Here is a 55,301-nt window from a genome sequence, read left to right as displayed (position 1 = left end):
CCAGGGCGAAGGCCGCCACCAGCAGGGTCGGGTCGGCCAGCTTGAGCAGGTCGTCGGGGCGCAGCCAGTCAATGGCCTCGGACAGGTCCGCAGGTACCTGCACGCGGTTGACCGGCAGTGCCAGCCACAAGCTGACAGCGGTCATTGCCGCCACCCCGAGCAAGGCACCGGGAATGAAGCGCAGGCGTTGCGGACGTAAACGCTCCCAACCCCACATGATGGCAATGGTGCCCAGGCCCAACGCGCCGGCCTGCCAACCGGCGCCTGCGCTTTCCAGCGGCAGGGCCGAGGCCAGCGTCGCCGGGAAGCCCAACAGGTTGTCCACGCCCGAAGGCTGGGGCGCCGTATCGAACATCACGTGCACCTGGGACAGCACGATCAGCACGCCGATCCCGGCAAGCATGCCGTACACCACCGCCGGCGCGGTGACCCGGAACCAGCAGCCCAGGCGCAAGCGCCCGGCCACCAGTTGCAGCAGGCCGGCCAACAACAGGATCGGCCCGAGCATGGCCACGCCATGCTGGCGCACCAGCTCGAACACCAGCACCGCCAGGCCCGCCGCCGGGCCGCTGACCTGCAACGGCGAGCCGGCGAGGAAACCCACGACGATGCCACCGATGATCCCGGTGATCAGTCCCTTTGCGGGCGGCATGCCCGAGGCGATAGCGATGCCCATGCACAAGGGCAGGGCCACCAGGAAGACCACCACCGAGGCCAGCAACTCACGCGGCAGGGCCGCCTTTATCTGTGTCATGTTCACCATGTAGCTCCTTTCTAGATTCACGGCCATTCCGCTGGCCGCTAGCACGGGGAAACCTGAACGACGCGCAGGCGTGGGCCGCCAGCGGGTCTGCCGGCACGGCATTCAGGAAGATTCAAGGCAGGCGAAGGCCGCGCCGCACCCATCGGGTGCAGCCGGCAATCAAGGCTTGTTCAGCGTGTTGGGGTCGCTTAGTAGCGGCCTCTCGGTGTGGCAGAAGGGATCGACTCGCCCGCGGTCAGCGGCAGGAAGCGGTCGCTGGCGGCATCGTAGGCTTCGATCTGGCTGGTTTCGATGTCGTAGATCCAGCCATGGATGTGCAGCTGCCCGGCGGCCAGGCGCGAAGCGACCGAGGGGTGGGTACGCAGGTGATGCAGCTGGGCGATGACGTTTTCCTTGGTCAGCAGCTGCATGCTTTCGTGCTCGCTGCCACAGGAGCAGTTGTCCTCGATCACGGTCCGCGCTACCTCGGCATGGCGCAGCCAGGCGGAAACGGTCGGCATCTTCGCCAGCGACTGCGGGTTGAGCACCGCTCGCATCGCGCCGCAGTCGGAGTGACCGCAGATGATGATGTGGTGCACGCCCAGCGCCAGCACGGCGTACTCGATAGCACTCGATACACCGCCGTTCATCTGGCCGTAGGGCGGCACCACGTTGCCGACGTTACGGGTCACGAACAGGTCGCCGGGCGAGCTCTGGGTGATCAGTTCGGGGACGATGCGCGAGTCTGCGCAGGTGATGAACATGGCCCGCGGCTTTTGCGCGGTAGCCAGTTTCTTGAACAGCTCTTGCTGCTCGGGAAAGACTTCGGTGTGAAACCGCAGGAAGCCGTCGACGATATGCTTCATGGCAGCATCAGCGCTTTCGGCGGGTGCAGCCGGGACGGCCTTGGAGGGGTCCTTGACGGGCATGATTCATCCTCTTGACGGTTTGAAAGTGAATTCCATGTTACCGGGGAAAGATTGGGGTGACGCGGGGATTTAGATGACGCGCACGGGTAAATAATCACAGTCATTGCTGACTCATGACTCACGCTAGCGTAGGAAACTTAACTGAAACTTAATTGCGCAGGCTCTAGAACGGGCGTTCTGGATAGGCGAGGGGAGCACTGAATAATAGCAAAAAAGCATCAGTTGCCAACCTTCATGAGTGAAATTGTTGGGTTGCTTTAGTTGTACTTATAGGTAGGGCTCGCCTTCCCGATTGAACGAGCCGCTGGCTAGAACAGTGCCATCTGTGCACCGGGAGGGCAGAAGGCACTGCAATCAAGCGCCAGGTCCTCCCGCCCTTCGAACCCCAGCCGCCTGGCCGCCTTGCGAAAGCGCTGCGCCAGCAAGTCAGCGAACACCCCTTCACCGCGCATCCGCGCACCGAATCGGCTGTCGTACAGTTCACCACCCCGGCTCTGACGAATCAGGCTCAGCACATGCGTGGCCCGCTGCGGGTAGTGATCGTGCAGCCACTGCTCGAACAACGGCGCCACCTCCAGCGGCAAGCGCAGCATCATGTACGCCGCGCTCTGCGCGCCGGCCTCCTTCGCCGCCTCCAGCAGGTGCTCCAGTTCGCTGTCATTGATCATCGGGATCATCGGCGAGCACAGCACGCCCACCGGAACACCTGCCTCACGCAGCACGCGAATAGCGCGCAGGCGCGCCTTTGGAGCGGCCGCACGTGGTTCAAGGGTGCGCTTGAGCTCATCGTCCAGGGTGGTGAGGCTGATCATCACCCGCGCCAGGCGCTGGCTGGCCAGCTCGCTCAGCAGGTCCAGGTCGCGCAGCACCAGCGAGCCCTTGGTGACGATGGTCACTGGGTGGCGGTAACGCAGCAGCACTTCGAGCAGGCGCCGGGTCAGCTGTTGTTCACGCTCGATGGGCTGGTAAGGGTCGGTGTTGGACCCCAGGTTGATCGGCGCACAGACGTAGCCAGGCTTGCTCAACTGCTGCTCGAGCACCTCGGCGGCGTTGGTCTTGGCGATCAGCTTGGTTTCGAAATCCAGGCCGGGAGAGAGATCCCAATAGGCGTGACTGGGGCGCGCATAGCAGTAGATGCAACCGTGCTCGCAGCCGCGATACGGATTTATGGAGCGGTCGAAGGGCAGGTCAGGGGAGGTATTGCGGGCGATGATGGTCTTGGCCGTCTCGACCCGCACCTCGGTGCCCTGGGTGAGTGGGACTTCCTGGTACCAGCCATCGTCCTCGGCCACTGAAACGCTGGGAGCGAAGCGGTTGTGCGGATTGTCGGCAGTGCCGCGGCCGCGAATGGGGGCTGGTTTCATGATGACAACTCGGATTACTGTTCATTCATACAGTAATCCGAGACCAACGGGATGGCTACAGCCGATTATCGCGGGGCAAGCGCGCTCCCACGCTGTGCGTGCGTGGAAGCGCGCTTGCCCAGCGCTTTACCTTCAATCCTGCGGCTTCTTCAGCTTCGGATTGGGGAAGAACTGCACGGTCTGCACCTTGGCCGGCGGCGCTTTCGGCGCCAGGTGATTGACCCGGGTGCCGAGCTCGCTGGGTACCGACAGGCCTTGTTCGTTCAGGGTGTCAGTGAACCCACAGGCCACGCACTCACGGTGCGGCACACCGTCCTCGTTCCACATCATCAGCTTGTCCATCTCGCTGCACGCCGGGCAAACCGCCCCGGCGATGAAGCGTCGCTTGCTCTTGCTCACGGCTACCTCACTCATGCCGCCGCGTCCTCGGTGAGGCCGCTGTGGCGCAACAATGCATCGATGGAAGGCTCGCGGCCACGGAAGTCGACGAACAGCACCATCGGCTCGCGGGAACCGCCACGGGCCAGGATGGCTTCGCGGAAGGCGCGGCCGGTCTCGGCGTTGAGCACACCTTCTTCCTCAAAGCGCGAGAAGGCGTCGGCCGACAGCACTTCAGCCCACTTGTAGCTGTAGTAACCCGCCGCATAACCGCCGGCGAAGATGTGCGCGAAGCTGTTGGGGAAGCGGTTGTAGGCCGGCGGACGCATCACCGAGACCTCGTCACGCACGCCCTCGAGCACCTGCAGCACGCTGCGGCCGTCGCCATGGGTGGCGTGCAGCTCGAAGTCGAACAGCGAGAACTCCAGCTGGCGCACCATCATCATGCCGGACTGGAAGTTCTTCGCCGCGAGCATCTTGTCCAGCAGGTCCTGGGGCAATGCCTCACCGGTCTCGTAGTGGCCGGAGATCAGCGCCAGGCCCTCGGGCTCCCAGCACCAGTTCTCCATGAACTGGCTCGGCAGCTCCACCGCGTCCCAGGCCACGCCGTTGATGCCGGACACACCGGCATGCTCGATGCGGGTCAGCAGGTGGTGCAGGCCGTGCCCGAACTCGTGGAACAGGGTGGTGACTTCGTCGTGGGTAAGCAGCGCGGGCTTACCGGGCGTGGCGGGGGTGAAGTTGCACACCAGGTTGGCCACCGGGCTCTGCAGGCTGCCATTGGCGGTGCGGCGATGGTCGCGGGCGCCATCCATCCAGGCACCGCCACGCTTGTTGGCGCGGGCATAGAGGTCGAAGAAGAAGCGGCCGACGTGCTGGCCGTTTTCCTTGATCTCGAACAGGCGCACGTCCGGGTGCCAGCTATCGAAGCCCTTGAGCTCATTGATCTCGATACCGTACAGGCGCTGCACGATGACGAACAGGCCGGACAGCACCTTGTCGATCGGGAAGTAGGCGCGCAGCGCTTCCTGGGACACGCTGTAGCGCTGCTCGCGCAGCTTCTCGCCGAAGTACCCGGCGTCCCAGCTGGCCAGCTCGGGGGTGCCTTGCTCGGCGGCATAGGCCTTGAGCTGCTCCAGGTCCTGGGCGGCGAATGGCTTGGAACGCTTGGCCAGGTCGCGCAGGAAACTCAGCACCTGGTCGCTGGATTCGGCCATCTTGGTGGCCAGGCTCAGCTCGGCGAAGTTCTTGTAACCCAGCAGCCCGGCCAGTTCCTGGCGTAGGTCGAGGATCTCTTCCATCACCGGGCCGTTGTCGAACTGGCCGGCATTCGGGCCCTGGTCGGAGGCACGGGTGCAGTAAGCGGCATACAGCTCTTCGCGCAGGGCGCGGTCGCTGGCGTAGGTCATCACTGCGTAGTAGCTGGGGAACTCCAGGGTGATCAGCCAGCCGTCCAGGCCCTTGGCCTGCGCTGCGGCGGCCATCTGCGCCTTGGCCGAGTCGGTCAGGCCGGCCAGCGCGGCTTCGTCGGTGACGTGCTTGGTCCAGGCCTGGGTGGCGTCGAGCAGCTGGTTGGAGAAGCGGCTGCCCAGTTCGCTGAGCTTGCTCTGCACCTCGGCGTAGCGCTGCTGCTTGTCGGCCGGCAAGTCGATGCCCGACAGGCGGAAATCGCGCAAGGCGTGATCGATGATGGTCTTCTGCGCCACGTCGAAGCTGGCGGCTTCAGGGCTGGCGGCCAGGGCTTCATACGCTTCGAACAGGGCACGGTTCTGGCCCAGCTCGGTGGAATAGGCGCTCAGGGCAGGCAGGCACGACTCGTAGGCCTCGCGCAGTTCCTGGCTGTTGCACACCGCGTTGAGGTGGCTGACCGGGCTCCAGGCAGCGCCCAGGCGGTCGTTGAGTTCGTCCATCGCCAGCACCAGGCCGGCCCAGGTCGGGTTCTTGCCCTGCTTTTCGAGGATCTCGGCGATGGCCTTGCGGTTGTCGGCGAGGATCTGCTCGATCGCCGGCAGCACATGCTCGGCGCGAATCGCCGAGAAGGGCGGCAGATCATGGGACTGCAGCAGCGGGTTGTTCGCACTCACGGTTCGGGTACCTTGGCAGGAGAAACACGGGACCATCTTAATTACAATCGACGCCGACCGCAGCAGGCAGCCTGCCTATCGGCATTGCAGAGGAACACTATCATGGCCATCCGCACGTTTCGGGAACACACGCCGAAAGTGGGACCACGGGCCTTCGTCGACCGTTCGGCGGTGGTCATCGGCGACGTCGAGATCGGCGAGGACAGCTCGATCTGGCCGTTGACCGTGGTGCGCGGCGACATGCACCGCATCCGTATCGGCGCGCGCACCAGCGTGCAGGACGGCAGCGTGCTGCACATCACCCACGCCGGGCCCTTCAACCCCGATGGCTACCCACTGATCATAGGCGACGAGGTGACCATCGGTCACAAAGTCATGCTGCATGGCTGTACCCTGGGCAATCGCATCCTGGTCGGCATGGGCAGCACCATCATGGACGGCGCCATCGTCGAGGACGAAGTGATCATCGGCGCCGGCAGCCTGGTGCCACCCGGCAAACGCCTGGTCAGCGGCTACCTTTACATGGGCAGCCCGGTGAAGCAGGTGCGCCTGCTGAGCGAGCAGGAACACGCGTTCTTCCCCTACAGCGCCGGCAACTACGTCAAGCTCAAGGACCAGCACCTGGCCGAAGGCTACGACCGCCCGGAATGAATTCGACTGCAGAGAACACCATGCACCAGCAAAACATCCTCTTCGACCTCGACGGCACCCTGACCGACCCGCGCCTGGGCATCACCCGCTCGATCCAGTACGCCCTGGCCAAGCTGGGCATCGACGAGCCGGACCTTGCCCGCCTCGAGCACTTCATCGGCCCACCCTTGCTGCAGGCGTTCATGCAGTTCTATGCCTTCGACGAGGCCAAGGCCTGGGACGCGGTGAACTACTACCGGGAGCGCTTCAAGGTAACCGGGCTTTACGAGAATCTAGTGTTCGACGGCGTGCCCGAGTTGCTGCAAGCGCTCAATGGCCAGGGCCGCACCCTGTACATCGCCACCTCCAAACCCTGGGAGTTCGCCCGCGAAATCGCCCGGCATTTCGCCTTCGACCATCACTTCAAGGTGATCTACGGCAGTGAGCTCGATGGCACGCGGACCAACAAGGTGGAGCTGATTCGCCACCTGCTGGACGAGGAGGGCCTGGATCCGACGCAGACCTTGATGATCGGGGATCGCAAGCATGACCTGATCGGTGCGCGCAGCAACGGTTTGCAGGCGGTGGCGGTGGGATACGGGTTCGGCAGCCGTGAGGAACTGGAGGCCGAGGCGCCGGCGTTCCACTTCGAGACGCTGGCCGAGCTGCACCAGGCGTTCGTGCGCTAATCAAGCTTTATCGCAGATCAGGCCCGCCCCCACGAGCTGTCGTGGGAGCGGGCTTGCCCCGCGATGAGGCCAGCGCTGCCAACGCCAATTTGCGCTGTTCGATCGGCAACCGCCCAAGCGCCTCCACCCGCTCATAAAACCGCTGCCAATCCCCACCGACCTCTTTGAACAACTGCGAAAAAGCCGGCACCCACTGGTCATACAGGCCAAACGGCAACAACTTCGCATTGTTCATCGGCCCGTACATCCAGGCATCGAAACGCCGATCCCCCGCCCAATCCCGATCCCGCACCTCTCGGTATTCGCGCCGCAAGCGTTCGAACTCCGCCTGCTTGGCCGCCCGCTTGACCGCCGCATCCAGCGGCCCGGCATAGATCGCCTGCAGGCGCTCGCGGCTGGCCAGCACCAGGCGTATGAAGGCGTCGCGTTGCCCGGCGCCATGCTCCTCGACCGCCGCCAGCCCGCGCGCGGCGCGCCATTGTCGCGTGCCCTCCTGCTCGACGAACGACGCGAACGATTCGTTGAACTCGGTATCGTCCTGTACGTAGAAGCGCTGATGCGCCAGCTCATGGAAAATCACCGTGGCCAGGCGCTCCTCGCCCCAGCCGGTCATGGTCGAAAGAATCGGGTCGTCGAACCAGCCCAGGGTGGAGTAGGCCTCCACGCCCCCGACGTAGACATCCAGCCCCTCCTGGCGCATCAGCGCCGCCGCTCCGCGGGCGGCACCCTGGCGGTAGTAGCCACGATAGGCCACGCAACCGGCGACGGGGAAACAATGGGTCACCGGCTGCAATGACAGCTCCGGGGTGGCAAACACGTTCCACACCACGTAAGGCCGGCCGAGATCGGCATACACCCGATAGCTGCCGTTGTCCGGCAACTTCAGTTGCGCGCTGGCGAACGCCCGGGCTTTTTCGGCGAACAGCAGGCGCTGACGCAAGGCCGGGCTGGTGGCAGGATCTGCAATCACCCGATCCAGCGGCTGGCGTGCCCGCAACAGCTGCCATTGCCCCTCGGCCAGCTGACCGTAATAGCTCACGCTGGAGCAACCGCTCAGCAGGACAGCCAGCGTCACGGGAACAAACCGGGTGAAAACGCGGTCGAGAGCCCGACGGCTGCAGCGCATGAAAAGAAAAAGTCCAAACATCGAGGCTGTCTATCTCGCTCGTCGGCCGAATGCGACCAAGACTATCTCGCCAAGGGGAAGCATTGCCATGCGTACACTGTTTACCGTCGGCACGCTCGTGCTGTTGTCCGGGTGTTCCACCTTGCCCGACCCGGACCCGAATCAGGCCTGGGTAGACCTGGCACCGGGTGACAACGATTCGCTGCACGCCCTGCAAGTGGATGAGCGCGACTGGGCCGACAGCCGCTATTTCGAGGTACAGCCCGGCAACCACGAACTGACCGTGCGCTACCAGTTCGCCGTGACGCCCAGCAACATCGGCCCGGTGGAGGAGCCGCTGTGGCGCGACTGCCAGCTCAATCTCACCTTCAAGGACTTCACTGCCGGCCAGCGCTACCAGATGCAAGCCGGCAGCATTGGCTTCCGGCCGTGGATCAAACTCTACGACCAGCGCCAGAAGCTGATCGGCCAGGGCGAACCGGCAGGCTGCCAGCGCACCTGAACACCGCGAACGGCGCTATGCTTGTAGCCTGTGAATCGCGAGCGGGAGTTTCACCATGCGCCAGCCCATGATGCTGATGGCCCTCAGTGCTTTGGGGGCTTGCGCCAGCCCCTTGCCCCCCGCCGACCCCGGCAAGGCCTGGATCGACATGTACACCATCACCCCCGGCCGCACCCTCATGGCCGACCGCCTGGACGGCAAGCGCCTGGACGATGGCCGCTACTTTCAGGTGACGCCGGGCCGGCACGAACTGGTGGTGCGTTTCGACTACGAGATCTACGCCGGTGGCTTCAGTACCGACCCGACCGAGCGGACCTGCTACCTGACCGTGCGCTACAACGATTTCAAGGCGGGCGAGCGTTACCGCCTGGAGGCCCGGGCTCCGGCGATGCAGCCGCAGGTGCTGTTGTACGACGCCAGCCGCAAGGTGCTGGTGAACGAACCGAGCAACGTCACATGCATTCCTTGATCGATGGCGGGGCTGCTGTGCAGCCCCGACTGTCGAGCCTTACCGATCATTCTTCTGGTAGATGATCTTCTTCGTGCCGCCATCGCAGCTGCCAACGATCATGTTGGGGTCACTGACCTCGGCGTTGGGCACGATCTCCAGCGTGTAGGAGGAAACCTTGTTCGCCTGGATCTTTGCTTCGATCTCGGCCTTGAGTTCCTCGCACGGCTTGGGCGCGGCCAATGCGGCGGTGGCCAGCAGGGAAGCCAGCACACCAAATGCTACGCGGATCATGGAACGGCTCCTGAGGCAGGGCAGACGAGCTGCCAACGCTGATTAGACTACAGGAAACCGCCGCCGTTGCGCCTCCTAGGAAAGCAGGGTGGCATCCAGGCTGATAGTTGCGTTCAGCACCTTGGACACCGGACAGCCAGCCTTGGCCTTGTTGGCGATCTCCTGGAACTGCGCCTCGCTGGCCCCAGGCACGGTGGCCTTGAGGGTCAGGTGAACGGCGGTGATGGCAAAGCCATCGGCCTGTTTGTCCAGGCTCACCTCGGCGTGAGTGTCGATCCGTTCAGGCGTGAATCCCGCCTCGCCCAACATCATCGACAACGCCATGGAGAAGCAGCCGGCATGGGCAGCGCCGATCAGCTCTTCCGGGTTGGTCCCGGGCGTGCCTTCGAAACGGGTGTTGAAGCCGTAGGGCGCTTGCTTGAGCGCGCCGCTTTCAGTGGAGATCTGGCCCTTGCCATCCTTCAGGCCACCTTGCCAGAGCGCCGATGCTGTCTTCTTCATGCTGCCTCCTCTCACAGGGTTGGGGTGTCTAAGGTTCTGAGGACCAGGCCCACGCCAAGTTCAGATCAATCTGTAAGAAGGCATTGAATCCAGCGAATATGCCCATACAGAGTCCAGAAGGCCCATGGCCAACCACCTGTAGCGGAGGCTCCAATGACGCACCTGCGAGACCTGAAGATTTCCACCCTCGACCTGGTGCCCGTGCGCGCCGACGGCAGTCCGGCGCAATCGCTGCGCAATTCGCTCGACCTGGCGCAACACGTCGAGCGTTTCGGCTACAACCGCTTCTGGGTCGCCGAGCATCACAACATGGACGGTATCGCCAGCTCGGCCACCGCCGTGCTGATCGGTTACCTCGCCGGTGGTACCTCGACCATCCGCATCGGCTCTGGTGGGGTGATGCTGCCTAACCACGCACCGCTGGTGATCGCCGAACAGTTCGGCACCCTCGCCAGCCTGTACCCAGGCCGCATCGATCTGGGCCTGGGCCGCGCCCCAGGTTCCGACCAGATGACTGCCCGCGCCTTGCGCCGCGAGCGCTCCGGCAGCGCCGACGACTTTCCGGACGATGTCGAGGAACTGTCGCGCTACCTGGGCCCGCGCACCGACGACCAGAAAGTCATCGCCGTGCCCGGCCACGACACCGAGGTACCCATGTGGCTGCTCGGCTCCAGCCTGTTCAGTGCCCAGCTCGCCGGCATGCGCGGCATGCCCTACGCCTTTGCTTCGCATTTCGCGCCGCGCTACATGCACGAGGCGATCCGCATCTATCGCGACCATTTCAAACCGTCGACGACGCTGGACAAGCCTTACGTGATGCTGGGCATTCCGATGGTGGTGGCTGAAACCGACGAAAAGGCCGAATACCTGGCCACCTCGGTGTACCAGCGCATCCTTGCGCTGATCCGTGGCCAGAGCCTGATGCAGCGCCCGCCCGTCGAGAGCATGAATGGCCTTTGGCTGCCCCATGAACGTGATGCGGTGAGCAGCTTCCTGGGCCTGGCGATGATCGGCAGCCCGCAGAAGGTGCGGGCGAAGGTCGAGGTATTGCTGGAGCAGACAGGGGCGGACGAGCTGATCTTTACCAGTGACCTGTATGAGCACACCGACCGTATCAAGTCCTATGAGCTGATGGCGCAGGCGCTCAAGGACGAGTGAAATCAATCGCGGGGCAAGCCCACTCCCACAGGACTAGCAGAGCCTTTGTGGGTAGCGGCCTTGTCCCGCGGTACAGCTACTAATCACGGCTGTAGGCGATGACCTTGGTACCACCCTCACAGGTACCCACCACCTTGTCGGCAGGATCACCTTTGGGTGCGATCGTAAGCTTGTAGCCCTTCACACCCTTGGCATCCAGCTTCGCCGCAATCTCAGCCTTGAGTTCCTCGCACGGCTTGCCCGCCGCCATCGCGCCGCCAGCCAGCACCATCAGGCCCACGGCCAGAATCAATTTCTTCATCGATCGCTTTCCTTGTACAGATCAAAGACAAAAAGGGCGCGAAGCACGCGCCCTGCAACCTTAACCTTGATACCTCAACACGCCGGGCAAGCCTAGCCCAGCTTGGTTTCAGCTGTTGGCGATGCGGAACCCAACCTTCAGCGTCACCTGGAAATGCGCGGCCTGGTTGTCACGGATATGCCCGCGGGTATCGATCACTTCGAACCATTCCAGGTGCTTGATGCTCTTGCCGGCCTCGGCCAGGGCATTGTTGATCGCTTCTTCGATGCTGGTGGGCGAGGACCCGACCAGCTCGATCTTCTTGTAGGTGTGATGATCCGACATGAGCGCTCTCCTTGAGTGGGTAGTGGCTTGAGCCTAGCAGCACAGGCCCGGTTTACCTGCGAGCGATCGCCGCAGGGGAAAGTTCGATCGCACTTTCACCCAGCTGCGCAGTCGCAACCTGTACATCCCCACTCAGCAAGGAGAGTCGACATGGCACGCAATGCGTTGCGCAAAACCTCACTGGAAAGCATGGAAGCCGAGATCGAAAGCCTCCTCAAGACTCTGGAAGGCCTCAAGCACGATGCGTCGGAAGAAACGCAGAAGACCATGAAGACGCTGCGCGGCAACGCCGAAAGCGCCCTCAAGCACTCACGCAGCCTGCTCAGCGATGCCTATGAGGAAGTGAAGACCCGCACCCGCGAAACCGGTGTAGCCACCCGCGACTACGCCCAGGAACACCCCTGGACCACCGCAGGTGTCGCGGTGGGCGCCCTGGGCCTGCTGGCCGCCTACCTGATGTGCCGCCGCAACTAACCCGTCTGTCGCTGCAGCTCCTGGCGCAGCCATTGCGCCAGTTGCTCGGCGCGCCCGTCCGCGGCGCGCCGGGGTACCCACAAGGCCAGTGCCGCATTGGTGGGGGAAAAGCCCCATGGCGCGGCCAACCGCCCAGCCTTCAAGTCGTCCGCCACCAGCGGTTGCGGGGCGATGGCCACCCCCAGCCCGGCTACCGCTGCTTCCAGCAAGTAGTAGAGATGCTCGAAGGCTTGCCCGTAACTCAGCGCCTCGGGCGCCAGCCCATGCTGTCGCGCCCAGGTAGGCCAAGCCTGCGGCCGCGAGGTCGTATGGAGTACGGCAACATGCTGCAAAGCCACGGCTGGCAAGGCTTTCAAACGATCGAAAGCGTCAAAGCGCGGGCTCATCACCGGGCCGATGCGCTCTTCGGCGAGCACATGCACCTGCATGTCCGCCGGCCACGGTGGCTCTGCGTAAACCAGCAGTGCGTCCAACCCCGGGCGTCGCGGATCAAGGTCACCTTCGCCCGCTGACAGGTGCAGGCGCAGCTCCGGCAGGTCGGCTTTCAGGCGCCCCAGGCGCGGGATGAACCAACGCGCCAGCAAGCTGCCGGAGCAACCGAGCACGAACGGCGCTTCGTCGGCAGCGCGGGAAAGCTCGGCGCAGACACCGCGCAGCCGGTCGAAGGCCTCGAAGCTGGCATCGCGCAGACGCACACCGGCATCTGTGAGTTTGACGCCACGCCCGTCCTTGACGAACAAGGCTACCCCCAGATGCTCCTCAAGCACCTTGATCTGCCGGCTGACCGCGCCATGGGTTACATGAAGCGCTTCTGCTGCCTGGCTGACACTGTTCAGCCGGGCTGTCGCCTCGAAGGCCCGCAACGCATTGAGGGGAGGAAGGTCCTGAGCCATCTTACTCGTGAGTTTTCCTGACAGGTTTGCGCAATCTTATCGGTTTTCAGCCGGCCACGTCGTGGTTAGAGTAAAGCCCATCGAATCTCTACTTCGCCTACGGAGCGCCCCATGACCCAGACCCAATACCGCCCCGGCCCCGACGCCAACGGCCTGTTCGGCTCGTTCGGCGGCCGCTACGTGGCCGAAACCCTGATGCCGCTGGTGCTCGACCTTGCCCGCGAATACGAAGCCGCCAAGGCCGATCCCAAGTTCCTTGAAGAGCTGGCCTACTTCCAACGCGACTACATCGGCCGGCCCAACCCGCTGTACTTCGCCGAGCGCCTGACCGAGCACTGCGGCGGCGCCAAGATCTTCTTCAAGCGTGAAGAACTCAACCACACCGGCGCGCACAAGGTGAACAACTGCATCGGCCAGGTGCTGCTGGCCAAGCGCATGGGCAAGAAACGCCTGATCGCCGAAACCGGCGCCGGCATGCACGGCGTGGCCACCGCCACCGTCGCCGCGCGCTTCGGCCTGCCCTGCGTGATCTACATGGGCGCCACCGACATCGAGCGCCAGCAGGCCAACGTGTTCCGCATGAAGCTGCTGGGCGCCGAGATCGTCCCGGTCACCGCCGGCACCGGCACGCTCAAGGACGCGATGAACGAGGCCCTGCGCGACTGGGTCACCAACGTCGAAGACACCTTCTACCTGATCGGCACCGTGGCGGGTCCCCACCCGTACCCGGCGATGGTCCGCGACTTCCAGTCGATCATCGGCAAAGAGACCCGCGCCCAACTGCACGAGAAGGAAGGGCGCCTGCCCGACAGCCTGATCGCCTGCGTCGGCGGCGGCTCCAACGCCATGGGCCTGTTCCACGAGTTCCTCGAAGAGCCGAGCGTCAAGATCATCGGCGTCGAGGCCGGCGGCCACGGCGTGCACACCGACAAGCACGCGGCCAGCCTCAACGGCGGCATGCCGGGCGTGCTGCACGGCAACCGCACCTACCTGCTGCAGGACGACGACGGCCAGATCACCGACGCCCACTCGATCTCTGCAGGCCTGGACTACCCCGGCATCGGCCCGGAGCACGCCTACCTGCATGAAGTGAAGCGCGTGGAGTACGTCAGCATCACCGACGACGAAGCCCTGGACGCCTTCCACACCAGCTGCCGACTGGAAGGCATCATCCCGGCGCTGGAAAGCTCCCACGCCCTGGCCGAGGCGATCAAGCGCGCGCCGACGCTGCCCAAGGACCACTTGATGGTGATCTGCCTGTCCGGTCGCGGCGACAAGGACATGCAAACCGTGATGAACCATATGGCCGCCCAGGAGAAACAGGCATGAGCCGTCTCGAACAACGCTTCGCCGATCTCAAGGCCGAAGGCCGCTCGGCATTGGTCACCTTCGTTACCGCTGGCGACCCCGGCTACGATGCCTCGCTGCAAATCCTCAAGGGCCTGCCGGCCGCCGGTGCCGACGTGATCGAGCTGGGCATGCCGTTCACCGACCCGATGGCCGACGGCGTGGCCATCCAGCTCGCCACCCTGCGCGCCCTGGAAGCTGGCCAGACCCTGGCCAAGACCCTGAAAATGGTGCGTGAATTCCGTGTGGAGAACCAAACCACCCCGATCGTGCTGATGGGTTACTACAACCCGATCCATCGCTTCGGCGTGGAGCAGTTCGTCGCCGAAGCCAAGGAAGCTGGTGTCGATGGCCTGATCATCGTCGACCTGCCGCCGGAGCACGACGCCGAGCTGGCTACCCCGGCCCAGGCCGCCGGCATCGACTTCATCCGCCTGACCACCCCGACCACCGACGACGCGCGCCTGCCGCGCGTGCTGGAGCGCAGCTCCGGGTTCGTCTACTACGTGTCGGTGGCCGGCGTGACCGGTGCGGGCTCGGCGACCACCGAGCATGTGACCGAGGCCATTGCGCGCCTGCGTCGGCATACCGACCTGCCGATCAGCGTTGGTTTCGGCATTCGTACACCGGAGCAGGCTGCGGCTATCGCCCGCCTGGCCGATGGCGTGGTGGTGGGCTCGGCGCTGGTCGACAAGATCGCCCAGGCCAAGGGTGCCGACCAGGCTGTGAATGATGTGCTGAGCCTGTGCTCGGCGCTGGCTGAAGGTGTGCGCGCGGCACGCAACTAAGCGCGAGGGCTTCGCCCTCGATCGCCGGCAAGCCGGCTCCCACACGACTCGTGGGAGCTTGCCGGCCCAAGCAACTAGCCTTCGAAAATCGACAGGTCCAGCGGCCTGATCGCCCCCATCCAGATCGCATGATCGCGGTGATCCGCCAGTTCATCCCCGGTTTCCGGATGCAGGAACACCACCAGCCCCTTGCGATACAGCGCCAGCCACGGCAGTACCACCCCCACCACCTCCGGCCCGAACGCCAGCTGGCAGCTCCAGTCCGGGTGCGGCCCGACCGGTTTCTGGTGCATGCGGCCCATGGTCACGGGGAACAGCCGCGTCGCCTCCTCGCATAGTTCACGGGCCTGTTCCATGGTCGATGCGTCGTAGTACACGTGGGCGTGATAGCCCTTGATCCTTTGCACGGTGGCTCCTGATTGCAGTAATGCGAATATCTTGGAGTCTACGCCATCTCATTACAGGCGCTCCTGCTCCAGCCAATCCACAAACCGCTCGATCAACGCCCCACGCCGCTTGCGTGGCGGCAGTACCACGTAATACCCCCGCTTCGAGCGCAAGCTGCCTTCCAACGGCCGACACAGCAGCCCCTGCTCGACCAGCCCGTCCACCAGGTGCGCCCAGCCGATCGCCACGCCCTGGCCGGCAATTGCGGCCTGAATCAGCAGGGTGTAGTTGTCGAACCGCAGCTGACCGGACGGAGGAGGGCTGTCCACACCAAGACCGCGGAAAACTCCGGCCCAATCGAACCAGCGACTGGCCTGCTCACCCTTCAGATGCAGCAATGGCAATCGCTGCAAAGCAACGGCTGACAAGGGTTTGCCATGAATCAGCCGAGGGCTGCACACCGGGAAAACTTCCTCATCGAACAGCCAGCGGCTCTCGCCCTGATGGAAGCGTCCATTACCAAACAGCACCGCCACATCGATGTCCGGGCGCAGCATCGCCTGGCTGCGCTCGCCGGTCACCAGGCTCACGTCCACCTGTGGATAAGCCTCGTGGAAACGCTGCAAGCGTGGCATCAGCCAGAACGCCGCAAAGGCGAAGTCGGTCGCCACCTGCAGCACCTCGCGCTGACCGCGCCCACTGGCTTGGGCAACGCCATCGTCCATCACCTGCAAGCCCTGGTGCACCTGCTCGAACAACAGCAACCCCGCCTCGGTCAGCTCGATGCCCCGGTAGATCCGGTCGAACAACCGCGTGCCCAGCTGCGCCTCCAGGCGCTTCATCTGCTGGCTCACCGCCGGCTGGGTGGTGCCCAGCTCCACGGCGGCAGCGGTAAAGCTGCGCAGGCGGGCGGCGGCCTCGAACACGCGCAAGGTGTCGAGGGGCAGGTCGGCAAGGTGCTCGAACATAAGCTTGGCTAATCCCAGTCATTGCCCGGCATGGGCTTTACCCCTGTTATCCACAGCCGCATGCTGGATTGCAAGCTGTACCCATAACCCTCGACGATGGAAGGCACCCATGAAGCGACCCAACATCCTGTTCATCATGGCCGATCAGATGGCCGCGCCCTTGCTGCCCATCTACAACCCATCGCCGATCAAGATGCCCCACCTGGCCCGCCTCGCCGAGCAGGCCGTGGTGTTCGACAGTGCCTACTGCAACAGCCCGCTTTGCGCGCCGTCGCGCTTCACCCTGGTCAGCGGCCAGTTGCCCAGCCGCATCGGCGCCTACGACAACGCCGCCGACTTTCCTGCCGACGTCCCGACCTACGCTCACTACCTGCGCCGCCTTGGCTACCGCACCGCGCTGTCAGGCAAGATGCACTTCTGCGGCCCCGACCAGTTGCACGGCTACGAAGAGCGGCTGACCAGCGATATCTACCCGGCCGACTACGGCTGGGCGGTGAACTGGGATGAGCCGGACGTGCGCCCGAGCTGGTACCACAACATGTCATCGGTGCTGCAAGCCGGGCCGTGCGTGCGTACCAACCAGCTGGATTTCGACGAGGAAGTGGTGTTCAAGGCGCGTCAGTACCTTTACGACCATGTACGCGAGGATGATGGCCGGCCGTTCTGCCTGACCGTTTCCATGACCCATCCGCACGACCCCTACACTATCCCCAGACACTACTGGGATATGTACGAAGCTGTGGATATCCCGCTGCCGCGCGACGAAATCGCACAGGATCAGCAGGACCCACACTCGCAACGCCTGCTCAAGGTCTACGACCTGTGGAACAAGCCGCTGCCCGTGGACAAGATCCGCGACGCCCGCCGCGCCTACTTCGGCGCCTGCAGCTACATCGACGACAACATCGGCAAGCTGCTGCGGACCCTCGAGGAGTGCGGCTTGGCCGACGACACCCTGATCGTGTTCTCGGGCGATCACGGCGACATGCTTGGCGAGCGCGGGCTCTGGTACAAGATGCACTGGTTCGAGATGGCGGCGCGGGTGCCGCTGTTGATCCATGCGCCCAAGCACTTCGCACCGGCGCGAATCGGCGCCAGTGTGTCCACCTGCGATCTGCTGCCAACCCTGGTCGAACTGGCGGGCGGCGCTGTGGATAACCACCTGCACCTGGATGGCCGCTCGCTGCTCGGCCACCTGCAAGGGCAGGGCGGGCATGACGAAGTGATCGGCGAGTACATGGCCGAAGGCACGGTCGGCCCGCTGATGATGATCCGCCGCGGCCCCTACAAGTTCGTGTACAGCGAAGACGACCCATGGCTACTCTACGACCTGAGCCGCGACCCGCACGAGCGGGAGAACCTCACCGGCAGCCCGGACCACCAGGCGCTGCTGCAGGCATTTGCCGATGACGCCAGGCAGCGCTGGGATATCCCGGCCCTGCGCCAGCAGGTGCTGGCCAGCCAACGGCGCCGCCGCCTGGTGGCCGAGGCACTGGCCATCGGCAAGCTGGAAAGCTGGGACCACCAACCATTGGTGGACGCCAGCCAACAGTACATGCGCAACCATATCGATCTCGACGACCTCGAGCGCAAGGCACGTTATCCACAGCCCGCACCCCTGGATTGAGAAGAGAGGCCGCCATGCAGAAGTTCTCCACCGCCGTGCTCACCCTGGCCCTGAGCCTGGGCACGGCACATGCCGCCGACAGCGACGCGCAATGCAGCACCGTGAAGATGGCCGACCCCGGCTGGAGCGATATCGCCAGCACCAACGCCATCGCCCGCCTACTCCTGGAAAGCCTGGGCTACCAGGTGAAGATCGACAGCCTGGCCGTGCCGATCATCTACGGCGGCCTGAAGGATGGCCGGGTGGATGCCTTCCTCGGCAACTGGATGCCGGCCCAGCAGGGCTTTCATGACAAATTCATCGCCAATGGCGATGTGCAGCAGCTGGCGAAGAACCTGGAAGGCACCGAGTTCACCCTGGCGGTGCCCGATTACGTATGGAACGCGGGCGTGAAGGACTTCGCCGACCTGCAAAAGCACGCTGCGCAGTTCGACAAGAAGCTCTACGGCATCGGCTCCGGCGCGCCGGCCAACCTGTCGCTGAAAGAGATCATCGACAAGAACGAGTTCGACCTGGGCCAGTGGAAACTGGTCGAGTCCAGCGAGCAGGCGATGCTCGCTCAAGTGGAGCGGGCAGTGAAGAAGCAGCAGTTCATCACCTTCCTTGGCTGGACTCCGCATCCGATGAACGTGAAGCTTAAGATGCATTACCTCACGGGCGGGGAGAAATGGTTCGGCAGCAAGGGCGATGTCTACACCCTGACCCGCAAAGGTTATCCACAAGCCTGCCCGAATGCGGCGAAGCTGCTGGGGAACTTGAAGTTCTCGCTGGAGATGGAGAACAGCATCATGGCCGAGGTTGTGGACAAGAAGGTGAGCTTCGATGAGGCGGCCAGGGGTTGGGTGAAGGCCCATCCGCAGGTGCTGGAAGGGTGGTTGGCTGGAGTGACCACAAAAGCCGGTGGCAGCGCCCAAGAGGCCGTAACAGGCAGACTCTAGAGCCTTGCAGCCAGTTCCGTCCTCATCGCTGGCAAGTCGCAGCGGCGAACCGCAGCTCCCACAGGTACAGCGACAGTCTTGAGGCTTGTGGTATCACTGTGGGAGCCGGCTAGCCGGCGATGAGGCCAGCAAGGCCAACACAAGATCGGATCCTAAGCGAGTTGCCCCATGCCCCGCCTGACTCACCTGCTGCCCTTCCTCACCTGGCTGCCCCGTCAATCGGGCCGCAGCCTGCGCCAGGACCTGCTGGTGGGCCTGAGCGGCGCCATCCTCGCCCTGCCGCAGTCCATCGCCTACGCCCTGATCGCCGGCCTGCCCGCCGAGTACGGACTGTACGCCGCCATCGTCCCAGTGCTGATCGCCTGCCTGTGGGGCTCGTCCTGGCACCTGATCTGCGGGCCCACGGCCGCCATCTCCATCGTCCTCTACGCCAGCATCAGCCCCCTGGCCGTGGCCGGCAGCGCCGACTATGTGACCCTGGTACTGCTGCTGACCTTCCTCGGCGGCATCTTCCAGTTGCTGCTGGGGCTGTTGCGCTTCGGTGCGCTGGTCAATTTCGTTTCCCACTCGGTGGTGCTGGGCTTCACCCTCGGCGCCGCCATCGTCATCGCCCTTGGGCAGTTACCGAACCTGCTGGGGATGGATCTGCCGAGCCAGGCCACGGCGTTGAAGACCGTGCAGGATCTGGCCGGCCATGTCGGCGAAGTGGACCTGCCGTCTCTGGCCCTGGGCCTGGCCACACTGGTGTTCGGTATCGCGTTGAAACTTTGGCGCCCGCGCTGGCCAAGCCTGTTGATAAGCCTGCTGCTGGTCAGCCTGGTGGCCTGGCTATTACCCGGCGTTTTCGGCCATGTGCCCAGGGTGGCTGCGTTCACCGGGCAGCTCCCGCCCTTTAGCCCGCTGCCTCTGCTGGATGTGGAGCTGATGCTGCGCCTACTGCCAAGCGCCGTGGCGGTGGGCATGCTGGGGCTGGTCACCAGCCTGTCGATTGCTCGCTCGTTGTCGGCACGTTCGGAGCAACTGATCGACCCTGACCAGGAAATCCGCGCACAGGGCCTGTCGAATATCGGCGGCGCGTTTTTCTCCGGCTACCTGTCCGCAGGTTCCTTCACTCGCTCGGGCCTCAGTTACGACGCAGGTGCGCGGTCGCCACTGGCCGGGGTGTTCTCGGCGCTGTGGGTGGCGCTGTTCGCCGTGACCGGTGCCGGACTGATCGCCCACCTGCCGATCCCGGCGATGGCGGGGAGCATCCTGCTGATCTGCTGGGGGCTGGTGGACCATCGCGGCATTCGCGCGCTGTTCCGGGTCAGCCGCTCGGAGTTCCTGGTGATGGCGCTGACCGCTGCTGCGACATTGCTGCTGGAGCTGCAGACGGCGATTTATGCCGGGGTGCTGGCCTCATTGTTCTTCTACCTCAAGCGCACGTCGCGGCCACGGGTGCAGCAGAGCCGGGAAGGAGAGGCGGATGTGTTGCGGGTGGGCGGGTCGATCTTCTTCGGCGCGGCGCATTACCTGCAGGTGCGCCTTCAGCGCTGCCAGGGGCCACACGTGGTGATCGATGCGCGACAGGTGAACTTCATCGATTATTCGGGTGTGGATATGTTGCACCGCGAGGCGCGGCGGTTGATGCGCAGTGGCGGGAGCCTGACGTTGCAGCGGGCAAGGCCGCAGGTGATGGAGGAGTTGCAGAAGCTGGAGGGGGTTGAACTGTGTCCCATTCGATTTGAGGAATGAGCTTTAAAATCCTGGGGCCGCTTTGCGGCCCCAAAATCTCGAATTCAGCCGCGGGCCAACTGCCGGCGCAGCTCATCCAGCACCGGCCCGGTCTCAGGCCGAACCCCACGCCAGATGAAGAACGCCTCGGCGGCCTGCTCCGCCAGCATCCCCAGCCCATCCAGTACCTTGGCCGCACCCAGCTTGCTGGCCCACTGGCAGAACGGCGTCGGCTCCTTGCCATACATCATGTCGTAGCAAACGGTACGCCCCGCCTCGACCAGGCTGTCGGCAATCGGCGGCAGCTCGCCGGACAGGCTCGCCGAAGTGGCGTTGATGATCACGTCCACCGGCTCCTGCAACCAGGCAAAACCGCTGGCCACCACCGGACCCAGCTCATCGAACTCACGGGCCAGTTGCTCGGCCTTCTCCACCGTGCGGTTGGCAATCACCAGCGATTGCGGGTTGTGCGCCAGGATCGGCTCCAGCACTCCACGCACCGCGCCGCCGGCACCAAGGATGAGGATGCGCTTGCCAGCCAGCTCGACCCCGGCGTTGACGGTGAGGTCACGCACCAGCCCAGCACCGTCGGTGTTGTCGCCTTGCAAGGTGCCGTCGGCCAGCTTGCTCAAGGTGTTCACCGCGCCGGCACGCTTGGCGCGTGGGGTGAGACTGTCGCACAGGCGGTAGGCCTCCTCCTTGAACGGCACGGTAACGTTGGCGCCGCTGCCTTGCTTGAAGAAGCCACGGGCGCAGTCGCTGAATTCGTCCAGCGGCGCCAGCAGGGTGGCGTACTCCAGGTCCTCGCCGGTCTGGTCGGCGAACAGGCGGTGGATCAACGGCGATTTGCTGTGGCCGATGGGGTTACCGAAAACAACGTACTGGTCCATGGGGGATCCTCGGTTATCCACAGGCTTAGCGGGCGAGCCAGTCACGGTCCTGCAGGAAATACTCGGTCAGCCGCGCTTCCTCGCTGCCGGGCTCGGCCTTCCAATCGTAACCCCAGCGCACCTGCGGTGGCAGCGACATCAGGATCGATTCGGTGCGGCCACCGGACTGCAGGCCGAACAAGGTGCCACGGTCGTAGACCAGGTTGAACTCGACGTAGCGGCCACGGCGGTACTCCTGGAATTCGCGCTGGGCGGGGGTATACGGGGTGTCCTTGCGACGCTGGACGATCGGCAGGTAGGCCTCGACATAGGCGTCACCGATGGCGCGGATGAAGGCGAAGCAGGTGTCGAAGTCCCACTCGTTCAGGTCATCGAAGAACAGGCCGCCGATGCCGCGTGGCTCGCCACGGTGCTTGAGGTGGAAGTAGCGGTCGCACCAGGCCTTGTAGCGCGGGTACACGTCGGCGCCGAACGGCGCGCAGGCCTGCTCGGCCACGCGGTGCCAGTGCACGCAGTCTTCTTCATTGCCGTAGTAGGGGGTCAGGTCGAAGCCGCCGCCGAACCACCACACCGCCTCTTCGCCCTCTTTTTCGGCGATGAAGAACCGCACGTTGGCGTGGGAAGTCGGCACATGCGGGTTGTGCGGATGGATCACCAGCGACACGCCCAGCGCCTCGAAGCCACGGCCCGCCAGCTCCGGGCGGTGGGCACTGGCCGACGGCGGCAAGCCGCTGCCGAACACGTGGGAGAAGTTCACGCCGCCTTTCTCGATCACCTTGCCGTCGCCGATCACCCGCGTGCGACCGCCGCCGCCGGCATCACGCACCCAGGCATCCTCGACGAAGCGGGCGCCGCCGTCTTCATTCTCGAGGGCAGTGCAGATGCGGTCTTGCAGGTCGAGCAGGTAGGCTTTCACGGCCTCGGTGCGGCTGGTCATCGGGTCACCTGGAAGGAGCGGGGAAAATTCGCCGCGTAGCATACCACCGGCAAACCCCGCGCCGCAGTTGACGGCGATCAAGCAAAGGCGTCCGATAGAAGGCCTTTAAGGTTTGTACGAAAAGTCGCCGAGCGGCGATCAGGCAAGGCGAAAACAGGCGAGGAAGCGGAGTTTGCTGGTTGCAAATGAGCATTCCGAGCCTGTTTTCAACGCAGCATGATCGTCGCGCAGGCACTTTTCGTGCAAACCGAGCGACCCAACGACAGGAGTGTGTGATGGCCAAGCATATTCAGTTCAGCCAGCATGGCGGCCCGGAAGTGTTGCAGTTGGTAGAGTTCGACCCGGCCCCGCCCGGCCCGCAGCAAGTGCGCGTGCGCAACCATGCGATCGGCCTGAACTTCATCGACACCTATTTCCGTGGCGGGCTTTATGCGCCGCCGTCGCTGCCCTCCGGGCTGGGTACCGAAGCGGCAGGGGTGGTCGAGGCGGTGGGTGAGGGCGTCAGCCGGATCAAGGTCGGCGACCGCGTGGCCTATGCCGGCGGGCCGCTGGGGGCCTACAGCGAGGTGCATACACTGCCGGAGGCCAACCTGGTCAAGCTGCCGGATGCGATCAGCTTCGAGCAGGCGGCGGCGGTGATGCTCAAGGGGCTGACCACGCAGTACCTGCTCAAGCAGACCTATGCCGTGCAGCAGGGGGATTTCGTGCTGTTCCATGCTGCTGCCGGTGGCGTCGGATCGCTGGCTTGTCAGTGGGCCAAGGCACTGGGGGCGAAGCTGATTGGTACTGTCAGCTCTCCCGAGAAAGCCGAGCGGGCCAAGGCACTCGGGGCCTGGGCGACCATCGACTACAGCCATGAAGACGTGGCTAAACGCGTGCTGGAGCTGACCGACGGTCAAAAGTGCGCGGTGGTGTATGACGGCGTGGGGGCCGATACCTGGCTGACTTCGCTGGATTGCCTGAGGCCGCGAGGGTTGATGGTGAGTTTCGGCAATGCCTCCGGCGCGGTAAGCGGGGTCAACTTGGGGATCCTGTCGCAGAAGGGGTCGTTGTATGTCACCCGGCCGACGCTGGGGAGCTACGCCAACAATGCCGAGAACACCCAGGCCATGGCCGATGACCTGTTCGCGATGATCGCCAGTGGCAAGCTGGTTGTGGATATCCAGCAGCGGTATCCGTTGAGTGAGGCGGCCAAGGCGCAGAGTGAGTTGTCGGCGCGGCGGACGGTGGGCTCGACTGTTCTGCTGCCTTGAAGGCCAAATCGCGGGGCAAGCCCGCTCCCACGAGATTGACGTGGATCCAGCGTGGGAGCGGGCTTGCCCCGCGATTGCGTCAGCTCAGCCAGTGGACTTCTTGACCACTGGCGCCGACTCGATACCCTCAAGCATCGCCTCCACCAACCCCTCCGCCATTTCCAGCGAATGCAGGCTGGACCAGAACATCCCCCGCCCCTCGTCCCGCAGGTGGTCGAGCGCCTTGATGCCAGTGTCGTATGCGCAGCGCAGGTAGAGCGCTACATGCACCAGGGCGTCGTGCGGGGAGACATCAGGGTTCACGGAAAAGAGGGGCGGATGGCCGGCATCGCAGCGGCCGAAGGGATGGGCGGAGGTGTTGGGGAGGGGTGGATCGGGGACGATCTTTTTCATCATGAGATCTCGCATCTAGGCCGACACGCATCCGTTACCACACGGATGGGTGGCAGCTGCATACGGGGTGGTAAACCGGGAGAGATCTCAAAACCCGGCAGGCACGAGGCCTCCCGCATGCAGCCACCATAGACTGCCAAGATCTCTCCCTGCTCGGGTTACCACACCCGATCGCCAAGTTATTCGGCGACGGTCTGGAGCCTAGAGGCAAGAGTTCCCACTGAGAAGGTAATGGCAGTCGACAGGCTGCGTAGGATAATTCTCTGAATTCGAGATGGGCAGCCTTGGGAGGAGAAATCAGAAAGTCCTGAGGGTGCTGAGAATCCCTGTGGGAGCGGCATGCGAGAGAAAGGGCCTCGCTTGACCGTGCCTGCTCTGAGGCGTAGTTTTCCCCTGAGGTTGTACTGGTGCGCCGGGCGAGTTTCAAGTTATCCGGGCGAGTGCTTCCTTACCCTTTGGCCGCTTACGCGGCCATTATTTTTGGGCTTGTTAGTATTCCCTATTAGACACGAAGCCCTCGCCAGCGGTATCAGCCCGGACGAACGATCTCGCCGGTCGCCAAATCCCGAATCACACTCGGATTCTTCCGCCCCCCCAACGCCCCACCCAGCACCATGTCCAGCTGCTTGTGGAAATACTGCTCCACCCGCAACCGGCTCTTGGCCGCCGGGCGCCCGGCCGGGTTGCAGGACGTGGAAATCAACGGCCCGACCAGCGCGCACAGCTCACGCACCTGTGGGTGATCGCTGACCCGCAATGCCACGCTGTCATGCTGCCCGGTCACCCACTCGGGCAGCAGGTCCTGGTGCGGCACCAGCCAAGTGTTCGGCCCCGGCCAGGTGGCGGCCATGCGGTCGATCCAGTCCTGGGGGAAGTCTTCGAACAGGAAGTCGAACTGGTGGATGCTGTCGGCGACCAGGATCAGGCCTTTATCCACAGGCCGCGACTTGAGCGCCAGCAGGCGATACACCGCGTCCTCGTTCCACGGGTCGCAGCCCAGGCCCCAGACCGCTTCCGTCGGATAGGCGATCACCGCACCCGCCTTCACCTCACGCGCGGCTTGTTGCACACGCCAACTGCTCACCATTTCCGTCTCTCCGCATAAACGCCGTGTGCGCAGTGTACTTAGCCGGAACGGGCAAACCAACGCCCGGCTTCATTGCTGACCCGGCCCTCGAGCTCCAACTCGGTCAGGCTGGCCAGCACCTGGGCCAACGGCTGTCCGCTGCTGTGCGCCAGGCCCTCGCTGGTGTGGGGTGCCGCGTGGAGCAAGGCGAGCAGGGGATGGTCGGCTTTGCCCACAGGCGCGCCCGGCAAGTTCTGCCAACCGCGCAGGCTGTCGAGGATCTGCTCCACGCTTTCCACCAACAGCGCGCCGTCGCGAATCAGCTGGTGGCAGCCCTTGGCGCCGGGGTGGTGGATCGAACCCGGAATGGCATACACCTCGCGCCCTTGCTCTGCGGCAAGGCGCGCGGTGATCAATGAGCCGCTGGCGATACTCGCCTCGACCACCAGCACGCCGAGCGACAGTCCGCTGATGATGCGGTTGCGCCTGGGGAAGTTACCGGCCAGCGGCCCGGCATCCAGCGGGTACTCGGAAACCAGCGCGCTGCCGCTGTCGAGCATCGCCCGGGCAAGGTCACGGTGGCGCTGTGGATAAAGTTTTTGCAACCCCGTGCCGAGCACTCCAATGGTCTGCCCCCCGGCTTTCAGCGCGGCCCGATGAGCGGCACCGTCAACGCCCAGCGCCAGCCCGCTGGTGATGGTGAATCCGGCTTGCGCCAGGCAATGCGAAAACGCAGCCGCGGTATCCAGCGCCGGTGGTGAAGCACGCCTGCTACCCACAATCGCCAGCTGCGGGTGCTCCAGCAAAGCGGGGTCACCGGCGACGAACAGCAGGGGTGGCGGGTCGTCGATTTCACTCAGCAATGCGGGGTAGCCAGGCCCGCCCCACATCAGCAAATGCTGGCCCGGACGCTCTAACCAGGCCATTGCAGCCAACGCGCCGTCGCGCACCTCAGGGCTGCGACGGGCGTCGATACTGGCGGCTGGCAACCCCAGCGCACGCCAGGCACTGGCCGGCGCACTGAGTGCCGATGAGGCATTGCCAAAGGCTTCGATCAGGGTAAGAAAGCGGCGCAGGCCGATGTCGGGGAGGCGATGCAGACGCAGCCGCGCCTCCAGTTCGGCAGGCGAGCAAGGCGACGAACGGAGAGTGTTCATGGGTGATCCTCCTTGATCGACAGGGGGCCATCGGCGTGGCACACGCCTGTGGATAACTTTGTGGGTAATACTTTGAAAAGCTGTCCATTAAATGGCAGCCATCAAGCCCATAAAGACCCTAGCCGAGCTTTCCCAGGTGCCTTGTCCACCTTTTCCCTTTATTATGTGTGCTCAGTTTTCAACCGACCGCACAGTGACTGCCTGACCGCCATGGCCATTTTGAACATTCTCGAATTCCCCGATCCGCGCCTGCGTACCATTGCCAAACCGGTAACGGTGTTTGACGACGCCTTGCGCCAGCTGATCGACGACATGTTCGAAACCATGTACGAAGCCCCGGGCATCGGCCTGGCGGCGACCCAGGTCAACGTGCACCAGCAAGTCGTGGTGATGGACCTGAGCGAAGACCGCAGCGAACCGCGGGTCTTCATCAACCCCAGCGTCGAAGAGCTGACCCACGACATGGGCCAGTACCAGGAAGGCTGCCTGTCGGTGCCGGGCTTCTACGAGAACGTCGACCGCCCGCTGCGCGTCCGGGTCAAGGCCCAGGACCGCGACGGCAAGCCGTACGAGCTGGAATGCGAGGGCCTGTTGGCAGTGTGCGTGCAGCACGAGTTCGATCACCTCAACGGCAAGCTGTTCGTCGACTACCTGTCGCAGCTCAAACGTGACCGGATCAAGAAGAAGCTGGAAAAGCAGCACCGCCAGCAAGCCTGATCACCACCTTCCAGAAGGCTTGCTCCGGCAAGCCTTTTTCTTTTTCAAGAAGCGAGAACTCCATGCGCATCGTCTTCGCAGGCACTCCAGAGTTTGCCGCCGAACACCTCAAGGCTTTGCTCGACAGCCCGTACGAGATCGTGGCCGTCTACACCCAGCCCGACCGCCCGGCCGGGCGTGGCCAGAAGCTGATGCCGAGCGCGGTCAAGGCGCTGGCCGTGGCCCACGATATCCCGGTGTACCAGCCGCAGACCCTGCGCAACGCCGACGCCCAGGCCGAACTCGCCGCACTGAAGCCGGACCTGATGGTGGTGGTCGCCTACGGCCTGATCCTGCCGCAAGCTGTGCTGGATATCCCACGCCTGGGCTGCATCAACAGCCACGCCTCGCTGCTGCCGCGCTGGCGCGGCGCCGCGCCGATCCAGCGCGCCGTGGAGGCCGGTGATACCGAGAGCGGCGTGACCGTGATGCGCATGGAAGCGGGCCTGGATACCGGCCCGATGCTGCTCAAGGTGGTCACCCCGATCAGTGCCGAGGACACCGGCGGTACCCTGCACGACCGCCTCGCCACCATGGGCCCGGGCGCCGTGGTGCAGGCCATCGCCGGCCTGGCCGATGGCAGCCTGCAAGGTGAAGTACAGGACGACGCCCTTGCCACTTACGCCCACAAGCTGAACAAGGACGAGGCGCGCATCGACTGGAACCGTCCGGCCGTTGAGCTTGAGCGCCTGATCCGTGCCTTCAACCCCTGGCCGGTGTGCCACAGCACCCTGGATGGCGAAAGCGTGAAGGTACTGGCCGCCAACTTGTCCACAGCCCAGGGCGCCCCCGGCGAAATCCTGTCAGCTAGCAAAGATGGCCTGGTGGTCGCCTGCGGTGACCAGGCCCTGAGCCTGACCCGCCTGCAACTGCCGGGTGGCAAGGCCCTCAACTTCGCCGACCTGTTCAACAGCCGCCGCGAGAAATTCGCCAGTGGCAAGGTGCTCGGCCAATGAACCCACGCCTGGCTGCCGCCCGTGCCCTTGCCGCCGTGCTCAGCGGCAAGGCTTCGCTGAACAGCTCGCTGCCGGCGCAACTGGACAAGGTCGAAGAACGCGACCGTGGCCTGACCCAGGACCTGGCCTTCGGCACCGCCCGCTGGCAGCCGCGCCTGGACCTGCTGGCCGCGCAGCTGTTGCAGAAACCCTTCAAGGCCGCCGACGCCGATGTGCAGGCGCTGCTGCTGGTCGGCCTGTACCAGCTGTTCTACACCCGCATCCCGGCCCACGCCGCCATCGGCGAAACCGTCGGGTGTGCCGACAAGCTGAAGAAGCCTTGGGCAAAAGGCCTGCTCAACGCCGTGCTGCGCCGCGCACAGCGTGAAGGGGAGGCACTGTTGGCCGACATGGAGCGCGACCCGGTGGTGCGCACTGCCCACCCGCGCTGGCTGCAGAAGTCGCTCAAGTCCTTCTGGCCTGAGCAGTGGGAAGCCATCTGCGCCGCCAACAACGCCCACCCGCCGATGATCCTGCGCATCAACCGCCGCCATCACAGCCGCGACGCTTACCTCGCGCTGCTGGACGAGGCCGGCATCAGCGCCAGCGCCTGCCGGTACAGCCGTGACGGCATCGTGCTGGCCGAAGCCTGCGACGTGCGCGGCCTGCCGGGCTTCGCCGAGGGTTGGGTCAGCGTGCAGGACGAAGCCGCACAGTTGTCCGCCGACCTGCTGGAACTGGCCCCCGGCCAGCGTGTGCTCGATGCGTGTTGCGCCCCTGGCGGCAAGACCTGCCACCTGCTTGAAGCCGAACCGGGCTTGGCGCACATGGTCGCCATCGACCTCGAGGCCAAGCGCCTGACCCGCGTGCGCGAGAACCTCGACCGCCTCATGCTCGACGCCGAGTTGATCGCCTGCGACGCCCGCGACACCGCCAGCTGGTGGGACGGCAAACCCTTCCAGCGCATCCTGCTCGACGCCCCCTGCTCGGCCACTGGCGTGATCCGCCGCCACCCGGATATCAAGCTGACCCGCCAGGCCGACGACATCCCGGCCCTGGCCGCGCTGCAAGGCGAGCTGCTCGACGCCCTGTGGCCGACCCTGGAAGTGGGCGGCATGCTGCTGTACGCCACCTGCTCGAGCCTGCCGACCGAGAACACCGAAGTGATTGACGCCTTCCTCGCCCGCACCCCCGGTGCCCGCGAGCTGGACCTGGCCACAGAAGCCGGTCTGCGCCAGCCCCACGGGCGCCAGCTGCTGGCCCAGGAAGGCGGCCACGACGGCTTCTACTATGCCAAGCTGATCAAGATCGCCGCCTCGCGGTAAGCACAAGAATGTAGGGAGTAGTGGATGAAGATCATCATCCTCGGCGCAGGGCAGGTAGGCGGCACGCTGGCGGAACACCTGGCCAGCGAAGCCAATGACATCACCGTGGTCGATACCGATGGCGAGCGCCTGCGCGATCTCGGCGACCGCCTCGACATCCGCACCGTGCAAGGCCGCGCCTCGCTGCCGACGGTGCTGCGCCAGGCCGGCGCCGACGACGCCGACATGCTGGTGGCGGTGACCAACAGCGACGAGACCAACATGGTCGCCTGCCAGGTGGCGTACTCGTTGTTCCACACCCCGACCAAGATCGCCCGGGTGCGGGAGTCGGCCTACCTGACCCGCGAAGAACTGTTCGACAACGACCATATTCCGGTGGATGTGCTGATCAGCCCCGAGCAGGTGGTGACCAACTACATCAAGCGCCTGATCGAACACCCCGGCTCCCTGCAGGTGATCGACTTCGCCGAGGGCAAGGCCCAGCTGGTGGCGGTCCGGGCCTACTACGGCGGGCCGCTGGTCGGCCAGCAACTGCGCCAGATCCGCGCCCACATGCCCAACGTCGACACCCGCGTGGCGGCCATCTTCCGCCGCGACCGGCCGATCACCCCACAGGGTGACACGGTGATCGAAGCTGACGACGAGGTGTTCTTCATTGCCGCGAAAAAGGACATCCGCGCGGTGATGGGCGAACTGCGCCGCATCGATGAGAGCAACAAGCGCGTGGTCATCGCCGGTGGCGGGCAGATCGGCGAGCGCCTGGCCGAGGCCATCGAGAGCCGCTACCAGGTGAAGATCATCGAGATGAACCCGGCCCGTTGCCGCCAGCTATCCGACACCCTGGAAAGCACCGTGGTGCTGCAGGGCAGCGCCTCGGACAAGGACCTGATGCTCGAAGAGAACATCGCCGACGCCGACATCTTCCTGGCCCTGACCAACGACGACGAGGCCAACATCATGGCGTCGCTGCTGGCCAAGCGCCTGGGCGCGCGCAAGGTGATGACCATCATCAACAACCCGGCCTATGTCGACCTGGTGCAGGGCGGCGACATCGACATCGCCATCAGCCCGCAGTTGGCCACCATCGGTACCCTGCTGGCCCACGTGCGCCGTGGCGATATCGTCAGCGTGCATTCGCTGCGCCGCGGTGCGGCCGAGGCCATCGAAGCCGTGGCCCATGGCGATTCGAAGTCGAGCAAGGTGGTCGGCAAGGCCATCGAGGACATCAACCTGCCGCCGGGCACCACCATCGGCGCAATCATCCGCGAGGACGAAGTGATGATCGCCCACGACGACACGGTGATCGAGTCGGGTGACCATGTGATCCTGTTCGTTGTGGATAAAAAGCATATTCGGGACGTGGAGAAGCTGTTCCACGTGGGCCTGAGTTTCTTCTAGGAGGGAAGGACATGCGTGAATCGTTGGAGAAGATGCTGGCCAAGGGTGTGGATAACCCGCTGCTGCGCTTTGGCTTGGGCAAGGCCTGGCTGGACGAGGGCAATGGCGCAGAGGCAGCGGTGCACCTGGCCAGCTGCGTGAAGCAGGACCCCAAGTATTCGGCGGCGTGGAAGCTGCTGGGCAAGGCATATCAGCTCAGCGGAGATCTGACTGGCGCGCGCAAGGCCTGGGAGGAGGGGATCGAGGCAGCGCAGGCCCATGGGGACAAGCAGGCCGAAAAAGAGATGACGGTGTTCTTGAAGAAGCTGAACAAGGTCTGAGATTGCCGGGGCTGCTTTGCAGCCCCCAAAAATCTCAATACCAGCGCGCCTCACCCGCCGGGCGCTTCTTGAAGCGCTTCATGCTCCACATGTACTGGCTCGGGTACTCGCGCACATAACGCTCGACCACCTTGCTCATGGCCGCCGCCGACTCATTCACATCGGTGCTGTACATGGCCTCTGGCGCGGCCTCCAGGAACACCTTGAAGCCCGAACCATCGGGCAGGCGCAGGGCGTGCAGGAATACCCCCACCGCCTTGCCACCCGCCAGCATGTTCGGCACGAACTTGCTGGTCAGCGCCTGGGTCCCCAGGAACGGCACGAACACCCCGGCAGACTCGGCCGGCTCCGGGTCGGCGGGAATGCCCACCTGGCCACCTCGGCGCACTTCCTTGATCACGCTGAGGATGCCTTCCTTGGTCGAAGGCGCCACGCGGTTGCCCATCTGCACGCGCTGTTCACGCAGCAGGTCGTCCACAGCCTTCAGCTTGGGCGGGCGGTAGAAGATGATCGGTTTGCACTGGTTGCAATAGAAGTGGTTGAGCACTTCCCAGTTGCCCAGGTGGCTGGTGATGCCGACCACGCCCTTGCCCGAGGCCAGGGCCTGCTCCAACACTTCCAGGCCGTGCACTTCCTTGACCAGGTCGAGCGAGCGCTGCGGCGGCCAGATCCAGGCGCAGGCGCTTTCGACGAACGACTTGCCGATGTCCTTGAGCGCGCGACCGACCAGTTGCTCACGCTCGGCCGGGTCCATCTCTGGGAAGCATTTGGCCAGGTTGATGCGCACGACATTGCGCGAGCCGTTGGGGATTTTCCACATCAGCCAGCCGATACCGGCGCCGACGCGCTGCACGGCGCCCCAGGGCAGCTTGGCAAACAGGCGCAGCACCCCGACCATCAGGGCGCCCTTGAACTTTTCCACAGGCGAATTCCTTATTTCAGCAAGGCGCGCATTGTACCCCGTCAGCGCACCAGCGCGGCGTAGCGATCGCAGTCGGTGGTGTGGTCCATGACCATGCCGGTGGCCTGCATGAAGGCGTAGCAGATGGTCGGCCCGACGAAAGTGAAGCCAGCCTTCTGCAAGGCCTTGCTCATCGCCTTGGCCTCGTCGGTGACCGCCGGCACGTCGCCACGGCCCTGGAAATGGTTGATCTTCGGCGCGCCGCCGACGAACGACCATAGCCACTCGGCGGGGTTATCCACAGCCAGCCAAGCCTGGGCATTGCGGCGCACGGCCTTGAGCTTGAGGCGGTTGCGGATGATGCCGGCATCCAGCATAAGCTCCTCGATGCGTTCATCGCTGAGCTGCGACAGTTTCAGCGGATCGAAGCCGTCCAGCACCTCGCGATAGCGCTCGCGTTTCTTCAATACCGTGATCCACGACAACCCCGCCTGGAACCCTTCGAGCAAAAGCATCTCGAAGAGCAACGCCGGGTCGCGCTGCGGCGTTCCCCACTCGTGGTCGTGATAGGCCTGGTACAACGGATCGTCGGAACACCAAAAGCAGCGTGGCATAAGGCTCCAATAACGTAGAGGGCGAGGCGAATCGGGTATACTCCCGCTCTTTACATCCGCATCCCCAGATACAGGTGAATTTCGTGAGCCAGCCTACGCCAGCCGTGCGTACCTTCCAAGACCTGATCCTCGCCCTGCAGAACTACTGGGCAGCTCAAGGTTGTGTGGTGCTTCAGCCCTACGATATGGAAGTAGGCGCCGGCACTTTCCACACCGCTACCTTCCTGCGCGCCGTGGGCCCGGAGACCTGGAACGCCGCCTACGTGCAGCCCAGCCGTCGCCCCGCCGACGGGCGGTATGGCGAAAACCCCAACCGCCTGCAGCACTACTACCAGTTCCAGGTGGTGCTCAAGCCAAACCCGGCGAACTTCCAGGAGCTGTACCTCGGCTCGCTGAAGGCCATCGGCATCGACCCACTGGTTCACGATATTCGCTTCGTCGAAGACAACTGGGAATCGCCAACCCTCGGCGCCTGGGGCCTGGGCTGGGAAATCTGGCTGAACGGCATGGAGGTGACTCAGTTCACCTACTTCCAGCAAGTCGGCGGTATCGAGTGCTACCCGGTCACGGGTGAAATCACCTACGGCCTGGAGCGCCTGGCCATGTACATCCAGGGCGTGGACTCGGTCTACGACCTGGTGTGGGCCGATGGCCCGTTCGGCAAGGTCACCTATGGCGACGTGTTCCACCAGAACGAAGTGGAGCAGTCGACCTACAACTTCGAGCACGCCAACGTCGAGAAGCTGTTCGAACTGTTCGATTTCTACGAAAGCGAAGCGAACCGCCTGATCAAGCTGGACCTGCCGCTGCCGACCTACGAAATGGTCCTGAAGGCCTCGCACACCTTCAACCTGCTGGACGCCCGCCGCGCCATCTCGGTGACCGAGCGTCAGCGCTACATCCTGCGCGTACGTACCCTGGCCCGGGACGTGGCGCAAAGCTATCTGCAAGCTCGCGCACGCCTGGGCTTCCCGATGGCCACCCCTGAACTGCGTGACGAAGTGTTGGCTAAGCTGGAGGCTGCTCAATGAGTGCTCAAGATTTCCTGGTTGAACTGGGCACCGAAGAGCTGCCACCCAAGGCCCTGGCGTCGCTGGGCGACGCCTTCCTCGCCGGTATCGAGAAAGGCCTGCAAGCCGCCGGCCTGAACTACACCGGCAAGCATGTCTACGCCGCGCCGCGCCGCCTGGCCGTGCTGATCAGCCAGCTGGACGTGCAGCAGCCGGACCGCAGCATCAACATCGACGGCCCGCCCCTGCAGGCCGCGTTCAATGCCGAAGGCCAGCCAACCCAGGCCGCCTTGGGCTTTGCCAAGAAGTGTGGCGTCGAACTGTCGGACATCGACCAGAGCGGCCCGAAGCTGCGCTTCTCCCAGCACATTCCGGGCAAGGCCACTGCCAGCCTGCTGCCAACCATCGTCGAGGATTCGCTCAACGACCTGCCGATCCCCAAGCGCATGCACTGGGGCGCCAGCCGTGAAGAGTTCGTGCGCCCGACCCAGTGGCTGGTGATGCTGCTGGGCGATCAGGTCGTCGACTGCACCATCCTGGCCCAGAAAGCCGGCCGTGAATCCCGTGGCCACCGCTTCCATCACCCGGAAAACGTACTCATCACCACCCCGGCCAACTACGTCGAGGACCTGCGCAAGGCCCACGTGCTGGCTGACTTTGCCGAGCGTCGGGAGCTGATCAGCAAGCGCACCGCAGAGTTGGCCATGCAGCAGGAAGGCACGGCCATCGTGCCGTCGGCGCTGCTGGACGAAGTGACCGCCCTGGTCGAGTGGCCGGTGCCGCTGGTGTGCTCGTTCGAGGAGCGTTTCCTCGAGGTGCCGCAGGAAGCGCTGATCACCACCATGCAGGACAACCAGAAGTACTTCTGCCTGCTGGACAGCGAAGGCAAGCTGCTGCCGCGCTTCATCACCGTGGCCAACGTCGAGAGCCGCGACCCCAAGCAGATCGTGCAGGGCAACGAGAAGGTCGTGCGCCCGCGCCTGACCGACGCCGAGTTCTTCTTCAAGCAAGACAAGAAGCAGCCCCTGGAAAGCTTCAACGAGCGCCTGAAGAACGTGGTGTTCCAGGCTCAGCTGGGTACCGTGTTCGAAAAAGCCGAGCGCGTCTCCAAGCTGGCCGCCTTCATTGCTCCGTACATCGGTGGCAGCGCCGCCAACGCTGGTCGTGCCGGCCTGCTGTCCAAGTGCGACCTGGCCTCGGAAATGGTCGGTGAGTTCCCGGAGATGCAAGGCATCGCCGGCTACTACTACGCCCTCAACGATGGCGAGCCGGAAGACGTCGCCCTGGCGCTGAACGAGCAGTACATGCCGCGCGGCGCTGGCGCCGAGCTGCCGCAGACCCTCACCGGTGCCGCCGTGGCCATCGCCGACAAGCTCGACACCCTGGTCGGCATCTTCGGCATCGGCATGCTGCCCACCGGCAGCAAGGACCCATACGCCCTGCGCCGTGCCGCCCTGGGCGTGCTGCGTATCCTGATCGAGAAGCAGCTCGACCTGGACCTGAATGTCGCGGTCGAGTTCGCGGTCAAGCAGTTCGGTGCCAAGGTCAAGGCCGCCGGCCTGTCCGAACAGGTACTGGAGTTCGTCTTCGACCGTCTGCGCGCACGCTACGAGGACGAAGGCATCGACGTCTCCACCTACCTGTCGGTGCGTGCCCTGAAGCCGGGCTCGGCGCTGGACTTCGACCAGCGCGTGCAGGCCGTGCAGGCCTTCCGCAAACTGCCGGAAGCCGAAGCCCTGGCGGCAGCGAACAAGCGCGTGTCGAACCTGCTGGGTAAAGCCGAAGGTGCCATCGCCGACCAGGTCGAGCCGAAGTACTTCGACAACGCCAACGAGTTCTCCCTGTACTCGGCCATCCAGCAGGCCGACCAGGCCGTGCAACCGATGGCAGCCGCGCGCCAGTACAGCGAAGCCCTGGCCCGCCTGGCCGCCCTGCGTGACCCGGTCGACGCCTTCTTCGAGGCGGTGATGGTCAACGCCGAGGACGCCAAGGTACGCGCCAACCGTTATGCCCTGCTCAGCCGCCTGCGCGGCCTGTTCCTGGGCGTGGCCGATATCTCGCTGCTGGGGTAAGTCGTTGAAACTGCTGATTCTTGATCGAGACGGAGTGATCAACCACGACTCCGACGCCTATATCAAGTCGCTGGAGGAGTGGGTCCCCATTCCCGGCTCGATCGAGGCTATCGCGCAGTTGAGCAAGGCGGGCTGGACGGTGGCCGTGGCCACCAACCAGTCCGGCATTGCCCGCGGCTACTATTCGCCGGAAACCCTCGAGGCCATGCATGCGCGCCTGCGCGCCCTGGTGGCCGAGCAGGGTGGCGAGGTCGGCCTGATCGTGCATTGCCCGCACGGCCCGGACGCAGGCTGCGATTGCCGCAAGCCCAAGCCCGGCATGCTGCTGGCGATTGCCGAGCACTACCAGGTGCCATTGGCTGGCGTATGGTTCGTCGGTGACAGCAAAGGTGACCTGGAGGCGGCCCTGGCCGTCGATGCACAACCCGTGCTGGTCAAAACCGGCAAGGGCGAGAGGACCCTGGAAAAAGGCGTCGCGCAAACTACACTGATTTTCGACGATCTGGCGGCTATCGCCAGAGAAATTATTTAAATGAGTGCGCCTGGAGTGGCGCACTTTTCATTAGGCGGGCACGCCCCGCAACGGTACATGCCACTATGTCGATCCTGCAGGCGATCAGAATCTTTCTTTTTTACCTGCTGTTGGGCACCAGTTCGCTACTGTGGTGCTCGCTGAGCTTCTTCGTCGCGCCCTTCCTGCCGTTCCCCAAGCGCTACAAGTTCATCAACGTGTACTGGTGCCGCTGCGCATTGTTTTTGGTGCGCACGGTCCTGGGCATCGACTACAAGATCACCGGTGCCGAGAACGTGCCGAAAGTGCCTTGCGTGATCCTGTCGAACCACCAGAGCACCTGGGAAACCTTCCTGCTCTCCGCATATTTCTCGCCGCTGAGCCAGGTGCTCAAGCGCGAACTGCTGTATGTGCCCTTCTTCGGCTGGGCCATGGCCATGCTGCGGCCGATCGCCATCGATCGCAAGAACCCCAAAGAGGCACTGCGCCAGGTCGCCAGCCAGGGCGACGAGCTGCTCAAGCAGGGCACCTGGGTACTGATCTTCCCCGAAGGCACCCGTGTGCCCCATGGCCAGATCGGCAAGTTTTCTCGCGGCGGTACCGCCCTGGCGGTCAACGCCGGGCTGCCGGTACTGCCGATTGCCCACAACGCCGGCAAGTTCTGGCCGCGTGAAGGCTGGGGCAAGCGGCCGGGCACCATCGAGGTGGTTATAGGTGAACCGATGTATGCAGTGGGCACTGGCCCACGTGCCATCGCCGAGCTGAACGACCGCGCCCAGGCCTGGAACGAAGCGACCCAGCGTGCCATGGGTTCACTGCCGCCGCTGGCGGAAAACCCGGAGCAGCAGCCAGCCTGACGATCTGTGGATAACTTGTTAGCAAGTTTTGCATGGATGATCGTGAATACATGCTAAGTGGTTGAATTAGCTGTTTATTTCCATGTATGACGTTTTTGCTAAAATCGTGCATAAGTTTTTTCGCGCTATAAAAAAACCGGCTTTTACGCCGGTTTTTTTGTGCCCGTGAAGCCGCAGGCTGGGGCCGCTTGGCGGCCCCGGCCACCTCAGACCTTATCGATATCCACGTCCTTGGTCTCTTTCAGGCAGAAGATCCCCACCACCAGGCTCACTCCGGTGATCAGCACCGGATACCACAGTCCATAGAAGATATCCCCGGTGTACACCACCAACGCGAACGACACCGTTGGCAGGAAGCCACCGAACCAGCCGTTGCCGATATGGTAGGGCAGGGACATCGAGGTATAGCGGATCCGCGTCGGGAACAGCTCGACCATCACCGCCGCCAGTGGCCCGTAAGTCATGGTGGCGATCAGGATCATGGCAACGATCAGCACCACCACCATCACCTGGTTCACATGCGCCGGGTCGGCCTTGGCCGGATAGCCAGCCGCTTCGATGGCGCTGCGCATGGCCGCCTCGTCGAAGCCGTTGATGGTCTTGTCACCGATGCTCACCTGCACTTCGCTGCCGGCAGCCTCGACCGAGCTGTAGGGCAGGCCCTGTTTGACCAGGAAGGTCTTTACCTTGTCGCAGGGGCTGTCGAAACGGGCCTTGCCCACCGGGTCGAACTGGAAGGTGCAGCCTTGCGGGTTGGCGCTGACGACGATGGGCGCTTCCCGGCTGGCGGCGTCGATCTGCGGGTTGGCGTAATGGCTCAGCGCCTTGAACATCGGGAAGTAGCACACGGTGGCCAGCAGCAGGCCGACCATGAGGATTGGCTTACGCCCGATACGGTCCGACAGCCAGCCGAAGAACACGAAGAACGGCGCGCCGATCACCACGCTGATGATCAACAGGGTATTGGCCTGTGCCGGGTCCATCTTGAGCATCTGGGTCATGAAGAACAGCACGTAGAACTGTGCGGTGTAGAAGGTCACCGCTTGCCCAGCGTTGATGCTGAACAGCGCGGTCAGAACCACCTTGAGGTTCGGCCAGGAGGTGAACGATTCGCGGATCGGCGACTTGCTTATCTTGCCCTGGGCTTTCATTTTCACGAACGCCGGCGACTCGTGCATGCTCATGCGGATCCAGGTGGAGATCGCCAGCAGGACGATCGATAGCAGGAACGGCAGACGCCAGCCCCAGGTCTCGAACTGATCGCCGCTGATATAGCGACTGGCCAGGACCACGATCAGCGACAACAGCAGGCCGAGTGTGGCGGTGGACTGGATGAAACCGGTGTGGAAACCGCGCTTGCCAGGCGGGGCGTGTTCGGCCACGTAAGTGGCCGCACCGCCGTACTCGCCGCCCAGCGCCAGTCCCTGGAGCATGCGCAGTACCACGAGGATGATCGGTGCGGCGATACCGATGCTGGCATAGGTGGGCAGCAGACCAACGGCGAAGGTCGAGAGGCCCATCAATACGATGGTCACCAGGAAGGTGTACTTGCGCCCGATCATGTCCCCGAGACGGCCGAACACCAAGGCGCCGAACGGGCGCACCAGGAAACCGGCGGCGAAGGCCATCAAGGCAAAGATGAACGCGGTGGTGTCGTTGACCCCTGCAAAGAACTGCTTGCTGATCACCGCCGCCAAGGCGCCATAGAGAAAGAAGTCATACCACTCGAACACTGTCCCGAGGGATGACGCGAAAATGATCTTGCGTTCCTCACGGCGGCTCGGGCTGCTCGCCACCGCGCCCTGTTCCTGGATGTAATCCGACATCGTTGCTGTCCTCGGCCCCTAGGGCCACAGTGATTATTCTTGTTGTTCCACTGCCGGCAGCCGCTGACCGCGCTGCCGCTGTTGCACACACCCGGGTCAGGGCGTCGGTATCGCGTTGCTGTCGCTGAGGTTGGTCTGGGTGTTGGCCCCCTTGAGGATCAGTTGTGCCGCCTTTTCGGCAATCATCAACGTGGGTGAACAGGTATTGCCGGAGACTATCTGCGGCATGATCGAGGCATCCGCCACACGCAGGCCCGGAATGCCGTGCACGCGCAGCTGGTTATCCACAACATCGAGCGCACCGCTGCCCATGCGGCAGGTACCTACCGGGTGGAAGATGGTGGTACCGATCTGACCGGCGGCTTGGTGCAACGCTTCCTCGCTCTGCAGGGCAGGGCCGGGCAGGTACTCGCGGGGTTCGAAGGCGGCCAGGGCAGGGGCCTGGACGATGCGCCGGGTAAGGCGGATGGCGTCGGCAGCCACACGCAGGTCCTCGGAGGCGCTGAGGTAGTTGGGGTCGATCAGCGGCGCGGCGTTCATGTCCGCCGAGCGGATATCGATCCGCCCCCGGCTGGCCGGGCGCAGGTTGCATACCGACGCGGTGAAGGCCGGGAACCGATGCAGCGGCTCGCCGAAGCGCTCCAGCGACAAGGGCTGGACGTGATACTGAAGATTGGCGGTCTCTTGCTCTGGGCTCGAACGGGCGAAGGCGCCCAACTGACTCGGCGCCATGGCCAGTGGTCCACTGCGGTCGTATGCATAGCGCAGGCCCATGCCCAGCTTACCCCACAAGCTGTTGGCCATCTGGTTAAGGGTGCGTGTGTTCTGGATCTGGTAGATCAGGCGCAATTGCAGGTGGTCCTGCAGGTTGCCGCCGACGCCAGGCATGTCGTGGCGCACGGCGATGCCCAACCCTTCGAGCAGTTTGCGTGGGCCGATCCCCGAGCGCTGCAGGATGCCGGGCGAACCGACCGAACCTGCGCAGAGAATAATCTCGCGGCGTGCCGCGAACTCATGCCATGCACCTTGCCACAGTGCCCTTACAGCCCGGGCGCGTGTGTTGCCGAGCACAACCTGGTCGACCTGCACGCCGGTCAGCACAGTCAGGTTTGCTCGCTTGAGGATGGGCCTGAGAAACGCCTTGGCCGAGTTCCAGCGCACACCATTGCGCTGGTTGACCTGAAAGTATCCACAGCCGGCGTTGTCGCCCGTATTGAAGTCGTCGATCCTGGCGATGCCGCTTTGTTCGGCCGCGTCGCGAAAGGCATCGAGGATCGGCCAGCTGTAGCGCTGCTGCTCGACCCGCCATTCACCGTCGGCACCATGGCTGTCGCTGGCACCGGCATAGTGGCTCTCGCTGGCCTTGAACAGCGGCAGCACATCCTTCCATGCCCAGCCCTCGTTGCCTTGCTCGGCCCAAAGGTCGTAGTCGGCAGCCTGGCCGCGCATGTAGATCATGCCGTTGATGGACGAACAGCCACCCAGCACCTTGCCTCGCGGATAGCCCAGGGAACGCCCGTTCAGCCCAGGCTGGGCCTCGGTCTTCATGCACCAGTCGGTGCGTGGATTGCCGATGCAGTAAAGGTAACCGACGGGGATATGAATCCAGGGATAGTTGTCACGCCCGCCCGCCTCGAGCAGCAACACCCGGCAGGATGGGTCGGCGGACAAACGATTGGCCAGCAGGCAACCGGCGGGACCGGCTCCCACGACCACATAGTCGTAGACAGAATCGGCTGATGGCATGTGCAACCTCGCGCCTGATTATTATTCTTGTCCCGATCCATCTTATTGATTAATTTCGCGGAGGAAACACGAGATTTCGCGCAGCCGTTGTGCGTTTTAGCACAGCGACTATCCGATTGTGGGGGCGGGCTTGCCCCGCATGGCTTCAACAGCCAGCACATCCAAGGACGCCCATGTTCGACTGGAACGATCTGCGGTTTTTCCTCGAGTTGCAGCGTAGCGGCCGCCTGCTCAGCGCCGCCAAGCGCCTCAACACTACCCACAGCACCGTCGCCCGGCATATCGAGAGCATCGAGAAGCACCTGGGCACCGCGCTATTCGTGCAGCACGCCCAGGGCTATGAACTCACCCCCTCCGGCCAGGCCCTGCTCAAGCACGCCGAAGCCATGGAGAACGTTGCCCTGCTTGCGCAGGAAGAAATCACCCAGGCCATCACGCCGCTGGGCAAGATCCGCCTTGGCGTGACCGAAGGCATCGGTATCATGTTCTTCACTCCGCGCATGAAGGCACTGTTCCAGCGTTACCCAGGGCTGGAGGTGGAACTGGTGGCGGTGCCGCGGTTCGTCAGTATCCTCAACCGCGAAGCCGAGATCAGCATTCACCTGGAACGGCCCAACGCCGACCTGCTGATCACCCGCAAGCTCACCGACTACCGTCTGGCCCTGTACGCCAGCCAGGACTACCTGAATCAGGCGCCGTCGCTCAACACCCGCGAAGATCTGGCCCGGCACAACTGGATCGGCTACGTCGACGACCTGCTGTTCAGTCAGGAACTGCTGTTCCTCAACAGCTTCTGCCGCGCGCCCAACGTGGTGTTCAGAAGCACCAGCGTGATCGCCCAGCAGCACGCCGCCCAGGCCGGGCTGGGTATCGCCGTGCTGCCCAACTACATGGCCCGACACGATCCGAAGCTGGTACGCGTACTGCCCAGCGAGACCATCCAGCGCAGCTACTGGATCTGTACCCGCCGCGAGCTGCACAAGTCGGTGCGCCTGCGGGTGGTGTGGGATTACCTGCTGGCGCTGTGCGCCGCCCAGCAGGAAGAATTGCTAGCCGAGTAGTGCCTTGCCGGCGAGCAGCACGGCGGCGCCGCAGCCCACCATGGCGAACAGCTGCTGCAGGCGCGGACCGGCCAGCTTGCTCGCCAATGGCCGCGCCAGCAGCAAACCCAGCACCGCCCCTGCGGCGAACGGTGCACCGACCCTCCAATGCATCACGCCCGCCACGCTGGCGCTGACCACACTGCCAGTGGACACCAGGGCGATCACCGCCAGCGAAGTGGCGACGATGCTTTTCATGTTCAGGTTGGTGTAGCGGTTCAAGGCCGGAATGATCACGAAGCCGCCACCGACGCCCAGCAGGCCAGACAGCAACCCCGACAACATTCCGGTAAACGCCAGCGCGCGGGCGCAGGGGAGAGTCCAGCGCAAGCGCCCCTGCAACGGGTTGAGCACGCAAGGCATGATCTCCCGTTCGCCGCAAGGTGACTCGCCGCGCAGCTCCCGTGCTGCCTTGCGCCAGATTCGCAAACAGGCGTACACCAACACCCCGGTGAAAACCAAGGCCAAAGGTAGGTTGGGCACACGGTGAGCGAGCATCAGGCCCAACGGCGCGCAGGCAATCCCGATCAGCGCGATGAACAGGGCCGCCCGGTAGCGCACCAGCCCCTGGCGCAGGCCAAGCACTGCACCGACTGCCGCCGCCAACCCCACGGCCAGCAGGCCGATCGGGGCCGCCTCGACCATGCTCAGCCCCAGGCCAAACACCAGCAGCGGTACCGCGAGGATACCGCCACCGGCGCCGGTCAACGCCAACACCGCGCCAATGATCGCGCCAAGCCCGGCGCCCAGCAGTTGTTGCTCGATCACTGTTGCGCCTCGACCACCAAGGGTTGCGGCCGGGCCAGCCACTCGCGGCCCTTGAGCATGGCTTTCCAGTACAGCGGCGGCAGGATCTGCGCCTTGAGCAGCCAAGCCAGGCGGGTTGGCCTGCGGCCATCGAGCAGCCAACGCGGGAAGCTCGGTGCCAGCTTGCCGCCGTAGGTGAACTCGGCCAGGACGATCTTGCCACGCTCCACTGTCAGCGGGCAGGAGCCGTAGCCATCGTATTGCGCGAGGGTCGCGAGCCGGCCAAGCGCCACCAGCACATTGTTGGCCACCACCGGCGCCTGCTTGCGGGCGGCAGCGGCGGTCTTGGCATTGGTGGTGTTGGCCACGTCGCCCAGAGCATGGATATTGCCAAACTGGCGATGGCGCAAGGTATGCGGATCGACATCCACCCAACCCGCCGCGTCAGCCAGTGGGCTCTGGCGGATGAAATCAGGCGCCACCTGAGGTGGAACCACATGCAGCATGTCGAAGGCTTCGACGCGGGTCTCGGTACTGCCGTCGGGGAGGGTGCGCACGAACGTGGCACGCTTGTTCGCGCCATCCACCGCCGTCAGGCGATGCTGATAGTTCAGGTCGACGCCGTACTTGTCGATATAGCTCATCAGCGCCGGCACATAGTCCGGCACACCGAACAGCACCGCGCCGGCATTGAAGAAGCTGGCCCTCACGTTGCCCAGGTGGCCGCTGCGCAGCCAGTGGTCACACGACAGGTACAGCGCCTTCTGCGGCGCGCCGGCGCACTTGATCGGCATCGGCGGCTGGGTGAAAAGGGCGCGCCCCTGCTTGAGGTCCTGCACCAGTTGCCAGGTATAGGGTGCCAGGTCATAGCGGTAGTTGGAGGTGACACCGTTGCGCCCAAGGGTCTCACTCAAGCCTTCGATGGCATTCCAATCGAGCTTCAAACCCGGGCAGACCACCAGCTGTTCATAGCTGACAGCGCGACCACCCTCGAGCAGCACCAGTTGGCCCTGGGGATCGAAGCCGTCCACCCGCGCCTTGATCCAGCGCACATCGCGGGGCAGGGTGGCGGCCATGGTGTGGGCGGTACTCGACGCCTTGAACACACCGGCACCGACCATGGTCCAGCCTGGCTGGTAGTAGTGCACATCGGCGGGGTCGATCAGGGCAATATCCAGCGAAGGATCACGGGCGATCAGGCTGGCGGCGGTGGCGATACCGGCGGCACCTGCGCCAACGATCACCACCTTGTGGTGGTCGGCACGGGAGGAATCGGCAGGGGACAGGGCAGGCATGGCGGTGTTCCTTGGAAATCTCGTTATGGGTACGGCGTGGCTTACAGCTTGTTCAGCGGGATCTTCAGGTAGCTCACACCGTTTTCTTCAGGTTCGGGGAATTGCCCACTGCGCATGTTGATCTGCACCGAGGGCAAGATCAGCACGGGCATGTCGAGGGTCTTGTCACGGGCTTCGCGCATCTGCACGAAGCTGTCTTCGCTGACTCCTTGATGAATATGGATGTTGTCGGCGCGTTGCTCGGCCACGGTGGTGACGAAGCACAGCTCACGGCCACCAGGCAGGTAGTCGTGGCACATGAACAGCCGGGTCTGGTCCGGGAAGGCGAGCAGGCGACGGATCGACTTGTACAGGGTTCTTGCGCTAGCGCCCGGGAAGTCGCAACGGGCGGTGCCATAGTCAGGAGTGAACAAGGTGTCGCCGACGAACACGGCGGTCTCACCCGCATCCTCGATCATATAGCTCATGCACGCTGGGGTATGCCCAGGGGTGTGCAGGGCACGGGCATGCAGATTGCCAATGCGGAATCCTTCTTCATCTTCGAACAGAACGTCGAACTGGCTGCCGTCGCGAGCAAAGCCCGGCTCGGCGTTGAACAGGGTGCCGAAGACTTTCTGTACCTGAGTGATCTGCGCACCGATCGCGATGCTGCCGCCCAGCCGGGCCTTGAGGTAGGCCGCCGCAGACAGATGGTCGGCGTGCACATGGGTATCCAGAATCCATTGAACCTTGGCATCCAGCGCCTCGACGCGGGCGATCAGCTTGTCCGCCGAGCTTGTGCAGGTACGCCCGGACTTGGGGTCGTAATCCAGCACGCTGTCGATCAGCGCGCATTGCCGCGTCTCGTCATCCATGACCAGGTAGCTGATGGTCCAGGTCGCCTTGTCGAAGAACTCTTCGACGTGAAGGTTGTTGCCGATGATCATTGCACTCTCCAGTTGTCCCAAGCCTCCTTGAAGGCATAGGCAGTGGGAGGTGCTTTATCAAGATGCATGCCAGCCTTTCAGATAGACGCCTTCCCCCTGCAGGAACGGTCTCGTGCCGCGAAGGGCGCGCAGCAGCCGTCATTCCAGCAACCCAAAGGTGACAGTTCCTGGCAGTCGACTGTCAGCCGATGGCAGTGATTGGCAGTCCTTGCTACGCTCGCCAGGTCCTTCATCTGGTGCTGTCATGCTAGCCGCTTCCTATCCCGCGATCATCGCGCTGGTGTCCTACCTTGAACACGATGTGCTGCCCAGCATCGTGCTGGACACCGACTACAACATCCTCGCCGCCAACGCCGCCTACCGTCGCCAGTTCGGCAACGAGGAACACGCGCCAATCGGCGATAAGTGTCATCGGGTTTCCCATCACTACGCCGTTCCCTGCGACCAGGCGGGTGAGCACTGCCCGCTGCGCAAATCGCTGGACAGCAAGGTGCCCGAGCGCGTCCTGCACATCCATCACACACCACGCGGGCCGGAACATGTAGATGTGGAACTGCGTCCGATCCTCGACGGCGAGGGCAGGGTGGTAGCGTTCGTCGAGCGGCTGAGCAGCGTCACCCTGGCATCGGCACAACCTCAACAACAGGGTTTGGTCGGCCGGGCTCCGTCCTTCAAGAGCGCCGTTTCCAGTCTGCAACGTGCCGCCCCCGCGCAGATCCCGGTCCTGCTCCAGGGTGAATCCGGGACGGGGAAGGAGCTTTTCGCACGGGCATTGCACCTGGGCAGTCCCCGGGCCAATGGCCCCTTGGTGGTGGTGGACTGCACCGGGCTGACCGAATCACTGTTCGAGAGTGAGTTGTTCGGCTATGAGAAGGGGGCTTTCACCGGCGCGACCCAGCGCAAGATCGGCCTGGCCGAAGCGGCTCACGGTGGAACACTGTTCCTCGATGAGATCGGTGAGGTGCCGCTGGCCATGCAAGTGAAGTTGCTACGTCTGATCGAATCCGGAAGCTTCCGTCCGGTCGGCAGCACGCGCACGGTCCATTCAGACTTCCGTCTGGTATCAGCCACCCACAAGCCATTGAAAGAGATGGCCGTTGAAGGGACCTTCCGCGAAGACCTCTACTACCGCATCAGCGGTTTCCCGATTCGCCTGCCATCGCTACGCGAAAGAGTCGAGGATTTGCCGTTGCTCTGTGAGAGCCTGTTGCAACGCATGGCCGGCAAGCACGCGCCCAAGGTTAGCCCCGAGGCACTCGAACGCCTCGTTCTTCATACCTTCCCAGGCAATATTCGCGAGCTTAGAAACATACTAGAGCGGGCGCGACTGTTTGCTGATGATGGACTTATTCGCCCGGAGCATCTCCCGGAGGAGATCCATTCGACTGCAACGCAGTCTGATAACCGCAGACGCGGAAGGAACAAGATGGCGGATCTTGCCCATGCCTTGGAAACCTTTAACGGTTCTCGAAGTGAGTTGGCTGAACATCTTGGGATGAGTGAGCGTACGTTGTACCGTCGACTGAAGGACTTGGGGATTTCGTAGTTCCACGTGGAACATTCGTGAAGGCAAAAAAAAGCCAATCCCTGGGGATTGGCTTTCTGTTACTGCCCGCTTATCAGAAGTCCAGGTTCGACACCGACAGCGCGTTACTTTCGATGAAGTCGCGACGCGGCTCGACTGCATCACCCATCAAGGTGTTGAACAGTTGGTCGGCGGCGATGGCGTCCTCGATAGTTACCTTGAGCATGCGGCGCACAGTCGGGTCCATGGTGGTTTCCCACAGCTGGTCCGGGTTCATCTCACCCAGCCCTTTGTATCGCTGGATGGTGTGGCGCTTGGTGCTCTCGTTCATCAGCCAGTCGAGGGCTTCCTTGAACTCGGTGACCGCCTTGCGGCGCTCACCGCGCTGAACGTATGCACCTTCACCCAACAACGTACCGAGTTTTTCGCCGAGGGCGACGACGCTGCGGTAGTCATTGCTGCCGAAGAAATCACGGTTGAAAGTGACGTAGCTGGCCAAGCCGTGGGAGGTGGTTTCAACCACCGGCAGCCAGATATTACGTTCCTTGTCCTCGTGCAAGTCAGCCTTGTAGGCCAAACCAGAACGCTGGCTGTTGTCCAGGCGCTGCTGGAACGCCTTGAGCCAATCATCCATCTGCGCCTTGTCAGCCAATTGCTCGACGGTAACTTTTGGCAGGTAGATGAAGTTCTCGGTCAGCTCTTCCGGATACAGGCGCGACAGACGCTTCAGCGTTTTCATCACACCGCGGAACTCGTTGACCAGTCCTTGTAGCTGAACACCAGAGACCGCAGGCGCTGCTTCATCCAGGTGCAGGCTGGCATCTTCCAGGGCCGATTGGGTCATGTATTCTTCCATGGCCTCATCGTCCTTGATGTACTGCTCCTGCTTGCCTTTCTTCACCTTGTACAGCGGTGGCTGAGCGATGTAGATGTAGCCACGCTCGACCAGCTCCGGCAGTTGACGGAAGAAGAAGGTCAGAAGCAGGGTACGGATGTGCGAACCGTCGACGTCAGCATCGGTCATGATGATGATGTTGTGATAGCGCAGCTTGTCGATGTTGTACTCTTCGCGCCCGATGCCACAGCCCAGTGCGGTGATCAGCGTGCCAACCTCCTGCGAGGAGATCATCTTGTCGAAGCGTGCCTTCTCGACGTTGAGGATCTTACCCTTCAGCGGCAGGATTGCCTGGGTGCGACGGTTGCGGCCTTGCTTGGCCGAACCACCCGCGGAGTCACCCTCCACCAGGTACAGTTCGGAAAGGGCAGGGTCTTTCTCCTGGCAGTCGGCCAGTTTGCCCGGCAGACCAGCGATATCCAAGGCACCTTTACGACGAGTCATCTCGCGTGCTTTACGCGCCGCTTCACGGGCACGTGCGGCATCGATCATTTTGCCGACCACGGCCTTGGCCTCGTTGGGGTTTTCCAACAGGAAGTCGGCGAAGTACTTGTTCATCTCCTGTTCCACGGCGGTCTTCACCTCCGAGGAAACCAGCTTGTCCTTGGTCTGCGAGCTGAACTTCGGATCCGGCACCTTGACCGAAATGATCGCGGTCAAGCCTTCGCGAGCGTCGTCACCGGTGGTGGCAACCTTGTTCTTTTTCGCCAGGCCTTCCTGCTCGATATAGCTGTTCAGGCTACGGGTAAGCGAGGAGCGGAAGCCGACCAGGTGGGTACCACCATCGCGCTGGGGAATGTTGTTGGTGAAGCACAGCAGGTTTTCGTTGAAGCTGTCGTTCCACTGCAGGGCAATTTCAACACCCACGCCATCTTCACGCTGGACGTTGAAGTGGAAGACCTGGGAGTTGACCGGAGTCTTGTTGGTATTCAGATACTCAACGAAAGCACGCAGGCCACCCTCGTACTTGAAGAACTCTTCCTTGCCGCTGCGCTCATCCTTCAACAGGATACCGACGCCGGAGTTCAGGAACGACAGCTCGCGGATACGCTTGGCGAGGATGTCCCAGCTGAAGTGGATGTTCTTGAAAGTTTCAGCCGAAGGTTTGAAGTGGATGTGGGTACCGGTGGTTTCGCTGTCACCCACCACCGCCATAGGCGCTTGGGGCACGCCATGGACGTAGGTCTGTTCCCAGATCTTACCGCTACGACGAACGGTGAGCACCAGCTGCTCCGACAAAGCATTCACTACCGAGACACCTACACCGTGCAGACCGCCGGACACCTTGTAGGAGTTATCATCGAACTTACCGCCGGCGTGCAGCACGGTCATGATGACCTCTGCTGCCGAAACGCCTTCTTCTTTATGCACATCGACCGGAATACCACGGCCGTTGTCACGAACGCTGATGGATTCGTCCGGATGAATGATGACGGTAATGTCATCGCAATGCCCGGCCAGGGCTTCGTCGATCGAGTTGTCGACCACCTCGAACACCATGTGGTGCAGGCCGCTGCCGTCATCGGTGTCGCCAATGTACATGCCGGGACGTTTGCGTACGGCATCCAGCCCTTTCAGCACTTTAATGCTGGAGGAGTCGTACGTTTGATTTTCGCTCATGCCTTCACTCCCGATGGTCGTGGGTCTGGGTGATACGGCCTTGTTCCACGTGGAACAAGGCAACTGGCGTTTCCGTCTGCCAGCCTTCCCTCAGAAATTCGTGGTCTACACAGGTGATGAACACCTGGCAGTTCAATTCTTCAAGCAAGCGGCACAGGGCGCGGCGGTGCTGCTCGTCCAGCTCGGACGGCAAGTCATCCACCAGATAAATACACTGACCGCGACGAACCTGGCTGACCAGGTGCCCCTGTGCAATGCGCAGGGCGCAGACCACCAACTTCTGCTGCCCACGCGAAAGAATGTCGGCCGCATTGTTCGCGCCCAATCGAAGGCGCAGATCAGCACGCTGTGGCCCGGCCTGGGTGTGGCCCATCTGCTGATCGCGAAGCAGGGAGGCGGCGAGAACCTCATTGAGTTCCCGGTCCTTGTCCCAGCCTCGGTAGTAGCTCAGGGTCAGCCCGTCCAGTTCGACCAGTTCGCTCAGGGTCTGCTCGAAGACAGGCTTCAAGGCCTTGATATAGTTGCGACGGTATTCATCTATCTCCGCACTGGCGAGACATAACTCTCGATCCCAGGCGGCTTGCGAAACGGCGTCCAGTGTACCATGCCGGAGCCATGAGTTCCGCTGCCGCAGGGCCTTCTGCAGGCGCTGCCAGGTAGCCATGAAGCGGGGTTCCACGTGGAACACGCCCCAATCGAGGAACTGCCGGCGCACTTTTGGCGCACCTTCGAGCAGCCGGAAACTGTCCGGGTTGATCAACTGCAACGGCAGCATCTCTGCCAGTTGCGCGGCGCTGCGCGCATTCTGTCCGTCGATGCGAATGGTGAAATCGCCCTGGCGCTCCCGCGACACACCAAGGTTGCTCATACCGCCCTCAGCCAACTCGACCTGGCCGAACACCGTGCAGGTCGGCTGATCGTACTGAATCACTGGGTTTAACCGGGTGCTGCGGAACGAGCGCGCAAGACCGAGCAGATGCACAGCTTCGAGCACGCTGGTCTTGCCGCTGCCGTTGGCGCCGTAAAGGATGTTGATGCGAGGGGAGGGTGAGAGGGTCACCGGGTGCAGGTTGCGCACCGCGGTGACCGAGAGACGTCGAAGGGACATGTCGCCTGCTACGGGTTACAGACGCATCGGCATGACAACGTAGGACGAGTCGTCATTGCCGGCTTCCTGCAACAGGGCGCTGCTGTTGGAGTCCGACAGAATCAGGCGAACTTGCTCTGTGGTCATCACACCCAGCACGTCCAGCAGGTAGCTGACGTTGAAACCGATCTCCAACGAGCTGCCGTTGTAGTCGACGCTGATCTCTTCTTCCGCTTCTTCCTGTTCCGGGTTGTTGGCCTGGATTTTCAGCTGGCCAGCGGCCAGTTGCAGGCGAATGCCGCGGTACTTCTCGTTGGACAGGATCGCGGTGCGGCTGAACGCTTCGCGCAGTGCCTGACGGTCGCCGATCACCAGCTTGTCGCCACCTTTAGGCAGAACGCGCTCGTAGTCCGGGAACTTGCCGTCCACCAGCTTGGAGGTGAAAGTGAATTCACCGGTGGTGGCACGAATGTGATGCTGGCCCAGAACGATGCTGACCATGCCTTCCGGGTCTGTCAGCAGGCGCGCCAGCTCCAGGATACCTTTGCGCGGCACGATGACCTGATGACGATCAGCTTGATCGATCGGTGCCTGCATGGCGCACAGCGCCAGGCGATGGCCATCGGTGGCCACGGCACGCAAGGTGCCGGGGGATACTTCCAGCAGCATGCCGTTGAGGTAGTAGCGCACGTCCTGCTGGGCCATGGCGAAGCTGGTGCGCTCGATCAGGCGGCGCAGTTTGCTCTGCTCAAGCTGGCAGGTCAGCGAGCCTGGGCCTTCTTCCACGGTCGGGAAGTCATTGGCCGGCAAAGTGGAAAGGGTGAAACGGCTGCGACCGGCCTTGACCAGCAACTTCTGCTCGTCGACCTTGATGTCGATCAGCACATCACTGGGCAGGCTCTTGCAGATGTCCATCAGCTTGCGCGCCGGGACGGTGATCTCGCCCGGTTCAGCCGGTTCTTCCAGCTGTACGCGGCCAACCAGTTCGACTTCCAGGTCGGTACCGGTCAACGACAGCTGCTGGCCTTGCACGACCAGCAGGACGTTGGACAGAACCGGCAAGGTCTGGCGGCGCTCGACGACGCCTGCGACCAGTTGCAGGGGTTTCAACAGGGCTTCGCGTTGAATGGTGAAATGCATGGTCTAGTCCCTTGCCTTCAAATAGCTGCGCAGACGGTCATCAGGTCGTCAGCGTACGCAGCAGGTTCTTGTAGTCCTCGCGGATGTCCGCGTCGGATTCCTTCAATTCATTGATCTTGCGGCAAGCGTGCAACACGGTGGTGTGGTCACGACCGCCGAACATGTCGCCGATCTCCGGCAGACTGTGGTTGGTCAACTCTTTCGACAACGCCATCGCTACCTGCCGTGGCCGCGCCACCGAGCGCGAGCGACGTTTGGACAACAGATCGGAGATCTTGATCTTGTAGTACTCGGCCACCGTGCGCTGGATGTTATCCACACTGACCAACTTGTCCTGCAGCGCCAACAAGTCCTTGAGAGACTCGCGGATCAGCTCGATGGTGATGTCGCGGCCCATGAAGTGCGAGTGGGCAATCACCCGTTTCAGGGCGCCTTCCAGTTCACGCACATTGGAGCGGATACGCTGGGCGATGAAGAAGGCGGCATCGTGCGGCAACTCGACCTTGGCTTGGTCGGCCTTCTTCATAAGGATGGCCACACGGGTTTCCAGCTCCGGTGGCTCGACGGCGACCGTCAGCCCCCAGCCGAAACGCGACTTCAGGCGCTCTTCCAGGCCTTCGATTTCCTTCGGGTAGCGGTCACTGGTGAGGATCACCTGCTGGCCACCTTCGAGCAGGGCGTTGAAGGTGTGGAAAAACTCTTCCTGCGAGCGCTCCTTGCGGGCGAAGAACTGAATGTCATCGATCAGCAGCGCATCTACCGAGCGGTAGAAACGCTTGAACTCATTGATCGCGTTCAGTTGCAGCGCCTTGACCATGTCGGCCACGAAGCGCTCGGAATGCAGGTAGACCACCTTGGCATTCGGATTCTTTTTCAGCAGGTGGTTACCCACAGCGTGCATCAAGTGGGTCTTACCCAGGCCCACGCCCCCATAAAGGAAGAGCGGGTTGTAACCATGCTTGGGGTTGTCGGCGACCTGCCAGGCCGCGGCGCGGGCCAGCTGGTTGGATTTACCCTCGACGAAGGTCTCGAAGGTGAAGGTACGGTTCAGGTAGCTGGTGTGCTTCAAGGCACCTTCGACCTGCACCGTGCGCTGCTCGGTACGCCCGTTGGCCTTCGGGGCCGTGGTGGTGTCGCTCATGCTGTCGAAGCTGTCGCGGCTCGAGGGCTCTTCGACCTCGGCGGCCTGAGTTGGCTCGACCGCTGGCGTGTTCGCATGCTGAACCGCAGCCACCGAAGGCTGCACCTGCGTCTGCTGCGCAAGGGTTGCGGCAACGGCGGCGCTGACAGGTGCGTTGGGGGCAGCACGCGCTGCGGAACTGCGACGGCTGCCTATCAACAAGGAAAGCGCGGGAGCAATGCCGCTGCCCTGTTCACCCAGCAGTTCGAGCAGGCGGCCAAGGTACTTCTCGTTGACCCAATCAAGCACGAAGCGGTTGGGCGCATAGACGCGCAACTCGTCGCCTTCGGCTTCGACCTGTAGCGGACGGATCCAGGTGTTGAATTGCTGGGCAGGCAGTTCATCGCGCAGAAGCTCCACGCACTGCTGCCAAAGTTCCACTGACACGGATATCCCCTGAGTTGAAAGCCGGATGAGGCAAAACAAACCGCCATTGTACCGGGCAGGCGACCAGTTATCCACACGTGGTGGCGATCGCGATCACGGTAAAACCGCCAAAAACTGACGCTTACATCACGCAAGCAGTGTTGATAAGCCCTGTGGATAAGCGCACCTGTGGTCTATGCACAACCCAGGGTTGAGGTCTGTGGATAAAACCTCTGTGGATAAACAGCCATTCACTCCACAGGTTGTCCTCATGGCCCGCACAGCCAGAGCACCCTTTACCGACAAGGTTGTGGATCTCTGTACAGCTCGTAAAACGCGACCTTGAGACACTTATCCACAGAAGGTTGCCCAGCTAAGATCTATAAGTTCTTCAAAAAAGCTTTTTATATGCTTCTTTGTTTTTTCTGTTTGCCTGCGTTTTGTCCACGCGGGCAAACGGCCATCGTTCGAGGGAGATTCGATCTACCCTGATTCGACCTTCCATAAGGAATGGCTGGTTGGAAATTGACCTATTGCCTTGCTTTCTCTAGAATCGCCGATCTCTTAAAAAGGGGGCCCTTCCGGCCCGTTGTCGACCAACCCAGGTAACACGCCATGAAACGTACTTTCCAACCAAGCACCATCAAGCGCGCCCGCACCCACGGTTTCCGTGCCCGTATGGCTACCAAGAACGGCCGTGCCGTTCTGTCGCGTCGCCGTGCCAAAGGCCGTAAGCGTCTGGCAATTTGATTTTTCGGCACAGGTGGTGAGTCAGGACTTCAGTCGGGAAAAGCGACTGCTTACACCCCGGCATTTCAAAGCGGTCTTCGACTCCCCAACCGGCAAGGTTCCAGGGAAAAACCTGCTTATCCTTGCCCGCGAGAACGGCCTCGATCATCCGCGCCTAGGCCTGGTGATCGGCAAGAAGAGCGTCAAGCTCGCCGTTCAACGCAATCGCCTGAAACGCCTGATGCGCGATTCGTTTCGCCTGAACCAGCAGCTGTTGGCTGGCCTGGACATCGTGATCGTCGCGCGCAAGGGGTTGGGCGAAGTGGAAAACCCAGAATTGCACCAACACTTTGGCAAGCTCTGGAAGCGACTGGTCCGCAGTCGGCCCTCTCCAGCGGTCGCCAATTCCGCAGGGGTAGACAGTCACGATGCGTAAACTGGCCCTCGTTCCGATCCAGTTTTACCGTTACGCCATCAGTCCACTGATGGCCAGTCACTGTCGTTTCTATCCCAGCTGTTCCTGTTACGCCTATGAAGCCATTGAAAACCATGGCCTCTTGCGTGGTGGGTGGCTGGCCGTTCGTCGCCTGGGGCGTTGTCATCCGTGGAACGACGGCGGTTTCGATCCCGTTCCACCTGCTCCTTCCTCCCGAACTTCTTCGATAGCCGAGTAATCATGGATATTAAACGCACGATCCTGATCGTCGCCCTGGCAATCGTGTCCTATGTCATGGTCCTCAAGTGGAACCAGGACTACGGCCAGGCTGCCCTGCCGACTCAGAATGCTGCTGCCAGCAATGCTGCCCCGGCCCTGCCGGACACCGTGCCGGCCGGCAACTCCGGTGCAAGCGCCGATGTGCCGAGCGCCAATGCTGAATCCAGCCCAGCCGAACTGGCGCCAGTGGCGCTCAGCAAGGACCTGATCCGGATCAAGACCGACGTCCTGGACCTGGCTATCGACCCGGTCGGTGGTGACATCGTCCAACTGACCCTGCCGAAGTACCCACGTCGCCAGGATCATCCGGATATTCCGTTCCAGCTGTTCGACAACGGTGGTGAACGTGTGTATCTGGCCCAGAGTGGCCTGACCGGCGCCAACGGTCCGGACGCCCGTTCCACTGGTCGCCCGCTGTACGCCGCAGAGCAGAAGAGCTTCCAGCTGGCCGACGGCCAGGACCAACTGTCGGTCGACCTGAAGTTCAGCGAGAACGGCGTCAACTACATCAAGCGCTTCAGCTTCAAGCGCGGTGAGTATGACCTGACCGTCAGCTACCTGATCGACAACCAGAGCGCTCAGGCCTGGACCGGCAACATGTTTGCCCAGCTCAAGCGTGACGCCAGCTCCGATCCGTCGTCGAGCACCGCCACCGGTACCGCCACCTACCTCGGCGCGGCCCTGTGGACAGCTTCCGAGCCGTACAAGAAAGTGTCGATGAAAGACATCGACAAGGGTAGTTTGAAAGAAAATGTGACTGGCGGCTGGGTAGCCTGGCTGCAGCACTACTTCGTGACAGCCTGGATCCCGACCCACTCGGACAACAACGCCGTCCAGACCCGCAAGGACAGCCAGGGCAACTACATCATCGGCTATACCGGCCCGGCGCTTAACGTTCCTGCCGGCGGCAAGGTCGAAACCAGCGCCATGCTGTATGCCGGACCGAAGATCCAGTCCAAGCTCAAGGAGTTGTCCCCAGGCCTGGAACTGACCGTCGACTACGGCTTCCTGTGGTTCATCGCACAGCCGATCTTCTGGCTGCTGCAACATATCCACAGCCTGCTGGGCAACTGGGGCTGGTCGATCATCGTCCTGACCATGTTGATCAAGGGCCTGTTCTTCCCGCTGTCGGCCGCCAGCTACCGCTCGATGGCGCGCATGCGTGCCGTGGCGCCAAAACTGGCCCAGCTCAAGGAACGCTTCGGTGATGATCGCCAGAAGATGTCCCAGGCGATGATGGAGCTGTACAAGAAAGAGAAGATCAACCCACTGGGCGGCTGCCTGCCGATCCTGGTGCAGATGCCGGTGTTCCTGGCCCTGTACTGGGTGCTGCTGGAAAGCGTCGAGATGCGCCAGGCCCCGTGGATGCTGTGGATCACCGACCTGTCGATCAAGGATCCGTTC

General features: G+C 63.1%; 56 protein-coding genes (2 of these 56 cut by a window edge). 27 read left to right on the top strand and 29 right to left on the bottom strand.

All coding sequences use genetic code 11. The features are described 5' to 3' along the window. The 5 genes from AC3WL2_RS03305 to prlC form a co-directional block, all read right to left on the bottom strand. Positions 1-763, bottom strand: partial view of a SulP family inorganic anion transporter gene (locus AC3WL2_RS03305; protein WP_219730243.1) — the beginning only. Its footprint begins 773 nt before the window's first position; only the first 763 of its 1,536 coding nucleotides appear in the window; its start codon is at positions 761-763; the stop codon falls past the left edge of the window. A 188-nt stretch (positions 764-951) separates the two neighbouring features. Then, complete coding sequence (locus tag AC3WL2_RS03300) at positions 952-1,671, bottom strand: carbonic anhydrase (RefSeq protein ID WP_102682997.1); 720 nt, start codon at positions 1,669-1,671, stop codon at positions 952-954. A gap of 308 nt (positions 1,672-1,979) precedes the next feature. Next, complete coding sequence (locus AC3WL2_RS03295) at positions 1,980-3,035, bottom strand: PA0069 family radical SAM protein (protein ID WP_219730244.1); 1,056 nt, start codon at positions 3,033-3,035, stop codon at positions 1,980-1,982. 132 nt (positions 3,036-3,167) lie between these two features. Beyond that, positions 3,168-3,449, bottom strand: coding sequence for a YheV family putative zinc ribbon protein (locus AC3WL2_RS03290; RefSeq protein WP_102682995.1), 282 nt, complete (start codon positions 3,447-3,449; stop codon positions 3,168-3,170). Continuing rightward, positions 3,446-5,533, bottom strand: a complete 2,088-nt coding sequence (gene prlC / locus AC3WL2_RS03285; protein WP_082120337.1) for an oligopeptidase A — start codon at positions 5,531-5,533, stop codon at positions 3,446-3,448. The genes AC3WL2_RS03290 and prlC overlap by 4 nt, the downstream gene beginning before the upstream one ends. Before the next feature lie 66 nt (positions 5,534-5,599). On the opposite strand from prlC, the gene AC3WL2_RS03280 reads away from it, so the two are divergent. Together AC3WL2_RS03280 and AC3WL2_RS03275 are read left to right on the top strand one after the other, a co-directional pair. Further along, the gene (locus AC3WL2_RS03280; RefSeq protein ID WP_102682994.1) at positions 5,600-6,148 is read left to right on the top strand and encodes a gamma carbonic anhydrase family protein; all 549 of its coding nucleotides are present in this window, start codon (positions 5,600-5,602) and stop codon (positions 6,146-6,148) included. Positions 6,149-6,168: 20 nt separating this feature from the next. Beyond that, the gene (locus AC3WL2_RS03275) at positions 6,169-6,816 is read left to right on the top strand and encodes an HAD family hydrolase (protein ID WP_102683049.1); all 648 of its coding nucleotides are present in this window, start codon (positions 6,169-6,171) and stop codon (positions 6,814-6,816) included. Between the two features lie 7 nt (positions 6,817-6,823). Here the strand turns inward: AC3WL2_RS03275 and AC3WL2_RS03270 are convergent, their stop codons facing one another. After that, positions 6,824-7,942, bottom strand: a complete 1,119-nt coding sequence (locus tag AC3WL2_RS03270; RefSeq protein ID WP_102682993.1) for an aminopeptidase — start codon at positions 7,940-7,942, stop codon at positions 6,824-6,826. 88 nt (positions 7,943-8,030) lie between these two features. Between AC3WL2_RS03270 and AC3WL2_RS03265 the strand changes: the two genes are divergently transcribed. Together AC3WL2_RS03265 and AC3WL2_RS03260 are read left to right on the top strand one after the other, a co-directional pair. After that, positions 8,031-8,444, top strand: a complete 414-nt coding sequence (locus AC3WL2_RS03265) for a PA0061/PA0062 family lipoprotein (RefSeq protein WP_102682992.1) — start codon at positions 8,031-8,033, stop codon at positions 8,442-8,444. 55 nt (positions 8,445-8,499) lie between these two features. Continuing rightward, positions 8,500-8,913, top strand: coding sequence for a PA0061/PA0062 family lipoprotein (locus AC3WL2_RS03260; RefSeq protein ID WP_102682991.1), 414 nt, complete (start codon positions 8,500-8,502; stop codon positions 8,911-8,913). Between the two features lie 39 nt (positions 8,914-8,952). Here AC3WL2_RS03260 and AC3WL2_RS03255 read toward each other — a convergent pair whose 3' ends face one another. Next, the gene (locus tag AC3WL2_RS03255) at positions 8,953-9,186 is read right to left on the bottom strand and encodes a DUF1161 domain-containing protein (protein WP_046853596.1); all 234 of its coding nucleotides are present in this window, start codon (positions 9,184-9,186) and stop codon (positions 8,953-8,955) included. Between the two features lie 75 nt (positions 9,187-9,261). After that, the gene (locus tag AC3WL2_RS03250) at positions 9,262-9,687 is read right to left on the bottom strand and encodes an OsmC family protein (protein ID WP_102682990.1); all 426 of its coding nucleotides are present in this window, start codon (positions 9,685-9,687) and stop codon (positions 9,262-9,264) included. Between the two features lie 153 nt (positions 9,688-9,840). On the opposite strand from AC3WL2_RS03250, the gene AC3WL2_RS03245 reads away from it, so the two are divergent. Further along, entirely contained in the window at positions 9,841-10,845 is a 1,005-nt protein-coding gene (locus AC3WL2_RS03245) for an LLM class flavin-dependent oxidoreductase (RefSeq protein WP_102682989.1), read from the top strand. Positions 10,846-10,924: 79 nt separating this feature from the next. Here AC3WL2_RS03245 and AC3WL2_RS03240 read toward each other — a convergent pair whose 3' ends face one another. Beyond that, entirely contained in the window at positions 10,925-11,146 is a 222-nt protein-coding gene (locus tag AC3WL2_RS03240; protein WP_102682988.1) for a DUF1161 domain-containing protein, read from the bottom strand. A gap of 108 nt (positions 11,147-11,254) precedes the next feature. Then, entirely contained in the window at positions 11,255-11,470 is a 216-nt protein-coding gene (locus AC3WL2_RS03235; protein WP_102682987.1) for a dodecin, read from the bottom strand. Positions 11,471-11,620: 150 nt separating this feature from the next. Here AC3WL2_RS03235 and AC3WL2_RS03230 point away from each other — a divergent pair, with 150 nt between their 5' ends. Beyond that, on the top strand, positions 11,621-11,944 hold the full coding sequence (locus AC3WL2_RS03230) for an ElaB/YgaM/YqjD family protein (protein WP_023632598.1): 324 nt from the start codon (positions 11,621-11,623) through the stop codon (positions 11,942-11,944). Here AC3WL2_RS03230 and AC3WL2_RS03225 read toward each other — a convergent pair. After that, entirely contained in the window at positions 11,941-12,837 is an 897-nt protein-coding gene (locus tag AC3WL2_RS03225) for a LysR family transcriptional regulator (RefSeq protein WP_102682986.1), read from the bottom strand. The two genes, AC3WL2_RS03230 and AC3WL2_RS03225, sit on opposite strands and share 4 nt — an antisense overlap. Positions 12,838-12,948: 111 nt before the next feature. On the opposite strand from AC3WL2_RS03225, the gene trpB reads away from it, so the two are divergent. Next, a complete protein-coding gene (gene trpB / locus AC3WL2_RS03220) occupies positions 12,949-14,166 on the top strand; it encodes a tryptophan synthase subunit beta (protein ID WP_102682985.1) in 1,218 nt (405 codons plus the stop codon). Continuing rightward, positions 14,163-14,972, top strand: coding sequence for a tryptophan synthase subunit alpha (gene trpA / locus AC3WL2_RS03215; protein ID WP_102682984.1), 810 nt, complete (start codon positions 14,163-14,165; stop codon positions 14,970-14,972). The genes trpB and trpA overlap by 4 nt, the downstream gene beginning before the upstream one ends. A 74-nt stretch (positions 14,973-15,046) precedes the next feature. Here trpA and AC3WL2_RS03210 read toward each other — a convergent pair whose 3' ends face one another. Together AC3WL2_RS03210 and AC3WL2_RS03205 are read right to left on the bottom strand one after the other, a co-directional pair. Further along, positions 15,047-15,379 carry a DOPA 4,5-dioxygenase family protein gene (locus AC3WL2_RS03210; RefSeq protein WP_011531491.1) on the bottom strand — a complete coding sequence of 111 codons (333 nt, stop codon included), beginning with the start codon at positions 15,377-15,379 and terminating at the stop codon, positions 15,047-15,049. Positions 15,380-15,430: 51 nt separating this feature from the next. After that, the gene (locus AC3WL2_RS03205; protein WP_102682983.1) at positions 15,431-16,327 is read right to left on the bottom strand and encodes a choline sulfate utilization transcriptional regulator; all 897 of its coding nucleotides are present in this window, start codon (positions 16,325-16,327) and stop codon (positions 15,431-15,433) included. 109 nt (positions 16,328-16,436) lie between these two features. On the opposite strand from AC3WL2_RS03205, the gene betC reads away from it, so the two are divergent. The 3 genes from betC to AC3WL2_RS03190 all read left to right on the top strand — a co-directional run bounded on the left by betC (position 16,437) and on the right by AC3WL2_RS03190 (position 20,626). Next, positions 16,437-17,954, top strand: a complete 1,518-nt coding sequence (gene betC, locus AC3WL2_RS03200) for a choline-sulfatase (protein ID WP_102682982.1) — start codon at positions 16,437-16,439, stop codon at positions 17,952-17,954. A gap of 14 nt (positions 17,955-17,968) precedes the next feature. Next, positions 17,969-18,892, top strand: coding sequence for a choline ABC transporter substrate-binding protein (choX, locus tag AC3WL2_RS03195; RefSeq protein ID WP_102682981.1), 924 nt, complete (start codon positions 17,969-17,971; stop codon positions 18,890-18,892). Positions 18,893-19,060: 168 nt separating this feature from the next. Further along, entirely contained in the window at positions 19,061-20,626 is a 1,566-nt protein-coding gene (locus tag AC3WL2_RS03190; RefSeq protein WP_102682980.1) for a SulP family inorganic anion transporter, read from the top strand. A 44-nt stretch (positions 20,627-20,670) separates the two neighbouring features. Here AC3WL2_RS03190 and aroE read toward each other — a convergent pair whose 3' ends face one another. Together aroE and hemF are read right to left on the bottom strand one after the other, a co-directional pair. Next, positions 20,671-21,495: a shikimate dehydrogenase gene (aroE, locus tag AC3WL2_RS03185; protein ID WP_102682979.1), complete on the bottom strand. Its 825-nt coding sequence runs from the start codon at positions 21,493-21,495 to the stop codon at positions 20,671-20,673. Positions 21,496-21,520: 25 nt separating this feature from the next. Continuing rightward, a complete protein-coding gene (gene hemF, locus AC3WL2_RS03180) occupies positions 21,521-22,432 on the bottom strand; it encodes an oxygen-dependent coproporphyrinogen oxidase (RefSeq protein ID WP_102682978.1) in 912 nt (303 codons plus the stop codon). A 275-nt stretch (positions 22,433-22,707) separates the two neighbouring features. Here hemF and AC3WL2_RS03175 point away from each other — a divergent pair, with 275 nt between their 5' ends. Continuing rightward, positions 22,708-23,685, top strand: a complete 978-nt coding sequence (locus AC3WL2_RS03175) for an NADPH:quinone reductase (protein WP_102682977.1) — start codon at positions 22,708-22,710, stop codon at positions 23,683-23,685. An 84-nt stretch (positions 23,686-23,769) separates the two neighbouring features. Here the strand turns inward: AC3WL2_RS03175 and AC3WL2_RS03170 are convergent, their stop codons facing one another. The 3 genes from AC3WL2_RS03170 to dprA all read right to left on the bottom strand — a co-directional run bounded on the left by AC3WL2_RS03170 (position 23,770) and on the right by dprA (position 26,301). Continuing rightward, positions 23,770-24,081 carry a hypothetical protein gene (locus AC3WL2_RS03170; protein ID WP_102690653.1) on the bottom strand — a complete coding sequence of 104 codons (312 nt, stop codon included), beginning with the start codon at positions 24,079-24,081 and terminating at the stop codon, positions 23,770-23,772. Between the two features lie 526 nt (positions 24,082-24,607). Further along, positions 24,608-25,165, bottom strand: a complete 558-nt coding sequence (gene tsaC / locus AC3WL2_RS03165; protein WP_102683366.1) for an L-threonylcarbamoyladenylate synthase type 1 TsaC — start codon at positions 25,163-25,165, stop codon at positions 24,608-24,610. A gap of 38 nt (positions 25,166-25,203) precedes the next feature. After that, positions 25,204-26,301 carry a DNA-processing protein DprA gene (gene dprA / locus AC3WL2_RS03160; RefSeq protein ID WP_102683367.1) on the bottom strand — a complete coding sequence of 366 codons (1,098 nt, stop codon included), beginning with the start codon at positions 26,299-26,301 and terminating at the stop codon, positions 25,204-25,206. Between the two features lie 210 nt (positions 26,302-26,511). Between dprA and def the strand changes: the two genes are divergently transcribed. The 5 genes from def (at position 26,512) to AC3WL2_RS03135 (ending at position 31,035) form a co-directional block, all read left to right on the top strand. After that, positions 26,512-27,018 (top strand): peptide deformylase, encoded by a 507-nt coding sequence (gene def / locus AC3WL2_RS03155; RefSeq protein ID WP_038707094.1) that lies wholly within the window; start codon positions 26,512-26,514, stop codon positions 27,016-27,018. 62 nt (positions 27,019-27,080) lie between these two features. Next, positions 27,081-28,013 (top strand): methionyl-tRNA formyltransferase, encoded by a 933-nt coding sequence (gene fmt, locus AC3WL2_RS03150; protein ID WP_102683368.1) that lies wholly within the window; start codon positions 27,081-27,083, stop codon positions 28,011-28,013. Beyond that, positions 28,010-29,317, top strand: a complete 1,308-nt coding sequence (gene rsmB / locus AC3WL2_RS03145) for a 16S rRNA (cytosine(967)-C(5))-methyltransferase RsmB (RefSeq protein ID WP_102683369.1) — start codon at positions 28,010-28,012, stop codon at positions 29,315-29,317. The genes fmt and rsmB overlap by 4 nt, the downstream gene beginning before the upstream one ends. A 24-nt stretch (positions 29,318-29,341) precedes the next feature. Further along, positions 29,342-30,715, top strand: a complete 1,374-nt coding sequence (gene trkA / locus AC3WL2_RS03140; protein ID WP_023629849.1) for a Trk system potassium transporter TrkA — start codon at positions 29,342-29,344, stop codon at positions 30,713-30,715. 11 nt (positions 30,716-30,726) lie between these two features. Next, positions 30,727-31,035, top strand: a complete 309-nt coding sequence (locus AC3WL2_RS03135) for a tetratricopeptide repeat protein (RefSeq protein WP_102683370.1) — start codon at positions 30,727-30,729, stop codon at positions 31,033-31,035. 34 nt (positions 31,036-31,069) lie between these two features. Here the strand turns inward: AC3WL2_RS03135 and AC3WL2_RS03130 are convergent, their stop codons facing one another. Together AC3WL2_RS03130 and AC3WL2_RS03125 are read right to left on the bottom strand one after the other, a co-directional pair. After that, entirely contained in the window at positions 31,070-31,957 is an 888-nt protein-coding gene (locus AC3WL2_RS03130; protein ID WP_023629851.1) for a lysophospholipid acyltransferase, read from the bottom strand. Positions 31,958-31,998: 41 nt separating this feature from the next. Next, positions 31,999-32,550, bottom strand: a complete 552-nt coding sequence (locus tag AC3WL2_RS03125; RefSeq protein WP_038707091.1) for a DNA-3-methyladenine glycosylase I — start codon at positions 32,548-32,550, stop codon at positions 31,999-32,001. An 83-nt stretch (positions 32,551-32,633) separates the two neighbouring features. Between AC3WL2_RS03125 and glyQ the strand changes: the two genes are divergently transcribed. The 4 genes from glyQ to AC3WL2_RS03105 all read left to right on the top strand — a co-directional run bounded on the left by glyQ (position 32,634) and on the right by AC3WL2_RS03105 (position 37,000). Next, the gene (glyQ, locus tag AC3WL2_RS03120) at positions 32,634-33,581 is read left to right on the top strand and encodes a glycine--tRNA ligase subunit alpha (RefSeq protein ID WP_023629852.1); all 948 of its coding nucleotides are present in this window, start codon (positions 32,634-32,636) and stop codon (positions 33,579-33,581) included. Continuing rightward, positions 33,578-35,632 (top strand): glycine--tRNA ligase subunit beta, encoded by a 2,055-nt coding sequence (glyS, locus tag AC3WL2_RS03115; protein ID WP_102683371.1) that lies wholly within the window; start codon positions 33,578-33,580, stop codon positions 35,630-35,632. The genes glyQ and glyS overlap by 4 nt, the downstream gene beginning before the upstream one ends. Positions 35,633-35,636: 4 nt before the next feature. Further along, positions 35,637-36,164 (top strand): D-glycero-beta-D-manno-heptose 1,7-bisphosphate 7-phosphatase, encoded by a 528-nt coding sequence (gmhB, locus tag AC3WL2_RS03110; protein WP_102683372.1) that lies wholly within the window; start codon positions 35,637-35,639, stop codon positions 36,162-36,164. Positions 36,165-36,229: 65 nt separating this feature from the next. Continuing rightward, on the top strand, positions 36,230-37,000 hold the full coding sequence (locus AC3WL2_RS03105) for a lysophospholipid acyltransferase family protein (RefSeq protein ID WP_102683373.1): 771 nt from the start codon (positions 36,230-36,232) through the stop codon (positions 36,998-37,000). 206 nt (positions 37,001-37,206) lie between these two features. Here the strand turns inward: AC3WL2_RS03105 and AC3WL2_RS03100 are convergent, their stop codons facing one another. Together AC3WL2_RS03100 and AC3WL2_RS03095 are read right to left on the bottom strand one after the other, a co-directional pair. Continuing rightward, positions 37,207-38,826, bottom strand: coding sequence for an MFS transporter (locus AC3WL2_RS03100; protein ID WP_046853575.1), 1,620 nt, complete (start codon positions 38,824-38,826; stop codon positions 37,207-37,209). 96 nt (positions 38,827-38,922) lie between these two features. Continuing rightward, positions 38,923-40,572, bottom strand: coding sequence for a GMC family oxidoreductase (locus AC3WL2_RS03095; RefSeq protein ID WP_102683374.1), 1,650 nt, complete (start codon positions 40,570-40,572; stop codon positions 38,923-38,925). Positions 40,573-40,745: 173 nt separating this feature from the next. Between AC3WL2_RS03095 and AC3WL2_RS03090 the strand changes: the two genes are divergently transcribed. Continuing rightward, positions 40,746-41,633, top strand: a complete 888-nt coding sequence (locus AC3WL2_RS03090; protein WP_102683375.1) for a LysR family transcriptional regulator — start codon at positions 40,746-40,748, stop codon at positions 41,631-41,633. On the opposite strand, the gene AC3WL2_RS03085 is transcribed toward AC3WL2_RS03090, so the two are convergent. From AC3WL2_RS03085 to AC3WL2_RS03075, 3 genes are read right to left on the bottom strand one after another with little or no spacing between them, the layout of a single operon-like run. After that, positions 41,622-42,440, bottom strand: coding sequence for a sulfite exporter TauE/SafE family protein (locus tag AC3WL2_RS03085; RefSeq protein ID WP_102683376.1), 819 nt, complete (start codon positions 42,438-42,440; stop codon positions 41,622-41,624). The genes AC3WL2_RS03090 and AC3WL2_RS03085 overlap by 12 nt on opposite strands. Beyond that, positions 42,437-43,714 (bottom strand): NAD(P)/FAD-dependent oxidoreductase, encoded by a 1,278-nt coding sequence (locus AC3WL2_RS03080; RefSeq protein WP_102683377.1) that lies wholly within the window; start codon positions 43,712-43,714, stop codon positions 42,437-42,439. The genes AC3WL2_RS03085 and AC3WL2_RS03080 overlap by 4 nt, the downstream gene beginning before the upstream one ends. Before the next feature lie 41 nt (positions 43,715-43,755). Beyond that, entirely contained in the window at positions 43,756-44,640 is an 885-nt protein-coding gene (locus AC3WL2_RS03075; protein WP_102683378.1) for an MBL fold metallo-hydrolase, read from the bottom strand. Positions 44,641-44,884: 244 nt separating this feature from the next. Here AC3WL2_RS03075 and AC3WL2_RS03070 point away from each other — a divergent pair, with 244 nt between their 5' ends. Then, entirely contained in the window at positions 44,885-46,186 is a 1,302-nt protein-coding gene (locus AC3WL2_RS03070) for a sigma-54 interaction domain-containing protein (RefSeq protein ID WP_102683379.1), read from the top strand. 73 nt (positions 46,187-46,259) lie between these two features. Here the strand turns inward: AC3WL2_RS03070 and gyrB are convergent, their stop codons facing one another. From gyrB to dnaA, 4 genes are read right to left on the bottom strand one after another with little or no spacing between them, the layout of a single operon-like run. Next, a complete protein-coding gene (gene gyrB / locus AC3WL2_RS03065; RefSeq protein WP_102683380.1) occupies positions 46,260-48,680 on the bottom strand; it encodes a DNA topoisomerase (ATP-hydrolyzing) subunit B in 2,421 nt (806 codons plus the stop codon). 4 nt (positions 48,681-48,684) lie between these two features. Further along, positions 48,685-49,788, bottom strand: a complete 1,104-nt coding sequence (gene recF / locus AC3WL2_RS03060; protein WP_094010826.1) for a DNA replication/repair protein RecF — start codon at positions 49,786-49,788, stop codon at positions 48,685-48,687. A gap of 15 nt (positions 49,789-49,803) precedes the next feature. Next, positions 49,804-50,907: a DNA polymerase III subunit beta gene (dnaN, locus tag AC3WL2_RS03055; RefSeq protein ID WP_102683381.1), complete on the bottom strand. Its 1,104-nt coding sequence runs from the start codon at positions 50,905-50,907 to the stop codon at positions 49,804-49,806. A 40-nt stretch (positions 50,908-50,947) separates the two neighbouring features. Then, positions 50,948-52,474: a chromosomal replication initiator protein DnaA gene (gene dnaA, locus AC3WL2_RS03050; RefSeq protein WP_102683382.1), complete on the bottom strand. Its 1,527-nt coding sequence runs from the start codon at positions 52,472-52,474 to the stop codon at positions 50,948-50,950. A 594-nt stretch (positions 52,475-53,068) separates the two neighbouring features. Here dnaA and rpmH point away from each other — a divergent pair. The 4 genes in view from rpmH to yidC are tightly spaced (at most 13 nt apart) and all read left to right on the top strand, a layout consistent with a single transcriptional unit that may run on beyond the window. Next, positions 53,069-53,203: a 50S ribosomal protein L34 gene (gene rpmH, locus AC3WL2_RS03045; RefSeq protein WP_003253163.1), complete on the top strand. Its 135-nt coding sequence runs from the start codon at positions 53,069-53,071 to the stop codon at positions 53,201-53,203. A gap of 13 nt (positions 53,204-53,216) precedes the next feature. Continuing rightward, complete coding sequence (gene rnpA, locus AC3WL2_RS03040) at positions 53,217-53,618, top strand: ribonuclease P protein component (RefSeq protein ID WP_102683383.1); 402 nt, start codon at positions 53,217-53,219, stop codon at positions 53,616-53,618. Continuing rightward, positions 53,611-53,856, top strand: coding sequence for a membrane protein insertion efficiency factor YidD (yidD, locus tag AC3WL2_RS03035; protein ID WP_011536514.1), 246 nt, complete (start codon positions 53,611-53,613; stop codon positions 53,854-53,856). Before rnpA ends, yidD begins: the two co-directional genes overlap by 8 nt. Before the next feature lie 2 nt (positions 53,857-53,858). Further along, positions 53,859-55,301, top strand: partial view of a membrane protein insertase YidC gene (gene yidC, locus AC3WL2_RS03030; RefSeq protein WP_102683384.1) — the 5' portion only. Its footprint extends 240 nt past the window's final position; the window shows 1,443 of its 1,683 coding nt (coding positions 1-1,443); it begins with the start codon at positions 53,859-53,861; the stop codon falls past the right edge of the window.

Source organism: Pseudomonas sp. FW305-96, assembly GCF_058783825.1.
This window is presented reverse-complemented; position numbering and strand designations above follow the sequence as displayed.

What these genes read in the sequence shown, in the direction of transcription:
- AC3WL2_RS03280 (WP_102682994.1), top strand. Translation starts at nt 5,600, where the DNA reads ATGGCCATCCGCACGTTTCGGGAACACACGCCGAAAGTGGGACCACGG.
- glyS (WP_102683371.1), top strand. Translation starts at nt 33,578, where the DNA reads ATGAGTGCTCAAGATTTCCTGGTTGAACTGGGCACCGAAGAGCTGCCA.
- AC3WL2_RS03225 (WP_102682986.1), bottom strand. Translation starts at nt 12,837, where the DNA reads ATGGCTCAGGACCTTCCTCCCCTCAATGCGTTGCGGGCCTTCGAGGCG.
- AC3WL2_RS03235 (WP_102682987.1), bottom strand. Translation starts at nt 11,470, where the DNA reads ATGTCGGATCATCACACCTACAAGAAGATCGAGCTGGTCGGGTCCTCG.
- AC3WL2_RS03175 (WP_102682977.1), top strand. Translation starts at nt 22,708, where the DNA reads ATGGCCAAGCATATTCAGTTCAGCCAGCATGGCGGCCCGGAAGTGTTG.
- AC3WL2_RS03290 (WP_102682995.1), bottom strand. Translation starts at nt 3,449, where the DNA reads ATGAGTGAGGTAGCCGTGAGCAAGAGCAAGCGACGCTTCATCGCCGGG.
- AC3WL2_RS03295 (WP_219730244.1), bottom strand. Translation starts at nt 3,035, where the DNA reads ATGAAACCAGCCCCCATTCGCGGCCGCGGCACTGCCGACAATCCGCAC.
- AC3WL2_RS03125 (WP_038707091.1), bottom strand. Translation starts at nt 32,550, where the DNA reads ATGCCACGCTGCTTTTGGTGTTCCGACGATCCGTTGTACCAGGCCTAT.
- AC3WL2_RS03230 (WP_023632598.1), top strand. Translation starts at nt 11,621, where the DNA reads ATGGCACGCAATGCGTTGCGCAAAACCTCACTGGAAAGCATGGAAGCC.
- AC3WL2_RS03255 (WP_046853596.1), bottom strand. Translation starts at nt 9,186, where the DNA reads ATGATCCGCGTAGCATTTGGTGTGCTGGCTTCCCTGCTGGCCACCGCC.
- rpmH (WP_003253163.1), top strand. Translation starts at nt 53,069, where the DNA reads ATGAAACGTACTTTCCAACCAAGCACCATCAAGCGCGCCCGCACCCAC.
- AC3WL2_RS03075 (WP_102683378.1), bottom strand. Translation starts at nt 44,640, where the DNA reads ATGATCATCGGCAACAACCTTCACGTCGAAGAGTTCTTCGACAAGGCG.
- rsmB (WP_102683369.1), top strand. Translation starts at nt 28,010, where the DNA reads ATGAACCCACGCCTGGCTGCCGCCCGTGCCCTTGCCGCCGTGCTCAGC.
- AC3WL2_RS03090 (WP_102683375.1), top strand. Translation starts at nt 40,746, where the DNA reads ATGTTCGACTGGAACGATCTGCGGTTTTTCCTCGAGTTGCAGCGTAGC.
- AC3WL2_RS03300 (WP_102682997.1), bottom strand. Translation starts at nt 1,671, where the DNA reads ATGCCCGTCAAGGACCCCTCCAAGGCCGTCCCGGCTGCACCCGCCGAA.
- hemF (WP_102682978.1), bottom strand. Translation starts at nt 22,432, where the DNA reads ATGACCAGCCGCACCGAGGCCGTGAAAGCCTACCTGCTCGACCTGCAA.
- AC3WL2_RS03080 (WP_102683377.1), bottom strand. Translation starts at nt 43,714, where the DNA reads ATGCCTGCCCTGTCCCCTGCCGATTCCTCCCGTGCCGACCACCACAAG.
- def (WP_038707094.1), top strand. Translation starts at nt 26,512, where the DNA reads ATGGCCATTTTGAACATTCTCGAATTCCCCGATCCGCGCCTGCGTACC.
- choX (WP_102682981.1), top strand. Translation starts at nt 17,969, where the DNA reads ATGCAGAAGTTCTCCACCGCCGTGCTCACCCTGGCCCTGAGCCTGGGC.
- tsaC (WP_102683366.1), bottom strand. Translation starts at nt 25,165, where the DNA reads ATGGTGAGCAGTTGGCGTGTGCAACAAGCCGCGCGTGAGGTGAAGGCG.
- AC3WL2_RS03135 (WP_102683370.1), top strand. Translation starts at nt 30,727, where the DNA reads ATGCGTGAATCGTTGGAGAAGATGCTGGCCAAGGGTGTGGATAACCCG.
- AC3WL2_RS03095 (WP_102683374.1), bottom strand. Translation starts at nt 40,572, where the DNA reads ATGCCATCAGCCGATTCTGTCTACGACTATGTGGTCGTGGGAGCCGGT.
- dprA (WP_102683367.1), bottom strand. Translation starts at nt 26,301, where the DNA reads ATGAACACTCTCCGTTCGTCGCCTTGCTCGCCTGCCGAACTGGAGGCG.
- AC3WL2_RS03070 (WP_102683379.1), top strand. Translation starts at nt 44,885, where the DNA reads ATGCTAGCCGCTTCCTATCCCGCGATCATCGCGCTGGTGTCCTACCTT.
- fmt (WP_102683368.1), top strand. Translation starts at nt 27,081, where the DNA reads ATGCGCATCGTCTTCGCAGGCACTCCAGAGTTTGCCGCCGAACACCTC.
- aroE (WP_102682979.1), bottom strand. Translation starts at nt 21,495, where the DNA reads ATGGACCAGTACGTTGTTTTCGGTAACCCCATCGGCCACAGCAAATCG.
- gyrB (WP_102683380.1), bottom strand. Translation starts at nt 48,680, where the DNA reads ATGAGCGAAAATCAAACGTACGACTCCTCCAGCATTAAAGTGCTGAAA.
- AC3WL2_RS03100 (WP_046853575.1), bottom strand. Translation starts at nt 38,826, where the DNA reads ATGTCGGATTACATCCAGGAACAGGGCGCGGTGGCGAGCAGCCCGAGC.
- AC3WL2_RS03240 (WP_102682988.1), bottom strand. Translation starts at nt 11,146, where the DNA reads ATGAAGAAATTGATTCTGGCCGTGGGCCTGATGGTGCTGGCTGGCGGC.
- AC3WL2_RS03260 (WP_102682991.1), top strand. Translation starts at nt 8,500, where the DNA reads ATGCGCCAGCCCATGATGCTGATGGCCCTCAGTGCTTTGGGGGCTTGC.
- AC3WL2_RS03245 (WP_102682989.1), top strand. Translation starts at nt 9,841, where the DNA reads ATGACGCACCTGCGAGACCTGAAGATTTCCACCCTCGACCTGGTGCCC.
- trpA (WP_102682984.1), top strand. Translation starts at nt 14,163, where the DNA reads ATGAGCCGTCTCGAACAACGCTTCGCCGATCTCAAGGCCGAAGGCCGC.
- dnaN (WP_102683381.1), bottom strand. Translation starts at nt 50,907, where the DNA reads ATGCATTTCACCATTCAACGCGAAGCCCTGTTGAAACCCCTGCAACTG.
- AC3WL2_RS03275 (WP_102683049.1), top strand. Translation starts at nt 6,169, where the DNA reads ATGCACCAGCAAAACATCCTCTTCGACCTCGACGGCACCCTGACCGAC.
- trkA (WP_023629849.1), top strand. Translation starts at nt 29,342, where the DNA reads ATGAAGATCATCATCCTCGGCGCAGGGCAGGTAGGCGGCACGCTGGCG.
- yidD (WP_011536514.1), top strand. Translation starts at nt 53,611, where the DNA reads ATGCGTAAACTGGCCCTCGTTCCGATCCAGTTTTACCGTTACGCCATC.
- AC3WL2_RS03270 (WP_102682993.1), bottom strand. Translation starts at nt 7,942, where the DNA reads ATGCGCTGCAGCCGTCGGGCTCTCGACCGCGTTTTCACCCGGTTTGTT.
- AC3WL2_RS03105 (WP_102683373.1), top strand. Translation starts at nt 36,230, where the DNA reads ATGTCGATCCTGCAGGCGATCAGAATCTTTCTTTTTTACCTGCTGTTG.
- AC3WL2_RS03265 (WP_102682992.1), top strand. Translation starts at nt 8,031, where the DNA reads ATGCGTACACTGTTTACCGTCGGCACGCTCGTGCTGTTGTCCGGGTGT.
- AC3WL2_RS03250 (WP_102682990.1), bottom strand. Translation starts at nt 9,687, where the DNA reads ATGAAGAAGACAGCATCGGCGCTCTGGCAAGGTGGCCTGAAGGATGGC.
- betC (WP_102682982.1), top strand. Translation starts at nt 16,437, where the DNA reads ATGAAGCGACCCAACATCCTGTTCATCATGGCCGATCAGATGGCCGCG.
- AC3WL2_RS03190 (WP_102682980.1), top strand. Translation starts at nt 19,061, where the DNA reads ATGCCCCGCCTGACTCACCTGCTGCCCTTCCTCACCTGGCTGCCCCGT.
- AC3WL2_RS03170 (WP_102690653.1), bottom strand. Translation starts at nt 24,081, where the DNA reads ATGATGAAAAAGATCGTCCCCGATCCACCCCTCCCCAACACCTCCGCC.
- recF (WP_094010826.1), bottom strand. Translation starts at nt 49,788, where the DNA reads ATGTCCCTTCGACGTCTCTCGGTCACCGCGGTGCGCAACCTGCACCCG.
- AC3WL2_RS03205 (WP_102682983.1), bottom strand. Translation starts at nt 16,327, where the DNA reads ATGTTCGAGCACCTTGCCGACCTGCCCCTCGACACCTTGCGCGTGTTC.
- prlC (WP_082120337.1), bottom strand. Translation starts at nt 5,533, where the DNA reads ATGGTCCCGTGTTTCTCCTGCCAAGGTACCCGAACCGTGAGTGCGAAC.
- trpB (WP_102682985.1), top strand. Translation starts at nt 12,949, where the DNA reads ATGACCCAGACCCAATACCGCCCCGGCCCCGACGCCAACGGCCTGTTC.